The sequence below is a fragment of the Azospira sp. APE16 genome (assembly GCF_047901315.1).
Classification (GTDB): Bacteria; Pseudomonadota; Gammaproteobacteria; order Burkholderiales; family Rhodocyclaceae; genus Azospira; species Azospira oryzae.
In genome coordinates, this window is sequence record NZ_CP179682.1 from 219391 (window position 1) to 274285 (window position 54895).

The 54895-nt window shown below is 67.3% G+C and carries 52 protein-coding genes and 1 riboswitch (2 of these 53 running past the window's edge); of the genes, 28 read left to right on the forward strand and 24 right to left on the reverse strand.

Annotation, left to right across the window (positions count from 1 at the left end; genetic code table 11):
• Both ACLSSQ_RS01125 and ACLSSQ_RS01130 read left to right on the forward strand, forming a co-directional pair.
• A protein-coding gene (locus ACLSSQ_RS01125) for a methyl-accepting chemotaxis protein (protein WP_014235768.1) crosses the window boundary here: on the forward strand, positions 1-2087 show its 3' portion. 112 nt of this gene lie to the left of the window's left edge; 2087 of the gene's 2199 nt are visible here — the last part of the coding sequence; its start codon lies beyond the left edge, outside the window; its stop codon occupies positions 2085-2087.
• A 33-nt stretch (positions 2088-2120) separates the two neighbouring features.
• Entirely contained in the window at positions 2121-8240 is a 6120-nt protein-coding gene (locus ACLSSQ_RS01130) for an Hpt domain-containing protein (RefSeq protein ID WP_416243552.1), read from the forward strand.
• 57 nt (positions 8241-8297) lie between these two features.
• Here ACLSSQ_RS01130 and ACLSSQ_RS01135 read toward each other — a convergent pair whose 3' ends face one another.
• From ACLSSQ_RS01135 to ACLSSQ_RS01180, 10 genes are all read right to left on the reverse strand, one after another.
• Positions 8298-8924 (reverse strand): DUF2238 domain-containing protein, encoded by a 627-nt coding sequence (locus tag ACLSSQ_RS01135; protein ID WP_416244274.1) that lies wholly within the window; start codon positions 8922-8924, stop codon positions 8298-8300.
• A gap of 126 nt (positions 8925-9050) precedes the next feature.
• Positions 9051-9506 (reverse strand): hypothetical protein, encoded by a 456-nt coding sequence (locus tag ACLSSQ_RS01140; protein ID WP_014235765.1) that lies wholly within the window; start codon positions 9504-9506, stop codon positions 9051-9053.
• A 238-nt stretch (positions 9507-9744) separates the two neighbouring features.
• Positions 9745-10932: a class I SAM-dependent rRNA methyltransferase gene (locus ACLSSQ_RS01145; protein WP_416243553.1), complete on the reverse strand. Its 1188-nt coding sequence runs from the start codon at positions 10930-10932 to the stop codon at positions 9745-9747.
• Positions 10933-11036: 104 nt separating this feature from the next.
• Complete coding sequence (locus tag ACLSSQ_RS01150; RefSeq protein WP_287874674.1) at positions 11037-12179, reverse strand: VIT1/CCC1 transporter family protein; 1143 nt, start codon at positions 12177-12179, stop codon at positions 11037-11039.
• 4 nt (positions 12180-12183) lie between these two features.
• Positions 12184-13089 carry a tyrosine recombinase XerC gene (xerC, locus tag ACLSSQ_RS01155; RefSeq protein ID WP_416243554.1) on the reverse strand — a complete coding sequence of 302 codons (906 nt, stop codon included), beginning with the start codon at positions 13087-13089 and terminating at the stop codon, positions 12184-12186.
• Positions 13090-13103: 14 nt separating this feature from the next.
• Entirely contained in the window at positions 13104-13784 is a 681-nt protein-coding gene (locus tag ACLSSQ_RS01160; RefSeq protein ID WP_014235761.1) for a DUF484 family protein, read from the reverse strand.
• Positions 13781-14611, reverse strand: coding sequence for a diaminopimelate epimerase (dapF, locus tag ACLSSQ_RS01165; RefSeq protein ID WP_287874676.1), 831 nt, complete (start codon positions 14609-14611; stop codon positions 13781-13783). The genes ACLSSQ_RS01160 and dapF overlap by 4 nt, the downstream gene beginning before the upstream one ends.
• Before the next feature lie 19 nt (positions 14612-14630).
• Positions 14631-15152, reverse strand: coding sequence for a GNAT family N-acetyltransferase (locus ACLSSQ_RS01170; protein ID WP_416243555.1), 522 nt, complete (start codon positions 15150-15152; stop codon positions 14631-14633).
• 22 nt (positions 15153-15174) lie between these two features.
• On the reverse strand, positions 15175-16032 hold the full coding sequence (locus ACLSSQ_RS01175; RefSeq protein WP_416243556.1) for a lipid A biosynthesis acyltransferase: 858 nt from the start codon (positions 16030-16032) through the stop codon (positions 15175-15177).
• Positions 16029-16919: a lysophospholipid acyltransferase family protein gene (locus tag ACLSSQ_RS01180; protein ID WP_152090083.1), complete on the reverse strand. Its 891-nt coding sequence runs from the start codon at positions 16917-16919 to the stop codon at positions 16029-16031. The genes ACLSSQ_RS01175 and ACLSSQ_RS01180 overlap by 4 nt, the downstream gene beginning before the upstream one ends.
• A gap of 215 nt (positions 16920-17134) precedes the next feature.
• On the opposite strand from ACLSSQ_RS01180, the gene metK reads away from it, so the two are divergent.
• The 7 genes from metK (at position 17135) to ACLSSQ_RS01215 (ending at position 24679) form a co-directional block, all read left to right on the forward strand.
• Positions 17135-18298 (forward strand): methionine adenosyltransferase, encoded by a 1164-nt coding sequence (metK, locus tag ACLSSQ_RS01185; protein ID WP_014235756.1) that lies wholly within the window; start codon positions 17135-17137, stop codon positions 18296-18298.
• Positions 18299-18466: 168 nt separating this feature from the next.
• Positions 18467-20143 carry a fatty acid--CoA ligase gene (locus tag ACLSSQ_RS01190; protein ID WP_416243557.1) on the forward strand — a complete coding sequence of 559 codons (1677 nt, stop codon included), beginning with the start codon at positions 18467-18469 and terminating at the stop codon, positions 20141-20143.
• A 107-nt stretch (positions 20144-20250) separates the two neighbouring features.
• On the forward strand, positions 20251-21480 hold the full coding sequence (locus ACLSSQ_RS01195; RefSeq protein ID WP_152090081.1) for an HD-GYP domain-containing protein: 1230 nt from the start codon (positions 20251-20253) through the stop codon (positions 21478-21480).
• Between the two features lie 62 nt (positions 21481-21542).
• Positions 21543-21632, forward strand: a riboswitch (S-adenosyl-L-homocysteine riboswitch).
• An 85-nt stretch (positions 21633-21717) separates the two neighbouring features.
• Complete coding sequence (gene ahcY / locus ACLSSQ_RS01200) at positions 21718-23118, forward strand: adenosylhomocysteinase (RefSeq protein WP_130459736.1); 1401 nt, start codon at positions 21718-21720, stop codon at positions 23116-23118.
• A 62-nt stretch (positions 23119-23180) separates the two neighbouring features.
• A complete protein-coding gene (locus ACLSSQ_RS01205) occupies positions 23181-23438 on the forward strand; it encodes a S4 domain-containing protein (protein WP_014235752.1) in 258 nt (85 codons plus the stop codon).
• Positions 23435-24274, forward strand: a complete 840-nt coding sequence (metF, locus tag ACLSSQ_RS01210; protein ID WP_416243558.1) for a methylenetetrahydrofolate reductase [NAD(P)H] — start codon at positions 23435-23437, stop codon at positions 24272-24274. The genes ACLSSQ_RS01205 and metF overlap by 4 nt, the downstream gene beginning before the upstream one ends.
• A gap of 183 nt (positions 24275-24457) precedes the next feature.
• Complete coding sequence (locus ACLSSQ_RS01215; RefSeq protein WP_014235750.1) at positions 24458-24679, forward strand: YdcH family protein; 222 nt, start codon at positions 24458-24460, stop codon at positions 24677-24679.
• 107 nt (positions 24680-24786) lie between these two features.
• Here ACLSSQ_RS01215 and ACLSSQ_RS01220 read toward each other — a convergent pair whose 3' ends face one another.
• The 5 genes from ACLSSQ_RS01220 to ACLSSQ_RS01240 all read right to left on the reverse strand — a co-directional run bounded on the left by ACLSSQ_RS01220 (position 24787) and on the right by ACLSSQ_RS01240 (position 28912).
• Positions 24787-25515 (reverse strand): amino acid ABC transporter ATP-binding protein, encoded by a 729-nt coding sequence (locus ACLSSQ_RS01220; protein ID WP_014235749.1) that lies wholly within the window; start codon positions 25513-25515, stop codon positions 24787-24789.
• Positions 25512-26186, reverse strand: a complete 675-nt coding sequence (gene gltK / locus ACLSSQ_RS01225; RefSeq protein ID WP_014235748.1) for a glutamate/aspartate ABC transporter permease GltK — start codon at positions 26184-26186, stop codon at positions 25512-25514. The genes ACLSSQ_RS01220 and gltK overlap by 4 nt, the downstream gene beginning before the upstream one ends.
• A 3-nt stretch (positions 26187-26189) precedes the next feature.
• Positions 26190-26927 (reverse strand): amino acid ABC transporter permease, encoded by a 738-nt coding sequence (locus tag ACLSSQ_RS01230; protein ID WP_205229646.1) that lies wholly within the window; start codon positions 26925-26927, stop codon positions 26190-26192.
• Between the two features lie 74 nt (positions 26928-27001).
• Positions 27002-27901, reverse strand: a complete 900-nt coding sequence (locus ACLSSQ_RS01235) for a glutamate/aspartate ABC transporter substrate-binding protein (RefSeq protein WP_416243559.1) — start codon at positions 27899-27901, stop codon at positions 27002-27004.
• A gap of 99 nt (positions 27902-28000) precedes the next feature.
• On the reverse strand, positions 28001-28912 hold the full coding sequence (locus tag ACLSSQ_RS01240) for a DMT family transporter (RefSeq protein WP_416243560.1): 912 nt from the start codon (positions 28910-28912) through the stop codon (positions 28001-28003).
• A 105-nt stretch (positions 28913-29017) separates the two neighbouring features.
• Between ACLSSQ_RS01240 and ACLSSQ_RS01245 the strand changes: the two genes are divergently transcribed.
• The 10 genes from ACLSSQ_RS01245 (at position 29018) to ACLSSQ_RS01290 (ending at position 38887) form a co-directional block, all read left to right on the forward strand.
• Positions 29018-29923 (forward strand): LysR family transcriptional regulator, encoded by a 906-nt coding sequence (locus ACLSSQ_RS01245; RefSeq protein ID WP_014235744.1) that lies wholly within the window; start codon positions 29018-29020, stop codon positions 29921-29923.
• A gap of 54 nt (positions 29924-29977) precedes the next feature.
• The gene (locus ACLSSQ_RS01250; RefSeq protein ID WP_416243561.1) at positions 29978-32026 is read left to right on the forward strand and encodes a thioredoxin domain-containing protein; all 2049 of its coding nucleotides are present in this window, start codon (positions 29978-29980) and stop codon (positions 32024-32026) included.
• Between the two features lie 50 nt (positions 32027-32076).
• Positions 32077-32385 (forward strand): c-type cytochrome, encoded by a 309-nt coding sequence (locus ACLSSQ_RS01255; RefSeq protein WP_014235742.1) that lies wholly within the window; start codon positions 32077-32079, stop codon positions 32383-32385.
• 189 nt (positions 32386-32574) lie between these two features.
• Positions 32575-33879: a branched-chain amino acid ABC transporter substrate-binding protein gene (locus ACLSSQ_RS01260; protein WP_014235741.1), complete on the forward strand. Its 1305-nt coding sequence runs from the start codon at positions 32575-32577 to the stop codon at positions 33877-33879.
• Between the two features lie 73 nt (positions 33880-33952).
• Positions 33953-34876 (forward strand): branched-chain amino acid ABC transporter permease, encoded by a 924-nt coding sequence (locus tag ACLSSQ_RS01265; RefSeq protein ID WP_416243562.1) that lies wholly within the window; start codon positions 33953-33955, stop codon positions 34874-34876.
• Complete coding sequence (locus tag ACLSSQ_RS01270) at positions 34873-35949, forward strand: ABC transporter permease subunit (RefSeq protein WP_416243563.1); 1077 nt, start codon at positions 34873-34875, stop codon at positions 35947-35949. Before ACLSSQ_RS01265 ends, ACLSSQ_RS01270 begins: the two co-directional genes overlap by 4 nt.
• Positions 35949-36752, forward strand: coding sequence for an ABC transporter ATP-binding protein (locus ACLSSQ_RS01275; protein ID WP_014235738.1), 804 nt, complete (start codon positions 35949-35951; stop codon positions 36750-36752). Before ACLSSQ_RS01270 ends, ACLSSQ_RS01275 begins: the two co-directional genes overlap by 1 nt.
• Positions 36745-37461, forward strand: a complete 717-nt coding sequence (locus ACLSSQ_RS01280; protein WP_416243564.1) for an ABC transporter ATP-binding protein — start codon at positions 36745-36747, stop codon at positions 37459-37461. The genes ACLSSQ_RS01275 and ACLSSQ_RS01280 overlap by 8 nt, the downstream gene beginning before the upstream one ends.
• A 2-nt stretch (positions 37462-37463) precedes the next feature.
• Positions 37464-37775 (forward strand): metal-sulfur cluster assembly factor, encoded by a 312-nt coding sequence (locus ACLSSQ_RS01285; protein WP_014235736.1) that lies wholly within the window; start codon positions 37464-37466, stop codon positions 37773-37775.
• Between the two features lie 2 nt (positions 37776-37777).
• Positions 37778-38887 (forward strand): hypothetical protein, encoded by a 1110-nt coding sequence (locus tag ACLSSQ_RS01290; RefSeq protein WP_416243565.1) that lies wholly within the window; start codon positions 37778-37780, stop codon positions 38885-38887.
• Positions 38888-38899: 12 nt separating this feature from the next.
• On the opposite strand, the gene ACLSSQ_RS01295 is transcribed toward ACLSSQ_RS01290, so the two are convergent.
• Together ACLSSQ_RS01295 and ACLSSQ_RS01300 are read right to left on the reverse strand one after the other, a co-directional pair.
• Complete coding sequence (locus tag ACLSSQ_RS01295) at positions 38900-39385, reverse strand: nitrous oxide reductase accessory protein NosL (RefSeq protein ID WP_014235734.1); 486 nt, start codon at positions 39383-39385, stop codon at positions 38900-38902.
• A gap of 1 nt (position 39386) precedes the next feature.
• Positions 39387-39992 (reverse strand): nitrous oxide reductase accessory protein NosL, encoded by a 606-nt coding sequence (locus ACLSSQ_RS01300; RefSeq protein ID WP_416243566.1) that lies wholly within the window; start codon positions 39990-39992, stop codon positions 39387-39389.
• A gap of 185 nt (positions 39993-40177) precedes the next feature.
• Here ACLSSQ_RS01300 and ACLSSQ_RS01305 point away from each other — a divergent pair, with 185 nt between their 5' ends.
• From ACLSSQ_RS01305 to ACLSSQ_RS01320, 4 genes are all read left to right on the forward strand, one after another.
• Complete coding sequence (locus ACLSSQ_RS01305; protein WP_416243567.1) at positions 40178-40675, forward strand: RNA polymerase sigma factor; 498 nt, start codon at positions 40178-40180, stop codon at positions 40673-40675.
• Entirely contained in the window at positions 40663-41607 is a 945-nt protein-coding gene (locus ACLSSQ_RS01310) for a FecR family protein (protein ID WP_416243568.1), read from the forward strand. The genes ACLSSQ_RS01305 and ACLSSQ_RS01310 overlap by 13 nt, the downstream gene beginning before the upstream one ends.
• A 96-nt stretch (positions 41608-41703) precedes the next feature.
• The gene (locus ACLSSQ_RS01315; protein ID WP_416243569.1) at positions 41704-44052 is read left to right on the forward strand and encodes a TonB-dependent siderophore receptor; all 2349 of its coding nucleotides are present in this window, start codon (positions 41704-41706) and stop codon (positions 44050-44052) included.
• Positions 44053-44107: 55 nt separating this feature from the next.
• Complete coding sequence (locus ACLSSQ_RS01320) at positions 44108-44686, forward strand: nitrous oxide reductase accessory protein NosL (protein ID WP_416243570.1); 579 nt, start codon at positions 44108-44110, stop codon at positions 44684-44686.
• A 10-nt stretch (positions 44687-44696) separates the two neighbouring features.
• Here the strand turns inward: ACLSSQ_RS01320 and ACLSSQ_RS01325 are convergent, their stop codons facing one another.
• Genes ACLSSQ_RS01325 through ACLSSQ_RS01345 form a run of 5 tightly spaced genes read right to left on the reverse strand, consistent with a single transcriptional unit; the run spans position 44697 to position 48376 of the window.
• The gene (locus tag ACLSSQ_RS01325; protein ID WP_416243571.1) at positions 44697-45701 is read right to left on the reverse strand and encodes a hypothetical protein; all 1005 of its coding nucleotides are present in this window, start codon (positions 45699-45701) and stop codon (positions 44697-44699) included.
• 3 nt (positions 45702-45704) lie between these two features.
• Positions 45705-46379 (reverse strand): ABC transporter ATP-binding protein, encoded by a 675-nt coding sequence (locus ACLSSQ_RS01330; RefSeq protein ID WP_416243572.1) that lies wholly within the window; start codon positions 46377-46379, stop codon positions 45705-45707.
• 14 nt (positions 46380-46393) lie between these two features.
• Positions 46394-47530 carry an ABC transporter permease gene (locus ACLSSQ_RS01335; RefSeq protein WP_416243573.1) on the reverse strand — a complete coding sequence of 379 codons (1137 nt, stop codon included), beginning with the start codon at positions 47528-47530 and terminating at the stop codon, positions 46394-46396.
• Complete coding sequence (locus tag ACLSSQ_RS01340; protein ID WP_416243574.1) at positions 47493-47828, reverse strand: hypothetical protein; 336 nt, start codon at positions 47826-47828, stop codon at positions 47493-47495. Before ACLSSQ_RS01340 ends, ACLSSQ_RS01335 begins: the two co-directional genes overlap by 38 nt.
• On the reverse strand, positions 47825-48376 hold the full coding sequence (locus ACLSSQ_RS01345) for an SCO family protein (protein ID WP_416243575.1): 552 nt from the start codon (positions 48374-48376) through the stop codon (positions 47825-47827). Before ACLSSQ_RS01345 ends, ACLSSQ_RS01340 begins: the two co-directional genes overlap by 4 nt.
• 243 nt (positions 48377-48619) lie before the next feature.
• On the opposite strand from ACLSSQ_RS01345, the gene ACLSSQ_RS01350 reads away from it, so the two are divergent.
• The 3 genes from ACLSSQ_RS01350 to ACLSSQ_RS01360 all read left to right on the forward strand — a co-directional run bounded on the left by ACLSSQ_RS01350 (position 48620) and on the right by ACLSSQ_RS01360 (position 51321).
• Positions 48620-48916: a hypothetical protein gene (locus ACLSSQ_RS01350; RefSeq protein ID WP_014235723.1), complete on the forward strand. Its 297-nt coding sequence runs from the start codon at positions 48620-48622 to the stop codon at positions 48914-48916.
• A gap of 315 nt (positions 48917-49231) precedes the next feature.
• Entirely contained in the window at positions 49232-49555 is a 324-nt protein-coding gene (locus tag ACLSSQ_RS01355; protein WP_416243576.1) for a hypothetical protein, read from the forward strand.
• Positions 49468-51321 carry an EAL domain-containing protein gene (locus ACLSSQ_RS01360; RefSeq protein ID WP_416243577.1) on the forward strand — a complete coding sequence of 618 codons (1854 nt, stop codon included), beginning with the start codon at positions 49468-49470 and terminating at the stop codon, positions 51319-51321. The genes ACLSSQ_RS01355 and ACLSSQ_RS01360 overlap by 88 nt, the downstream gene beginning before the upstream one ends.
• Positions 51322-51380: 59 nt before the next feature.
• Here ACLSSQ_RS01360 and ACLSSQ_RS01365 read toward each other — a convergent pair whose 3' ends face one another.
• Together ACLSSQ_RS01365 and ACLSSQ_RS01370 are read right to left on the reverse strand one after the other, a co-directional pair.
• Entirely contained in the window at positions 51381-52553 is a 1173-nt protein-coding gene (locus tag ACLSSQ_RS01365; protein ID WP_416243578.1) for an EAL and HDOD domain-containing protein, read from the reverse strand.
• Positions 52554-52574: 21 nt separating this feature from the next.
• Positions 52575-53588 (reverse strand): CDP-6-deoxy-delta-3,4-glucoseen reductase, encoded by a 1014-nt coding sequence (locus ACLSSQ_RS01370; RefSeq protein WP_287875390.1) that lies wholly within the window; start codon positions 53586-53588, stop codon positions 52575-52577.
• A 50-nt stretch (positions 53589-53638) separates the two neighbouring features.
• Here ACLSSQ_RS01370 and ACLSSQ_RS01375 point away from each other — a divergent pair, with 50 nt between their 5' ends.
• Positions 53639-54544 (forward strand): NAD-dependent epimerase/dehydratase family protein, encoded by a 906-nt coding sequence (locus ACLSSQ_RS01375; RefSeq protein ID WP_416243579.1) that lies wholly within the window; start codon positions 53639-53641, stop codon positions 54542-54544.
• Positions 54538-54895 carry the 5' portion of a CopD family protein gene (locus tag ACLSSQ_RS01380; protein WP_416243580.1) on the forward strand. It continues 59 nt past the right edge of the window, so only the first 358 of its 417 coding nucleotides appear in the window; it begins with the start codon at positions 54538-54540; its stop codon lies off the right edge, out of view. The genes ACLSSQ_RS01375 and ACLSSQ_RS01380 overlap by 7 nt, the downstream gene beginning before the upstream one ends.

Below are 54895 nucleotides of genomic sequence, written 5' to 3' on the forward strand. Positions count from 1 at the left end.
CGGTGGCCAAACCGGCCAAGGAAAAGAAGCCGAAGGAGCCGGCTGCGGCCCTGACCGACTTCCTTGGCCAGTATCCGGTCGTCAAGCAGTTGCAGATTCTCGGTTCGGTGCTGCTGGTGGTGATGCTGTTCATCGCCGGCCTGGTTTATCACGACAACCGGGAATCCACCTACGGCACCGTCTATGTGGCGGCGGCCGGTGAAATGCGCATGCTCTCCCAGCGCCTGGCCAAGGATGCGGCCCAGGCCCTGCAAGGCACGCCGGTGGCCTTCGAACACCTGAAGACCTCCCGCGAATCCTTTGCCCGCCTGCTGGAACGCCTCTCCCAGGGTGGCGAAATCACCGAAGTGGCGGTACCTCCCTCCCCCGATGGCGTGCAGCCCCAGTTGCAGGCCCTGATGAGCGAGTGGGAAAAGACCGACAAGAACGCCACCCGCCTGCTGGAAATGGAAAAGAACCTGGTGAACCTGGGTAAGGACGTGGCCATCATCGCCAGCAAGAATCCCCAGCTGCTGGAACTCTCCGAACAGGTCGCCGCCCTCAAGCTGCAATCCGGCGGCGGTGCCCGGGAAATCGCCGCGGCCAACCAGATGGTGATGCTGACCCAGCGTATCGCCAAGAACGCCTCCGCCCTGCTGGTGGGCGATGCCATCGACCCGGAAGTGGCCTTCCTCCTGGGCAAGGACACCAACTCCTTCCGCGACCTGCTGAACGGCCTGATCAAGGGTAACGAAACCCTCAAGGCCGCCTCCGACGGCGACACCCGCACCAAGCTGGGCGAGCTGGAAGGCGCCTTCAAGGAATACCAGGACGCCGTGTCCGGCATTCTCGGCAACATGCAGCGCCTGGTGCTGGCCAAGCAGTCCGGTTCCGCCATCTTCAAGGATTCGGACGAACTGCTGGCAGCCACCGACAAGCTGGCCGACGCCTACCAGGCCGAACTGGCCGAGCGGGCCCTGTACATCGTCATCCTGGTGGTGATGGTGCTGGTGGCCCTGGGGGCCCTGGTGCTGATGGCCAAGATCTACCTGGAAGACTCCCGCCGTCGTGCCGAGGAAGCCGAGCGCCTGCGCCTGGAATCCGAGCAGCTTAACCGCCAGAACCAGGACGCCATCCTGCGCCTGATGAACGAACTGGGCGACCTGGCCGACGGCGACCTGACCGTCACCGCCACCGTGTCCGAGGACATCACCGGCGCCATCGCCGACTCCATCAACTACACCATTGAAGAACTGCGGGTGCTGGTGGGCCGCATCAACGACGCCGCCAACCGGGTGACCCTGGCCACCGAAATGGCCCGCAAGACCTCCGAGGAACTGCTGGCCGCTGCCGAGCGCCAGTCCAAGGAAATTGAGGAAGCCGGCCGCTCCGTCCTGACCATGGCCAGTTCCATGAACCAGGTGTCCTCCGAGGCCACCCAGTCGGCCCAGGTGGCCCGCCAGTCCCTGTCCGCCGCCGAGAAGGGCGCCCAGGCCGTGCAGGATTCCATCAAGGGCATGAACGAAATTCGCGAACAGATCCAGGAAACGGCAAAGCGGATCAAGCGCCTGGGCGAAAGCTCCCAGGAGATCGGCGAAATCGTGGAACTGATTTCCGATATTACCGAACAGACCAACGTGCTGGCCCTGAACGCCGCCATTCAGGCTGCCTCCGCCGGTGAGGCCGGCCGCGGCTTCACGGTGGTGGCAGAAGAAGTGCAGCGTCTGGCCGAACGTTCCGCCGAAGCCACGAAGCAGATTGCGGCCATTGTGAAGACCATTCAGACCGATACCCAGGATGCGGTTTCCGCCATGGAAGAATCGACCCAGGGCGTGGTGGAAGGGGCCAAGCTGTCCGACGCCGCCGGTCAGGCCCTGGCCGAGATCGGTTCCGTGTCCCAGAACCTGGCCAGCCTGATCGAGAACATCTCCAGCGCCACCCAGCAGCAGGCCCAGTCCGCCGCCGGCGTGGCCGAGACCATGAAGGACATCCTCAACGTGACCGAACAGACCACCGCCGGTACCAAGCAGACGGCCGAGGCCGTGGGCGAACTGGCCGGTCTGGCAACCGAACTGAAGGGATCGGTGGCCGGCTTCAAGGTCGCGTAAGCGTTGTTCCGCTAATCAGAAAACAAGGTCCCCATGAGCGCAGTCACCGAATTCGACGTCGGGCCCCTCACCTGGGTGAAGGGCGAGATCGACGCCGCCCTGGAGCGGGCCGACCAGTCCCTGCAGCAGTACCTGGGCGGGGACCGGAGCGACCTGTCCCAGATCAAGTTCGGCCGCACCCATCTGCACCAGGTCCATGGTGCCCTGGCCATTGTCGGCCTGGACGGGGTGACCCAGTTCACCGAAGCCCTGGAAGCCTTCCTGGCCGACCTGGAGTCGGGCAAGCGCCCGGCTGACGATGCCGCCGTCGATCTGGTGCGGCGTTCCCTGCAGGCCATCCGCCACTACCTGGACGACCTGCTCAACGGTGAGCCCAACCAGCCCCTGCGCCTGTGGGACCTGTACCAGTCCGTGCAGCAGGCCCGGGGCCTGGAGCGGGTCAATCCCACCGACCTCTTCTTCCCCGACCTGGCGGTGCGTCCGCCCCGGCGCCAGGCTGCCGCCCTGCCGCCGGCCGAACTGAACAAGCGCCTGCGGGCCGAGCGCAGCCGCTTCCAGCGGGGCCTGCTGGCCTGGCTGCGCGGCGACCGCGCCGGCCTGGCCCTGATGCGCGATGCCATCACCGCCATCGAGGCCACCCAGGATCTGCCCGCCGCCCGCTCCTTCTGGTGGGTGGCCCAGGGCTTCATCACCGCCCTGGCCGAAGGCGCCGTCACCGGCGAGAACGACATCAAGCAGCTGTGCGCCCGCATCGACCTGCAGATCCGCCGGCTCATCGAAGGCTCCCGCAATTTCGCCGAGCGCCTGATGCGCGACGCCCTCTATCACGTCGCCGTGGCCGACAGCCAGGATGGCGTGGTGAGCGGCCTCAAGCAGTCCTTCGCCCTGGGCGACCTGCTGCCCGCCGTGGACGGCGACGGGGTGATCCACGCCACGCCGGCCCAGGAACTGGTGCTGCGCCGCCTGCGCGAGCACATCGCCGCCGCCGAGGAGGCCTGGGGCAAGTTCTGCGCCGGCACCGGCTCCGCCCTGCCGACCTTCCGCGAACAGGTGGGCCATCTGGCCCAGGGCGCGGAGCAGCTGGGCCAGCACGACTTCCACCGCCTCTGCAAAGCCCTGCTGGGGACCGCCAACTGGCTGGTGGAAAAGCCTGCCCGCCATAGCGAGGTGATGGGCATGGAACTGGCCACCGGCATTCTGCTGGCGGCCAATGCCCAGGAAAATTTCGAGCACTTGGGCCAGGATTTCGCCCACCAGGTGGACGTCATGGTGGCCCGCCTGCACGCCTGTGTCAGCGGCCAGCCGGCCGAGACCGGGGCCGAGGTGCCGGGGCTGGACGAAATGTCCCGCCGGGCCCAGGAGCGCCTGCTCAACAGCCAGGTGGCCAAGGAAATCCAGACCAACCTGGTGCAGATCGAACAGGTGCTGGACGCCTTCTTCCGCGACGTTTCCCGCCGCGGCGACCTGGCCGGCCTGGACATGCCCCTGAAGCAGGTCACCGGCGCCCTCACCATCCTCGGCCAGGACGCGGCCGTGGCCACCCTGGCCGATTGCAGCGCCCGCATCGCCCGCTTCTCCGCCCCCGACTACGAGCCGGTGGAGGCTGATTTCGAGGCCGTCGCCAGCCAGCTTTCCGCCCTCGGCTTCTTCGTCGAAGCCCTGCCCCGGGAACTGGCCAAGGGCAGCGCCGACTTCTCCGCCTTCTCCCGCGGCCTGGGACCCCAGGGCAACCGGGAGGAGGAAGAGGTCGAAGAGGTGGTGGAAGCCGCCGCCCCGTCGGTGGAACAGGAACTGGAAAAGCAGAAGAAGGAAACCCAGGCCCTGATGGAGGCGCTGAAGGAACAGCCCGCCGACGCCAACCTGCGCCAGGAACTGAAGCAGAACCTGGAGTCCCTGCAGAAGGATGCAGACCTGGTGGCCGACAAGGCCCTGGGACAGCAGGCCAAGGCAGCCCTGTCGGCCCTGGAGGCCGCGCCCCACCTGGATGCCGCCGCCCCTGCCCTGGATGCGGCCCTGGCCGAGATCAAGCCCCAGGTGGCTGCCGCCCCGGCGCCGTCCGCCGAAACCATCAAGCTGACCCAGGCCTCGGAAGAGGAGCTGGACGCGGAGCTGCTCTCCATCTTCCTGGAAGAGGCCCAGGAAGTGCTCGGCACCATCGGCAGCCACATCGGCCTGCTGCGGGAGCAGCCCCACAACGTCGATTTCCTCACCACCATCCGCCGCAGTTTCCATACCCTCAAGGGCAGCGGCCGCATGGTCGGACTCAAGGACCTGGGCGAAACCGCCTGGGCCATCGAGCAGGTGCTCAACCTGTGGCTGCGCCAGGAATATGACGTCAGCCCGGAACTGTTCGCCCTCATCGAAGAGGCCCATGTCCTCTTCTCCGCCTGGGTCCGCTACCTGGAAACCCGGGAAGGCGGTGCCCCCGATCCCGCGGCCCTGGTGACCAAAGCCGACACCATGCGCGGGGCCGAAACCCCGCCGGCACCGGTGGCCGAGGCGGCACCGGCCTCTGCCCTGCCCGAACTGTCCCTGGAGGAGAGCACTCCCTTCGCCGACCTGGGCCTGGAGGTGGACCTGGATGGGGCCTCGGTGGACCTGACGCCCCCGGCCATGGAAGTGATGCCGGTGATCGCCAGCGACATGCGCGACTTCATGGCGGAGGCCGAGGTGCCTGCCGTGCAGGAAACCGACGCGGCGACAGCGCTCGAGGCGGTGCCGGAGATCGAGGAACTGACCCTGCCGGAACTGGAGGAAGCTCCCGTCGCCGCGACGGCCGACGTGGATCTGGCCCTGGAAGAATTGCCGGCCCTGGAGGAAGTGACGCCCGCCGCCCTGGATTTTGATTTCGACCTGGGGGATGCGGCCCCCGCGCCGGCCGCCCCGGAGGCGGCGCCAGCCATGGCAGAAGCTCGGCCGGAAGCCGTGCTGGAAGCCGCTGTCCCGGAGCTGGACGAAGAACACGAGCTCTCCGGCGATCTGGAAACCCTGGAACTGCCGCCCCTGGACGACCTGGGTGAGCTGGAGATGCCTGCCGCGGTGGAGCCGCTGCCGGAAGTCGCCGCCACCGACGAACCCATCGCCCTGACGGAACTGCCGGCCGAGCCCGCCGTCGCAGCAGCCCCCGAGTCATCGCCGCTGTCGCTGGAGAGCGAGCCTGCCCTCGACATCGCCTTCGACGGCGAAATCGAGGCTCCGTCCGAGACTGTGCCGGATATGGCCCAGGAGATCGAGCTGACGCCCCCGGCGCCCGCCGCCCAGGACATCCTGCCCGAGCTGGAGGCCGAAGAAGCGCCACCGCCGCCGCGGCCGACCCTGAAGGTCTCCTCCACCCTCTACCAGATTTTCATGGAAGAGGCCCAGGGCCACCTGGAAGCCCTGCAGCGCCAGTTCGGCCTGCTCGAGACCGACCCGGAAATGCCCACGGCCGAGCCCTTCACCCGGGCCGCCCACACCCTGGGCAGCATCGCCGGCACCATCGGCCTGGACGCCATCAACCGCCTTGGCCGGGCCCTGGAACACGCCCTGCTGCGGCGCGACCAGTCGGCCCATCCAGCCAGCCTGGAAGCCCTGGAAATCATCCGCCTGGCCATCTCCTCCCTGGAGGAAATGGTGGCCAGCGTTGCCGCCCAGCAGCCGCCGGAGCCCGCCTCCCACCTGGCGGATGCCCTGGACACCCTGTTCCCCGCGGCCCTCAACGACAACGGCGACGGCCACGAAGTGCCGGCCGTGGTCAGCGCCGGCGCTCCGGCTGCAGCCCCCGCCGCCCCGCCGGTGCCGGTGCAGCTCAAGGACGACCTGGACGAGCAGCTGCTGCCCATCTTCCTCGAAGAAGCCCAGGAACTGACCCAGAGCATCACCGAGCAGCTGCGCCTGTGGCACGACGATCCCCACGATGCCGACGTGGCCCGGGCTCTGGCCCGGCTGCTGCATACCCTCAAGGGTTCGGCCCGCATGGCCGGCGCCATGAACCTGGGGGAACTGACCCACACCCTGGAAACCCGGGTCGAGCAGGCCCACAAGGCCGGGGCGGCGGAAGCGGCCCTGATCGAGGAAATCCAGATCGCTTTCGACGCCATCGCCCAGATCGTCGAGCGCCTGGCTTCCGGCGACACCCTGGATACGCCCCTGCCGGTGGAACTGCTGGCCCTGCCGGAGACGGCGGAAGCCGATCTCGCACCGGCCATGCCGGAAACCCAGGCAGCGCCTGCTTCCGCCGAGATGCCTGCCGCGGTGGCCCAGCCGGAGCGGCCCGCAGCCGAGGCCCCGGCCACGGTGCAGGTTGCAGCGGCCGAGCCGGAAGTCGATGCGGCCGCCGCCTCCCGCGCCACCCTGCGGGTGCGCTCCGACCTGATGGACCGGCTGGTGAACGAGGCCGGCGAGCTGTCCATCGCCCGGGCCCGCATCGAAGGGGAAATGCGCAGCCTCAAGGATTCCCTGCTCGACCTGACGGAAAACGTGATCCGCCTGCGGCGCCAGCTGCGGGAGGTGGAAATCCAGGCCGAGACCCAGATCCAGGCCCGCACCGCCGAGGCGGAAGTGGCCCATGCCGGCTTCGACCCCCTGGAGTTCGACCGCTTCACCCGCTTCCAGGAACTGACCCGGATGATGGCCGAGTCGGTGAACGACGTGGCCACGGTGCAGCAGAACCTGCTGAAGAACCTGGACGAAGCCAACGCCGCCATCATCGCCCAGGCCCGCCTCAACCGGGAGCTGCAGCAGTCCCTGATGAGCGTGCGCATGGTGCCCTTCAGCAGCCAGACCGAGCGTCTGCACCGCATCGTGCGGCAGACGGCGAAGGAAGTGGGCAAGCGGGCCAACCTGGAAATCGTCGGCGGCCAGGTGGAACTGGACCGGGGCGTGCTGGACAAGATGGTCGCCCCCCTGGAGCACATGCTGCGCAACTCCGTCGCCCACGGCCTGGAAAGCCGGGAAGGCCGCCTCGCCGCCGGCAAGGAAGAGATCGGCGAGATCGAACTGAAGGTGGCCCAGGAAGGCAACGAAATCATCATCACCATGGCCGACGATGGCGCCGGCCTGGACCTGCAGCGCATCCGCGCCAAGGCCGAGAGCCAGGGGTTGCTGGCTGCCGGCGAGGAGGCGGACGACGCCCACCTGGCCGACCTGATTTTTGCTCCCGGCTTTTCCACCGCCGGCGAGGTCTCCCAGATCGCCGGCCGCGGCGTCGGCATGGACGTGGTGCGCACCGAAGTGACCAACCTGGGCGGCCGCCTGGAAATGCAGTCGGTGGCCGGCAAGGGCCTCACCTTCCGCATCTACCTGCCCCTGACCCTGGCTGTCACCCAGGCCCTCATCGTGCGCGTCGGCAATCGCCGCTACGCCATTCCCTCGGCCATGATCGCCCAGGTCCAGGAAGTGAAGGAGCAGGTCCTGGCCGGCATCCGCGAGACCGGTCAGGTGGAATGGCTGGGCAACCGCTATCCCTACCACTTCCTGCCCCACCTGCTGGGCGAACCCCAGGCCCTGCCCGAAGCCCGGCGCCTGTCCTGGGTGCTGCTGCTGCGCTCCGGCACCCAGCGGGCGGCGATCCAGGTGGACGAGCTGTTCGGCAACCAGGAAATCGTGGTCAAGAACGTCGGCCCCCAGCTGGCCCGGGTGATCGGCATTGCCGGCGCCACCGTGCTCGGCGACGGCCAGGTGCTGCTGATCCTCAACCCGGTGGCCCTGGCGGCCCGCAGCGAAGCCAGCGTGGCGGTGCATACTCCGGCGGCGCCCCTGGAGTCGGTGCCGGTGGAAGAGACGCCGGCCCAGACCCTGCCGACGGTGATGGTGGTGGACGACTCCCTCACCGTGCGCAAGATCACCAGCCGCCTGCTGTCCCGCGAGGGTTACCACGTGCTGACGGCCAAGGACGGCGTGGATGGTCTGGAGCAGCTGATCGACACCATGCCCGACGTGCTGCTGGTGGACATCGAGATGCCGCGCATGGACGGCTTCGACTTCACCCGCAACGTGCGGGCGGACGAGCGCCTGAAGCACCTGCCCATCATCATGATCACCTCCCGCACGGCGGACAAGCACCGCAACTACGCCTTCGAGATCGGGGTGAACCACTACCTGGGCAAGCCCTACCAGGAAGACGAGCTGCTGGCCCTGGTGCAGGAGTACACCAAGCGCAAGCGGGTGCACTGAGGCGGCTCGGTCTCCAAATGAAAAAGCGCGGAGCGATCCGCGCTTTTTTTTCGCCCCTCAGGCTTTCGGACGGGGCAGGGCGGCGATCTGCCGATCCTGCCAGCGGGCCAGTCCCAGCTGGGCCAGGAGAGCGCCGAGCAGGGCGCAGAACATGTCCGACTGGGTGTCCCAGGGATCGCCCTGGGTGCCGAGGAAGTCGTCCGCCCCCTGGCCGAAGGCCAGGGCGGTCCACCATTCCAGCAGTTCATAGGTGGCGCTGATGGCCAGCACGACGCAGGTGACGAGGAAGAACAGCATCTTGCGTCCCCGCACATAGGCGCCCCGCAGCAGTATTTCCCGGACGATCAGGGCCGGGGCGAAGCCCTGGAAGAGATGGCCCAGCTTGTCGTAGGGATTGCGCTGCAGGTGCAGCCATTCGGCCACCTGGAAGCCCACGGGCACCCTGGCATAGGTGTACATGCCGCCCACCATGAGGATCACCCCGTGGATGAAGATGCAGACATACAGCAGGGTGGTCAGGGGATAGCGGCGCCAGGTCAGGGCCAGCAGGGGCAGGGCGATCAGTACCGGCAGCACCTCCAGCAGCCAGATGGCCCGGTCATAGGGGCGGTAGCCGGTGATGCCGAGCAGGGCCAGGGTGGCGACGGCCAGGAGCAGCAACAGGGAGGTGCGGGAGGAGGTCATGGCGGACAAGATAAGCGCGGGTCCGGGCACTGTAGTGCCTTTCGCCACTCCCTGACTAGCCCGTCCCGGGATGGAAAAGGCCGGCCCTCCTGCGGGAGGCGCCGGCCCTGGAACGCCGCCGGAGGATCAGCGGCCCTGGTGCACCTGGCCGGTGACCACGTCCACGAAGACGTAGGGCTGGCTCGGGTTGCCACCGAAAATGAAGTAGGGATTGCCCAGCTTGGGCCCCAGGGGATTGCGCAGGGTCACGGCGCCGTAGGCCTGGGTGAAGCCGGCCTGTTCCTTCAGCTTGTTGGCTTCGGGCAGGTCCATGGGCACCGGCCACTGGATCACCACGTCCTCCAGCCAGGGTTCGGGAATGAGCACGGGAGCGCCGAATTCGCCATAGCCGGTGGACTTGATGATGACCGTGGTGTTGTTGGAATTCTGGAACACCACGCGCAGCTGGTCGATCTGGGCCGGGTCCGTGGTGGGGCCCTTGGAGGCGATGCCGTCGGCTTCGTACAGCTTGGCGGCGGGGTACTGTTCGGTGACGATGCGGACCGCGATATTGACCCGGCCGTTGAAACTCAGAATAGCCATGATGCACTCCTTCAGTGGCGGCGGAGGATGGATATCGGTCGCGGCAGCCGCCATGCCGCCCGATGCCGTGCGTTGCAGGCGGCGGGCGGTCTTGTTGGAAAGTGCTTTATTACCAATGTATTACGACATCGATGGGCGGCCGCGCCGACTGCCCATGCAGCATAGGCCCGGAATGAAAATATGTCGACGGAATATTGCCGGCGCTATTGCAGCGGCAGCCGTGGCGAGGCGCCGGGGGTCACACCTGGCAGAGCAGGCCCTTGAGGTATTCGCCTTCCAGCACCGCCAGGGCGATGGGGTGGTCCGGACCGGCCACCAGGTGGCGCAGGATGCGGGCATCCACGCCGGCGTCGAGGGCGGCGCCGGCGATGATCTTCTGGAACAGCTCGTTGCCGATGCCGCCGGAGCAGGAGTAGGTGAACAGCAGGCCGCCCGGATTGAGCAGGCGGAAGCCCAGCAGGTTGATGTCCTTGTAGGCCCGGGCTGCCCGGTCGGCGTGGGCGGCGGAAGGAGCGAACTTGGGCGGGTCGAGCACGATCAGGTCGAACTTGCGCTCGGCCTTGCGCAGCTCGCGCAGGGCGGCGAACACGTCGGCCTCCCACCATTCGGCGCGGGCGGCATCCAGCTGGGGATTGAGGGCCAGGTTGCGCTTGGCCGTCTCCAGGGCCGGGCCGGAAGAGTCGATGGAGAGCACGGAGGCGGCCCCGCCGGCCAGGGCCTGCAGGGAAAAGCCGCCGGTGTAGCAGAAGCAGTTGAGCACGCTCTTGCCCGCCGCCAGGGCGCCGGTGAGCAGGCGGTTCTCCCGCTGGTCCAGGTAGAAGCCGGTCTTGTGGCCGCCCACCACATCCACCAGCAGGCGCACGCCGTTCTCCATGATGGAGAGATCGCCGGCCGGGGCCTCGCCGTGGAGCCAGCCGGTGACCGGCTTCAGGCCTTCGAGGCGGCGTACGTCCGAGTCGGAGCGCTCGTAGATGCGGGCGCAGCCGGTGGCCTGGACCAGGGCATTGACGATGGCCTTGCGCCACTTCTCGCCGCCGGCCGAGGTCAGTTGTAGGGAGAGGGTGTCGCCGTACTGGTCGCAGACGACCCCGGGCAGGCCGTCGGATTCGCCGTGCAGCAGACGCACGCCTTCCTCGTTCTTCAACTCCGGCAGGTTGCGGCGCCGGGCTACGGCCTCGGCGATGCGGCGCTTGAAGAAGACGTCGTCGATGGTCTCGTTTTCATTGAAGGTCCACACCCGGGCCCGGATCTGGGAATCGGGGCTGTAGGCGGCCCGGGCCAGGAACTTGCCGTCGTCGGCCAATACCTCCACCGTGTCGCCGGGACGGGCCTTGCCCTTCAGGCGGCCGACGGAGCCGGCGAAGATCCAGGGATGGCGGCGCAGCAGGGAGCGTTCCTTGCCGGGGAAGAGGATGAGCTGGGACATGGGCAGACCTTGCAAAGCGGCGCCGCGGCGGCGGCAAAGGTGCGCAGTGTACCGGGCGATGCCGTACGGCGCCACGGCCCGCGCCGATAGGGGCGGTCAGGTGGTCAGGCGGCCAGCCAGGCCTCGACGGCGTAGCCGGCGCCGTAGGTGACGGCTGCGGCGGCCATGCCGATGAGCAGCTGGCGCAGGCCGGCCCGGCCCGGATGGCGGCCGGTGAAAATGGAAATGGCGGCGCCGATGAGGAACAGCCCGAGGGCACTGGCCACGGCGCTGCCCATGACAGCGGCCCTGCCCTGGAGGAACAGCAGGGGCAGGATGGGAATGAGGGCGCCCACCAGGAATACGGCGAAGGAAGCCAGGGCGGCGGTGCCGGCGGAGCCCCCCAGGTCGTCCGGGTTGATGCCCAGTTCTTCCCGGGTCAGGGTGTCGAGGGCCGTCTCCTGGTTCTGGATGACCCGGGCGGCAATGGCGGCGGCCTCCTCGGCGGTGAAGCCCTTGGCTTGGTAGATGAGGGCCAGCTCGGCCTGCTCCTCCGCCGGCACTTCGGCCAGCTCCTCCGCTTCGGCGGCGATCTGGTGGGCGTACATTTCCCGGCTGCTCTGCACCGAGATCCATTCGCCCATGGCCATGGAGCAGGCGCCGGCCAGCATGCCGGCCAGGCCGGTGGCGAGCATGGCCGTATTGGAGAACTGGGCGCCGGCCACCCCCATGACCAGGCTGAGGGTGGAGACGAGGCCGTCGTTGGCGCCAAGCACGGCGGCCCGCAGGGCATTGCCGCCGCCGGCGCCGTGGCGCCCTTCCAGGCGGGCATAGGCGCCGCCGTCCCAGCGGCCGCCGTTGCCCATGGAGGTGAGGCGGAAGAGCAGGCGGGCGTGGGCCCGCTCCTGGGCTGGCAGGTCGGTGTGGCGGGATTCTCGCTGGTCGTCGTAGCTGGTCTGGTCCAGGCTTTCCCGGGCCGCCACGGTGGGCAGGACGCTGGCGGCGCCCAGGTGCCGGGCCAGCCAGATGAGGATGCGGGCGCGCCAGGTGGGACCCAGGCTCGGGGCCGGCTGCCCGGCCCGCTCCTGGCGGCGTTGCCAGAACTGGGCGTGGGCCGCCTCGGCGGCGGCCAGGCGGCGGTAGATGGCGGCCAGTTCCGGCTTGGTTTCCGCCTCGGCCATGGCTTGGTAGAGGGCGGCGCTGTCCACCTCACCCTGCTGGTTGCGCCGGTAGCGGCTCAGGTCCTGGCGTGGATCGGGCTTGGCCATGGCCTTACTTGCGCTTGGCCCGGGGATGGGCGGTGTCGTATACCTGGGCCAGGTGCTGGAAATCCAGGTGGGTATAGACCTGGGTCGAGGCGATGCTGGCATGGCCGAGCATCTCCTGCACCGCCCGCAGGTCGCTGGAGGACTGCAGCACGTGGCTGGCAAAGGAGTGGCGCAGCATGTGGGGATGCACGTGGCTGGGCAGGCCGGCCAGCAGGGCCCGGCGGGAGAGGCGCTGCTGGATGATGCCGTGGGCGATGCGCCGGCCCCGGGCACCGACGAAGAGGGCCTTCTCCTCCGGCCGGGCCAGCTCGGGCCGCCGCGCCATCCAGGCGGCCAGGGCCTGCCGCGCCTTGCTGCCGACGGGCACCACCCGCTCCTTGTCCCGCTTGCCGTGGACCCGGACTTCGCCGCCGCCGATGTCGGTCAGGGCATCCACGTTCAGCTCGGCCAGCTCCGCCAGGCGCAGGCCGGAGGAATAGAACAGCTCGAACATGGCCTGGTCCCGCAGCTCCTGGGGATCGTTCGGATCGATGGAGGTTTCCAGCAGGCGGGCCGTCTCGTCCGGCGACAGGGTGCGGGGCAGGGCCTTGGGGCTCTTGGGCGGCCGCACCCCTTCGCAGGGATTGTGGCCGGCGTGGCCGTGGCGGCCGAGCCAGCGGTAGAAGACACGCCAGGCCGACAGGCTGCGGGCCAGGGAGCGGCCCGCCAGGCCGCGGCCGTGGAGCAGGCCGACGAAGCGGCGGATGTGGTGGGACTGTAGTTCGCCCAGGCCCGGGCTTCCCGGCAGTTCGGCGGCCAGGGCCAGGAGCTTGCCCAGGTCCCGGCGGTAGTTGCTGACGGTGTGGGGCGACTGGCGACGCTGGGTCGCCAGTTCGTCGAGGAAGGCTCCGGCGAGGCTGTGGCCGTCCATGGAGCCCGCCTTGCCTAGTGGCGCAGGGCCCGGCCGATGGCGGCGGAGACGATCTCGCCCAGCCGTTCCAGGTAGAGGGTGCCCATGTCGGCGTAGAAGCGGTCCATGCTCTCGCTGCCCATGGCGATCATGCCGAAGGTGCCGCCGCCGTTGCGCAGGGCCACCAGGGCCTGGGAACGGATGTGGGCGGAGGTGTCGCCGAACCAGGTGGAAGTCTCGAAGCCGGAGGTGGAGCCGCAGTAGGGCCGGCCCAGGGTTTCGGCGAAGACCTGCAGTTCCTCGGAGACGGCGGCGAACTCGGGCAGCTCGCCCACGCCTTCCGGTTGGTCCCACAGGCGCAGGGCCACGTGGGGGATGGCGAAGTCTTCCTTGAGATGGAAATCCAGGATGTGGATCACCGCCTGGAAGGTGGTGGCGGCCACCAGGGCCACCGCCAGCCGGTGCATCTTTTCGCTGATGGCATCGTTGGCTTCGCCGAAGCCGAGCAGTTCGGCCATCTTGCCTTCCAGGGCCTTGTTCTTGTCGCGCAGGGTGAGCATCTGCCGCTCGGTGATGGAGATGGCCCGGCCCCCGTGGGGGTGGGGAATTACCAGCCGGGAAATGAGGTCGGCGTGCTCTTCGAAGAACTGGGGGTTGTGTTCCAGGTATTCGGCCACGTCGGCGCCGGAGAGGCGCGGGGTTTGGATGTCGCTCACAGTTCGATTTCTCCGCTAAAGACGGTGACGGCCGGGCCGGTCATGTGCACCGGGGTGCCGGGGCCGTTCCAGGCAATGCTCAGTTCGCCGCCCCGGGTGCTGACGCGCACCGGGGAATCCAGCAGGTCGCGGCTGATGCCGGCCACCACGGCGGCGCAGGCGCCGGTGCCGCAGGCCAGGGTTTCGCCGGCGCCCCGCTCGTAGACCCGCAGGCGCACGCTGTGCCGGTCCACCACCTGCAGGAAGCCGGCATTGACCCGCTGGGGAAAGCGCGGGTGGGATTCGATCATGGGGCCCTGGATGGCCACCGGCGCCGTGTCCACGTCCTCCACCACCTGCACGGCGTGGGGATTGCCCATGGAGACGGCGGTGATGGCCACCTCCTGGTCGCCCACCTGCAGGGGCTGGATCACCGCGTCGGTGGGGGAAACGAAGGGGATGCGGTCCGGTGCGAAGACGGGCTTGCCCATGTCCACGGTGACGTTGCCGTCGGCCTCCAGGCGGGGGCTGATGATGCCCGACTTGGTTTCCACCTTGATTTCCCGCTTGTCGGTGAGGCCCTGTTCGTGCACGAAGCGGACGAAACAGCGGGCGCCGTTGCCGCACTGCTCCACTTCGCTGCCGTCGGCATTGAAGATGCGGTAACGGAAATCGACGCCGGCCTGGCCGGGCTTTTCCACCAGCAGGATCTGGTCGCAGCCGACACCGAAGTTGCGGTCGGCGAGGAAGCGCAGCTGGGCCGGGGTGAGGGTGATGTTCTGGCGCACGCCGTCGAGCACGACGAAGTCGTTGCCCAGTCCGTGCATCTTGGTGAATTTGAGTTTCATGGCGTTGGCCTGCGTGCTTTCAAGCGAGGGACCGGGCCATTATAAAGTCATCCATGACAAAGCCGTTGCCGATCTCCACGCAGACCGATTCCCGTACTTCGAAGCCGTTCTTGCGGTAGGCGGCGATGGCCTGGGCGTTGTTCTTGTTCACCGCCAGGATCAGGTGCTTGCCGCCCCGGGCCCGGCAGCGTTGGGCCACGTGCTGCAACAGGGCGCTGCCGACGCCCTGGCGCTGGGCCTCGGGATGGACGTAGAGCTTGTCCAGCTTGAATTCGGCCGGGGTAGCGGTGGCCTGGGTGGCGGCGAAGCCGAGGCGGCGGGCGCAGACGAAGGCCTGGTCCCACCAGATGTCGGGGCGGGCCAGCTCTTCCAGCAAGCGGGGCGCGCCATAGCGCTGGCCCAGCATGTAGTCGATCTGGGCCTGGCTGATGATGTCCCGGTAGGCAAGCTGCCAGACCGTGCGGGCCAGTTGGGCGATGGCGCCCACCTCTTCCCGGGCGACGGGGCGGATCAGGGGGATGGACGGTGCGGAGGAGGGCATGGCGGGTCTTTCGCGGTGCTGCTCAGTAGAAACGGGCTTCGCCTGGGGGCCGGGTCTTGAAGCGCTTGTGTACCCAGTAATACTGCTCCGGGATGCGCCGTACCTCCGACTCGATGAAGGCATTGACGCGGCGGGTGTCGGCTGTGACGTCGCCGCTGGGGTAATGTTCCCAGGCCGGCAGCAGGCGCACCCGGTAGCCGCGGGGCGTCATCTCGGCGATGCAGGGCACCACCCGGGCCTTGCCCAGGGCGGCGAGGCGGGCGACGCCGGTGATGGTGGCAGCGGGGATGCCGAAGAAAGGCACGAAGATGGCGTCCCGGGGGCCGAAGTCCATGTCCGGCAGGTAGTAGAAGGGCCGCCCTTCGGCCAGGGCCTTCACCACCTTGCGCATGCCGTCCTGGCGGGAGAGCAGGTTGGGGGTGTTGAAACGCATGCGGCCGGCGTAGAGGGCGGCGTTGAAGTGGGGGTTCTTCTGCTGGGAATAGACCGAAAGCATGGGACGGTCCCGGGTCAGGGCGCTCCAGCCCGCATCCAGGCCGAGGAAATGGGGCGTCAGGACCAGGGTGGGGGCGCCGTCCCGGGGCAGGTTGTCCCAGCCTTCCACCTGGATCAGGCGTTGCAGCCGGGCCGGGGAGGCGTGCCAGAGCAGGGCCCGGTCCAGGAAGGACTGGCCGAAGGCGACGAAATGGCGCCGGGCCAGCCGCCGGCGTTCCCCTGCGCCAAGTTCGGGAAAGCACAGGGCCAGGTTGGTGTGGGTGACCCGCCGCCGTTCGGCGCCGAGCAGGTACAGCAGGTAGCCGAAGGCGGCGCCCAGGGCCCGCAGCAGGGGCAGGGGCAGGAAGTGGCAGAGCCAGAGCAGGGCCAGGGCGAGACGGGTCACCGGCAATCCTCCGCTGCTGTCGGCGCCGGTTCGGCGCCCCGGGGGCGCTTGTAGCGGTTGTAGCCCCACAGGTACTGGCTCGGGCACTGGCGGATCAGAGTTTCCAGTTCCCGGTTGATCTGGGCCGCCCGGGCCACCGTGTCGCCCGTCAGGGGCTGGGTCGGCGCCTGCAGGTGCAGGTGGTAGCCGCGGCCCTGGGGCAGGCGCTCGCCGTAGGCGAAGATCACCCGGCCGCCGGCTTCCGAGAGGCGGGCCGCCAGGGTCATGGTGTAGGCGGGGCGGCCGAAGAAGGGCAGCCATTTGCCTTCGCCGGCACCGGGGGCCTGGTCCGGCAACAGGCCCACCGCCTCCTTGCGCTTCAGTGCCCGGATCAGGGCCCGTACGCCGGAAAGGTCGGCCGGGGCCAGCTTCAGGTGTTCGCCCCGGGCCCGGCCGGCGGCGATGATGCGGCCCAGCCACTCCAGCTTGGGCGGGCGGAAGAGCACGGTGATGGGGGCCGCCGGCCGGGCCCGGGCCGCCTGCCGGGCATAGTACTGGGCGGTGATCTCGAAGCAGCCCAGATGGGGAGTGAGGAAGATGATGCCTTCGTCCTCCGCCCAGGCCGCCTCCACCAGCTCCCAGCCGCTCACCTGCACCACCCTGGCCGCCACTTCCTCCAGGGGGCGCAGCCAGACCTTGGGTAGTTCCAGGACGCCCTTGCCCGCCTCCCGGGCAATGGCCGGGATCAGGTCCGTGGCGGCGTCGGCCGGGTAGGCCAGGGCCAGGTTCTGCTGCAGGTGGGAGCGGTAGGTGGCGGACAGGCGGTACACCAGGCGCCCGAGCAGGGCGCCCAGGGCGTGGAGCCAGGCCAGAGGGAGGCAGGCGAGGAGGCGGAAGAGAAGGCTCAAGGGGTGGGCTCGCGGAACGTATTTTTGATGGCGCTCAAATTGCCGGGAGCGACGGGTTTGACCCGGGGCCGGCGAAAAAATAGAATTATCGGCCGCCGAGTTAATCAGGACAACTTGCAGGGCGGTTCACAAATACTGCTAAAGCGTCGCCTGCTCTCCCCCGGAGCCGGTCGCGCCGGTCAAGTAACACGGGGAATTCTTTAGGAGCAGTACACATGGCTGAATACTTCTTTACCTCGGAATCCGTTTCCGAAGGCCATCCCGACAAGGTCGCCGACCAGATCTCCGATGCCATCCTGGACGCCATCCTGGCCCAGGACAAGCATTCCCGCGTCGCCGCCGAGACCCTTTGCAACACCGGTCTGGTGGTTCTGGCGGGCGAGATTACCACCAATGCCAACGTGGATTACATCCAGGTGGCCCGGGACACCATCAAGCGCATCGGCTACGACAACACCGAATACGGCATCGACTACAAGGGCTGCGCCGTGCTGGTGGCCTACGACAAGCAGAGTCCGGACATCGCCCAGGGCGTGAACAAGGCCTACGACGACAACCTGGGCCAGGGCGCTGGCGACCAGGGCCTGATGTTCGGCTACGCCTGTGACGAAACCCCGTCCCTGATGCCCCTGCCGATTTTCCTCTCCCACCGTCTGGTGGAGCGCCAGGCCCTGCTGCGCAAGGACGGCCGCCTGCCCTGGCTGCGTCCCGATGCCAAGTCCCAGGTCACCATCCGCTACGTGGACGGCAAGCCCGACTCCATCGACACCGTGGTGCTGTCCACCCAGCACGCCCCGGACATGAGCCTGGAAGCCATCCGGGAAGCTACCATCGAGGAAATCATCAAGCCGGTGCTGCCCAAGGAACTGATCAAGGGCGACATCAAATATTTGGTGAACCCCACCGGCCGATTCGTCGTCGGCGGTCCCCAGGGCGACTGCGGCCTCACCGGCCGCAAGATCATCGTGGACACCTACGGCGGTGCCGCGCCCCACGGCGGCGGCGCCTTCTCCGGCAAGGACCCCTCCAAGGTGGACCGTTCCGCCGCCTACGCCGGCCGTTATGTGGCCAAGAACATCGTCGCCGCCGGCCTGGCCAGCAAGTGCCTGGTGCAGGTCTCCTACGCCATCGGCGTGGCCGAGCCCACCTCCATCATGGTGGAAACCTTCGGCACCGGCAAGGTGAGCAACGAGACCCTGACCGCCCTGGTGCGCAAGCACTTCGACCTGCGTCCCAAGGGCATCGTGAACATGCTCGACCTGCTGCGTCCCATCTACGAGAAGACCGCCGCCTACGGCCACTTCGGCCGCGACGAGCCGGAATTCACCTGGGAAGCCACCGACCGCGCCGCCCTGTTGAAGAGCGACGCCGGCCTCTAAGCCCGGCCGCAGTCGTCACAGGCCCGTCCCCTGCCGGGGGCGGGCTTTTTTATTGCCTGCAGATCGGGGGGCGGCGCGGGCCGCGCCTTACGGTGCCTGTCACCCTCCTGTAACATCCCTCTTGAGAACACAGCCGTACCGACATAAATAAAAACGAGGGAGAACGCCATGCCGGTCCAACTCATCGAGACCACTCCGTCCGCCTATTCCTACCCGCTGCTGATCAAGCATCTGCTGCACACCCCCCTGGCCCATGCGCCGGACCAGGAAATCGTCTACCGGGACAGCGTCCGCTACACCTACCGCACCCTGCAGCAGCGCATCGGCCGCCTGGCCAACGCCCTGGCGGCCCTGGGGGTGGAGCCCGGCCATACGGTGGCCATGATGGACTGGGACAGCCACCGCTATCTGGAGTGCTTCTTCGCCGTGCCCATGATGGGCGCCGTGCTGCAGACGGTGAATGTGCGCCTGACGGCGGAGCAGATGCTGTACACCCTGAACCATGCCCGGGCCGACGTGGTGCTGGTGAACAGCGAGTTCCTTCCTTTGCTGCAGGCCATGGCGGAGCGCCTGGAGAGTGTCAAGACCTTCGTCCTGATCCACGGCGACCATGAGAATCCGGAGAAAATGCAGGCCCCGGTCTCCTTCGCCGGGGAGTACGAAGAGCTGCTGGCGGCTGCCGCCACCGATTACGACTTCCCCGACTTCGACGAGAACGCCAAGGCCACCACCTTCTACACCACCGGCACCACGGGCCTGCCCAAGGGGGTCTATTTCAGCCACCGGCAACTGGTGATGCACACCATGGGCGCAGCCACCGGCCTCGGCACCTCGCCGGTACAGGGCCGCCTGCACCGGGACGATGTGTACATGCCCATCACCCCCATGTTCCACGTGCATGCCTGGGGCCTGCCCTACGTGGCCACCATGCTGGGCCTGAAGCAGGTCTACCCGGGACGTTACCAGCCCGAGGTGCTGTTGCGATTGAAGGCCCGGGAGCGGGTCACCTTCTCCCACTGCGTGCCCACCATCCTCCACATGCTGCTCAACCATGCCCTGGCAAGGGAGACGGACCTGTCCGGCTGGAAGGTCATGATCGGCGGCTCCGCCCTGCCCCAGGCCATGGCGGTGGCGGCCCTGGAAAAGGGGATCGACGTCTTCACCGGCTACGGCATGTCGGAGACCTGTCCCATCCTGTCCGTGGCCCACCTGCCCACGGCCAAGCTGCAGGCCCCCCTGGCCGAGCAGGCTGCCCTGCGCGCCCGTACCGGCCTGCCCCTGCCCCTGGTGGACCTGCGCATCGTCGATCCGGAAATGCGGCCCCAGCCCCACGACGGCCAGGCCGTCGGCGAACTGGTGGTGCGCTCCCCCTGGCTGACCCAGGGCTACCTGAAGGATCCGGCGGCGGCCGAAGAGCTGTGGGGTGGGGGCTACCTGCACACCGCCGACATCGGCAACATCGACGCCAACGGCTCCATCCAGATCACCGACCGCATCAAGGACGTGATCAAGACCGGTGGTGAGTGGACCTCCTCCCTGCAGCTGGAAGACATCATCGGCCAGCACCCGGCGGTGCACGAGGTGGCGGTGATCGGGGTCAAGGACGAGAAGTGGGGCGAGAGGCCTCTGGCCCTGGTGGTACTGAAGCCGGAAATGGAAGGCCAGGTCACCGAGCACGCCATCCGCAACCATGCCGCCCACCTGGCGGAAACCCTGGGCGTCTCCCGCTACGGGGTGCTGATGCAGGTTTCCTTCGTCAAGACCTTGGCCCGTACCAGCATCGGCAAAATCAACAAGCGTTTCATGCGGGAAAACCTGGAGGCCGCCAAGGCTGCCCAGCCCTAGTTCCTCCGTCCCCGGCCCTGGGGTGATTCCCAGGGGCGGGGGTAATTTCCGCAATTCGCCTTCCCCTGGGCATAAAATGGAGGTTTTCCGCCTCCTGCCTGTCCCCCATGCTCAAGAAAATCCATGTCGAACAACTGCGTGTCGGCATGTATCTCAAATCCTTCTGTGGCGCCTGGATCGATCATCCGTTCTGGCGCAACTCCTTCGTCCTGAAGGACCCGGAGGACATCCGCGCCATTCGCGCCAGCTGCATCACCGAAGTCTGGATCGATGCCGGCAAGGGGCTGGACGTGGAAGCCGGCGAGGCGGCCATCAGCGAGACCGAGTCCGAGGCCCTGGTGGCCGAGGAACAGGTGCGGGAGGCCCAGGCCACCCGCTCCCTGGAGCGCACCAGCACCGCGGTGGAGATGCAGCGGGCGGCGAAAATCTGCAACAGTGCCAAGAAGGCCGTGGTGTCCATGTTCCAGGAGGCCCGCATGGGCAAGGCCGTGGATGCGGAGCAGGCCCAGGTGCTGGTGGAGGAGATCGCCGATTCCGTGGCCCGCAATCCCGGCGCCCTGATCAGCCTGGCCCGCCTGAAGACGGCCGACGATTACACCTACATGCACTCGGTCGCCGTCTGCGCCCTGATGGTGGCCCTGGCCCGCCAGCTCGGCCTGGACGAGCAGCAGACCCGTCTGGCGGGCCTGTCCGGCCTGCTGCACGACATGGGCAAGGCCTTCATCCCGGCCGAAATCCTCAACAAGCCGGGCAAGCTGACCGACGAAGAATTTGCGGTCATCAAGACCCACCCCGCCGAAGGGCACAAGGTCTTGCTGGAAGGCAAGGGGGTGCCGCCGGAGGCACTGGACGTCTGCCTGCACCACCACGAAAAGATGAACGGCGGCGGCTACCCCAAGGGCCTCAAGGGCGACGAGATCAGCCTGCTGGCCAAGATGGGGGCGGTCTGCGACGTCTATGACGCCATTACCTCCAACCGCCCCTACAAGGCCGGCTGGGACCCGGCCGAATCGATCAAGAAGATGGCCGAGTGGGCCGACGGGCATTTCGATCCCCGGGTCTTCCAGGCCTTCGTCAAGAGCCTGGGCATCTACCCCATCGGCTCCTTCGTCCGCCTCGAATCGGGGCGGCTGGGGGTGGTGGTGGAGCAGAGCGAGAAGTCCCTGCTGGCGCCCCGGGTCAAGGTATTCTTTTCCACCAAGTCCAATGCCCACATTGCGCCGGAGTTGCTGGACCTGTCCCGTCCCGGCGTGCACGACAAGATCGCCGGCCGGGAGGACCCGGCCAAGTGGGGCATTGGCAACGTGGACGAAATCTGGAGCACGGCGGCGGCCTGAGCCCGGTGCGGGAGGGCCGGCCGGGGAATTTCCCCGACCGGTATTTCCGTCTATAATCCGCCACTTCCGAGGAGCGCTGCGAGGCCGGCAAGGTCCCAGGCTCGGATGTCTGCCCCGCCAGGGGAGACCAGTTTCAACGGCGCTCACCTTTACAACCCTGCCGGGCGCAGGGGGCCAGGTGAGCCCTGCTATCGCACTCCCTCCCCTCCCCGGCCACAGTTCTTAAGGAGCACTGCTGTGGCTGAATTCAAAGATTACGTGATCGCCGACCTGGGCCTGTCCGCCTGGGGCCGCAAGGAAATCAAGATTGCCGAGACCGAAATGCCCGGTCTCATGGCCATCCGCGAGGAGTACGCCAAGAGCCAGCCCCTGAAGGGCGCCCGCATCACCGGCTCCCTGCACATGACCATCCAGACCGCGGTGCTGATCGAGACCCTGGTGGCCCTCGGTGCCGAAGTGCGCTGGGCTTCCTGCAACATCTTCTCCACCCAGGATCACGCCGCTGCCGCCATCGCCGCTGCCGGCATCCCCGTCTTCGCCGTCAAGGGCGAGACCCTGACCGAGTACTGGGACTACACCCACCGCATCTTCGAATGGGCCGACGGTGGCTATTCCAACATGATCCTGGACGACGGCGGCGATGCCACCCTGCTGCTGCATCTGGGCGCCAAGGCCGAGAAGGACATTTCCGTCCTGGCCAAGCCCGGTTCCGAAGAAGAGACCATCCTCTTCGCCGCCATCAAGGCCAAGCTGGCCCAGGACCCCACCTGGTACTCCGTGCGTCTGGAAAAGATCAAGGGCGTTACCGAAGAGACCACCACCGGCGTGCACCGCCTGTACCAGATGCACGCCCGCGGCGACCTCAAGTTCCCCGCCATCAACGTGAACGATTCCGTCACCAAGTCCAAGTTCGACAACCTCTACGGTTGCCGCGAATCCCTGGTGGACGGCATCAAGCGCGCCACCGACGTCATGGTGGCCGGCAAGATCGCCGTGGTCTGCGGCTACGGCGACGTGGGCAAGGGGTCCGCCCAGGCCCTGCGCGCCCTCTCCGCCCAGGTCTGGGTCACCGAGATCGACCCGATCTGCGCCCTGCAGGCCGCCATGGAAGGCTACCGCGTCGTCACCATGGAATACGCTGCCGACAAGGCCGACATCTTCGTCACCACCACCGGCAACTTCCACGTCATCACCCATGACCACATGGTGAAGATGAAGAACAACGCCATCGTCTGCAACATCGGCCACTTCGACAACGAAATCGACGTCGCTTCCCTGGAAAAGTACCAGTGGGAAGAGATCAAGCCCCAGGTCGATCACGTCATCTTCCCCGACGGCAAGCGCATCATCCTGCTGGCCAAGGGCCGCCTGGTGAACCTGGGTTGTGCCACCGGCCACCCCAGCTACGTGATGAGCTCCTCCTTCGCCAACCAGACCATCGCCCAGATCGAGCTGTTCACCAAGACTGCCGATTACCCGGTGGGTGTCTACACCCTGCCCAAGCACCTGGACGAGAAGGTGGCCCGCCTGCAGCTGAAGACCCTCAACGTGCAGCTGACCACCCTCACCCAGCAGCAGGCCGACTACATCGGCGTGCCCGTGCAAGGCCCCTACAAGGCCGACCACTACCGCTACTAAGCCGTAGCCGGGCCGTCTTCCCTTGCCGGAGGCGGCCTGCAGACGATGGGTCGGGACCCGCCATGTCCATGAACTCGTTCCACAGCCGCAGTTCCCGTCCGCCACCCAAGGTGCGCCAGGAGGCGGTGCCCCACGTCCGCAAGGGCGTGCGCGCCGATGTGCTGCTGGTGGAACAGGGCCTGGCCGCCTCCCGCGCCCTGGCCCGGGATCTGATCAGTCAGGGCTGGGTCCGGGGACCCGTCGGCCTCATCACCAAAGCTTCCCAGGAATTGCCGCCCGGTACCCGGCTGCAGTTGCTGGAGGAAAGGCAGACGCCATGAACGACAAGACGTTCAGTATCGAATTCTTTCCGCCCCAGACGGCGGAAGGCGTGGAGAAGCTGCGCCTGGTGCGGGACAAGCTGGCGGCCCTGAAGCCGGCCTTCTTCTCCGTCACCTACGGTGCCGGCGGTTCCACCCGGGAGCGTACCTTCTCCACCGTGCGCGAAATCGTCGCCGCCGGCCTGGATGCGGCGCCCCACCTGTCCTGCATTGGCTCCTCCCGGGAGTCCATCCGCGGCATCCTGGCCGAGTTCCAGGCCGAGGGCATCCGTCGCGTGGTGGCCCTGCGCGGCGACCTGCCCTCCGGCATGGCCGACCCGGGCGAATTCCGCTACGCCAACGAACTGGTGGAGTTCATCCGGGCCGAGACCGGCGATCACTTCCATATCGAAGTGGCCGCCTATCCGGAATGGCACCCCCAGGCCCGCAGCGCCGACGACGACCTGCAGGCTTTCGTGCGCAAGGTCAATGCGGGAGCCAATTCCGCCATCACCCAGTACTTCTACAACGCCGACGCCTACTTCCATTTCGTGGATGCGGTGCGGGCCGCCGGGGTGACCATCCCCATCGTCCCGGGGATCATGCCCATTGCCAGCTTTTCCAAGCTGGCCCGCTTCTCCGATGCCTGTGGCGCCGAAATCCCCCGCTGGATGCGCAAGAAGTTCGAAGGCTTCGGCGACGATGCCGATTCCATCAAGGCCTTCGGCCTGGATGTGGTCACCGAGCTGTGCCAGAAGCTGCTGGCCGGCGGCGCCCCGGGGCTGCATTTCTATTCCATGAACCAGTCCGGCCTGACCAGTGAGATCTGGCAGCGTCTGGGGCTCGGCAACCGCTGAGCCGGCCGCTGGCGGCGTACCCCTCGGGGGCGCTGTGCAAAGGTCAGGGACAACCCCCGCGCCGTGGCGGCCGGGGGTTTTTCTTTTGCCGGCGCGGAGACGGCCATGGAGGTTTTGTTCTGGCGGCGAGGCTCGTACAATGGAACTGTCGATTTACATAACAACCCAGTGTGGAGCGTCATCATGTTTCCTGAATACCGCGACCTGATTTCCCAACTCAAGACCAGCGACCGCCACTTCCAGAATCTCTTCCAGAAGCACAACGAGATCGACCAGAAGGTCAAGAACATGGAGTCCCGCATCGAATCCGGCTCCCCGGAGCAAATCGAAGCCCTGAAGAAGGAAAAGCTGGCGCTGAAGGACGAGATTTACGCCGTGCTGAAGAAGGCCAGCGCCACGGTCTGAGCTTCTCTCCGGCCCCGCCGGGGCCATCCGGCAATGAAAACGCCCGCTGTTGCAGCGGGCGTTTTTGTTTGGTGCGGGCGGGCGCGCGGCCTGGCCGTCGCGACAGCCTAGTGCTGCAGGATCTTGGCCAGGAACTGCTGGGCCCGCTCCGAGTGGGGCTTGCCGAAAAAGTCGTCCTTGGCCGCATCCTCGACGATGCGGCCCTGGTCCATGAAGATCACCCGGTGGGCCACCTTGCGGGCAAAACCCATTTCGTGGGTGACGCACATCATGGTCATGCCTTCCTGGGCCAGTTCCACCATCACATCCAGCACCTCGTTGATCATTTCCGGGTCCAGGGCCGAGGTGGGTTCGTCGAAGAGCATGCAGATGGGGTCCATGGCCAGGGCCCGGGCGATAGCCACCCGCTGCTGCTGGCCGCCGGAAAGCTGGCCCGGATGCTTGTGCGCATGGGCCTTGAGGCCCACCCGGTCAAGCAGCTTGAGGCCCTTGTCCGTGGCCTCCTCCCTGCTGCGGCCCAGCACCTTGACCTGGGCGATGGTCAGGTTGTCGGTGATGGTCATGTGGGGAAACAGCTCGAAGTGCTGGAACACCATGCCGACGTGGGAGCGCAGCTTGGAGAGGTTGGTCCTGGGGTCGCCGACGGAAGTGCCATTCACCACAATGTCGCCCTGCTGGAAGGGTTCCAGGCCATTGACGCACTTGATCAGGGTGGACTTGCCCGAACCCGAGGGACCGCAGACCACCACCACCTCGCCCTTCTTCACCTCGGTGGTGCAATCGGTAAGCACCTGGAACTGGCCGTACCACTTGGAAACGTTCTTGATCTCGATCATTTGATGAACCTCGCTTGCAGGTGCTTCACCAGGCGGGAGACGGTGAAGCAGATGACAAAGTAGGCGGCGCCGGCGAAGAGCAGCAGTTCCACCAGTCTGCCGTCCCGGTCGCCGACCTTGTAGGCGGTGCCGAAGAAGTCCGAGAGGCCGATCACGTAAACCAGGGAGGTGTCCTGGAAGAGGATGATGGCCTGGGTCAGGAGCAACGGAATCATGTTGCGGAAGGCCTGGGGTAGCACCACCAGGCGCATGGTCTGGCCCGGCGTCAGGCCCAGGGCCAGACCGGCGGCGACCTGCCCCTTGGGCACGCTCTGGATGCCGGCCCGGATGATTTCCGAATAGTAGGCGGCCTCGAACAGGGCGAAGGCCACCAGGGCGGAGACCAGGCGGATATCGCCGATATCCTGGCCGAAGAGGCCCTTCAGGGCCTGGGGCACGATCAGGTAGAACCACAGGATGACCATCACCAGGGGCACCGAGCGGAACAGGTTCACGTAGCCGGCGGCAAGGAAGGACAGCAGTCTGTTGCTGGACAGCCGGGCCACCGCGAGCAGGGTGCCCCAGCCGATGCCGACGACGATGGCGGTGAGGGTCACTTCCAGGGTCACCAGCAGGCCCTTGCCGAGCAGGGGCAGGGCGCCGGGAATGGAGCTCCAGTCAAATTCGTACATGGCTCACTTGCCTCCGATAAAGCCTGGGACCCGGACTTTTTCTTCCAGGCGGCGCATGAGGAACATCACGGTGACGTTGATGCAGACGTAGAGCAGGGTCACGGCGATGAAGGCTTCGTAGGGCTGGGCCGTGTAGTCCACCAGTTGCTGGGCCTGGCGCGACAGCTCGATGAGGCCGATGGTGGTGGCTACGGCCGAGTTCTTGAAGATGTTGAGGAATTCGGAGGTCAGGGGCGGCACGATGATGCGGAAGGCCATGGGTAGCAGCACGTGGCGATACACCTGGGCCAGGGTGAAGCCCATGGCCAGGCCGGCGTTCTTCTGGCCCCGGGGCAGGGATTCGATGCCGGCACGCACCTGCTCGGCGACGCGGGCGGCAGTGAACAGGCCCAGGCAGAGCATGGCGGCGAGAAACTGCTGCAGCAGCGGGTCGGATTGCTTGTAGGCGTTGCCCAGGGCCGGCGGCAGCAGTTCGGGCAGGACGAAATACCAGGAGAACAGCTGCACCAGGAGGGGCACGTTGCGGAAACACTCGACGTACACCGCGGCGAAGCCGGACAGCCAGCGGTTGGGCACGGTGCGCAGGACGCCGACGACGGACCCCACCACGAGGGCGATGACCCAGGCGGAAAGGGACAGGGCGACGGTCCATTGCAGGCCGGTGAACAGCCAGCCCAGGTAGGTCGTTTCCCCCGAGGGGACGGGGGTAAGGAAGACCGACCAGTTCCAGTTGTAGTTCATGATGGAACCCCGACGGGAAGAGGGAGAAGGAGGCGGAGGGGCATCGCCCTTCCGCCTTGCCGATCAGACCCGGCTTACTCGTAGGCCTTGTCGTTGGGAGTCTTGTAGAGGGCCTTCATGTCGTCGGAGAGCGGCATGTTGAGGTTGAGCCCCTTGGGCGGAATGGGGTTCATGAACCACTTGTTGTAGATCTTCTCCGCCTCGCCGGAGGTCATGGCCTTGGTCAGGGCCGCATCCACCACCTTCTTGAAGCCGGCGTCGTCCTTGCGCAGCATGCAGCCGTAGGCTTCCTTGGACTGGGCGGTGCCGACCACGACCCAGTCGCCCGGACGCTTGGCCTTGGCCATTTCGCCGTAGAGCAGGGCGTCGTCCATCATGAAGGCGACGGCGCGGCCGCTTTCCAGGGTGAGGAAGGACTCGCCGTGGTCCTTGGCCGAGATGATGTTCATCTTCATCTGCTTTTCCTCGTTCATCTTGCGGATGAGGCGTTCGGAAGTGGTGCCGGCGGTGGTTACCACGTTCTTTCCGGCGAGGTCGGGGAAGTCCTTCACGCCGGCGTCCTTCTTGGCCATGAGGCGGGTGCCGATGACGAAGATGCTGGTGGAGAAGCCGACCTGCTTCTGCCGTTCCAGGTTGTTGGTGGTGGAGCCGCACTCCATGTCCACCGTGCCGTTCTGCAACAGGGTGATGCGGTTGGCCGAGGTGACCGGCATCAGCTTGACGTCCAGCTTGGCCAGCTTCAGTTCGGCCTTGATGGCGTCCACCGCCTTCAACATCATCTCGTGGGAATAGCCGATGACCTGCTGCTTGTCGTCATAGTAGGAAAAGGGGATGGAGGATTCCCGATGGCCCAGGGTGATGGAGCCGGTGTCCTTGATCTTCTTCAGGGTGGGGGATTCCTGGGCCAGCACCGGGGCGGCACAGAGGGCGGAACCAATGACGGCAGCGGCTGCCAGGGTCAGGGTCTTGCGCATGGGCATCTCCTTGCAGGGGTGGGTTGGGCCGCAGGGGCACAGCGCCGATTGCAGCACAAGGCGGCCCGTCTGACCAGAGGAGTTTCCCCTAGGCCAGGCCTAGGCGGGCTTGCGCTTGCTGCGGCTGACCAGCAGGACGCCGGCCAGGACCAGGCCGGCGCCGGCCAGCTGGGCGGCGGAAACGGGCTCCTGCAGCAGCCACCAGCTGAAGAAGATGGTGAGGACGGGCCCCAGGGTGCCGATCAGCACCGAACGGGCGGCACCGATGCGGCGGATGGCGGCGGATTGCCAGAGGATGGGCAGCACCGTGGAGAAAAGGGCCATGGCGGCGCCGTAGAGATAGATGGGCAGAGGTTGCACCAGGGCGGAGAGGGGCTGGGTGGCGAAGAAGTGCAGCTGGGTGGCGGTGGTGGACACCAGCATGGCCAGGGCGGCGAAGCGGGCCGAGCCGAGGCGGCGGATGGCCGGTTCGGCCCAGGCGCTGTAGATGGCGTAGGTGAGGGCCGAGCCGAAGACGAAGGCGGCGCCGGTGAGCAGGGTGGCCATGTCGCCGCCCAGTTGCAGGTCGTGGGCGAAGGCCAGGCCGATGCCGGCGTAGGACAGCAGCAGGGCGCCCACCTGGCGCTTCTCCAGGGACTGGCCCATGAACAGCACGCCGATGAGCACGGTCAGGGTCGGATAGGTGAACAGGATCAGCCGTTCCAGACCGGCCGAGATGTACTGCAGGCCGAGGAAGTCGAGCATGCTGGAGGCGTAGTAGCCGAGGACGCCGAGCACCACCAGGGTGCCCCAGTCGCGTCGCGTCAGGGGGGCGGCGTTGCCGGCGGTGAAGCCGATCCAGAGGAAGGCGGGCAGGGAAAAGACCATGCGCAGGGAGAGCAGGGTGACGGCATCCACCGGGGCGGCAGCATAGGCCAGCTTGACGAAGATGGCCTTGAAGGAGAAGCCGAACGCCGCCAGGACGGCCAGGGCGACGCCGATGCGGTCGGAGTTCCAGTGTTTCCAGGGCATGGAGTTCGATTCGGGCAAGACGAAGTGTTTGGATTTTCAGCCCGCGCCAAAGCTGGAACAATTGGTAAACTCCCAAGCAAGCCTTCGTCAAAGCCGAAACCTTCCATGCGCTACGATCTTGTCGACCTGAAACTGTTCCTGGCCGTGGCGGAGGAGCGCAACCTCACCCGGGGGGCCGAGAAGGCCCATCTGGCGCCCTCCTCCGCCAGCCACCGCATCCGTCAGCTGGAGGACGCCCTGGGCACGCCCCTGCTCACCCGCCAGGCCCGGGGCGTGGCCCTGACCCGGGCCGGCGAATCCCTGCTGCGCCACGCCCGGGAAGTGTTTGCCCAGCTGGAGCAGATGCATGCCGACCTGGCGCCCTACGCCCAGGGCATTCGCGGCCACGTCAGCCTGTGGGCCAATACCCACGCCACCCACACCTTTCTGCCCATGGACCTGGCCGGTTTCCTGCGGGACCATCCCCAGGTCAGCGTCACCCTGGAGGAGCACACCAGCCCCCATATCGCCCTGGCCGTGGCCGGCGGCGAAGTGGAAGTGGGGGTGGTGGCGGGCCATGTGGAAAGCTCCGGGGTGGAACTGCTGCCCTACCGCCAGGACCGCCTGGTGCTGGTGGTGCCCGCCGGCCATCCCCTGGAAGCCCGTCGCGACGAGCCTGCCGGGCTGGGTTTCGGTGCCGTGCTGGACTACCCTTTCGTCATGCTCCACGCCGGCAGCGCCATCCACACCTTCACCATGAATGCGGCGGCGGCCCAGGGACGCCACCTCAACGTGCGCATCCAGGTGCGCAGTTTCGGCGCCGTGCTGCGCATGGTGGGAGCTGGCGTCGGCATCGGCCTGGTGCCCCGTTCGGCCCTGGTCTTCGCCGACCGGGAACGGCCGCCCACGGTGCTGGAACTGTCCGAGCCCTGGGCCCGGCGCGACCTGCAGATCTGTGTCCGCAACCGGGCCAGCCTGTCCGGCTTTGCCGTCGCCCTGGTGGATGCCCTGGCGAAAAGCGCCGAGGCCTGAACCCCCCGCCCCGGATGCTGTCCCAGACACAACCTCTCTAGCCGACTGCCCGTCATGCCCAACCGCCTCGCCGCAGAAACCTCCCCCTACCTGCTGCAGCACGCCGACAACCCGGTGGACTGGTATCCCTGGGGCGAGGAGGCGCTGGCCCGGGCCCGCGCGGAGAACCGGCCGATCCTGCTCTCCATCGGCTACTCGGCCTGCCACTGGTGCCATGTCATGGCCCATGAGTGCTTCGCCGATGCAACCGTGGCGGCGGAGATGAACCGCCTCTTCATCAACATCAAGGTAGACCGGGAGGAGCGCCCCGACCTGGACCAGGTCTACCAGACCGCCCACCAGATGCTGGTCGGCCGCCCCGGCGGTTGGCCCCTGACCATGTTCCTGACACCGGACGCCATGCCCTTCTTCGGCGGCACCTATTTCCCGCGGGAACCCCGTCACGGTCTGCCGGCCTTTGTCGAAGTGCTGCACAGCGTGGCCCGGGCCTTTGCCGAGAAGCAAGGCGAGATTGCCGAGCAGGGCCGCACCATGCGCGAGGCCTTCGGCAGCACCCTGCCCCGGGCGGTGCGGGGCGAGCCCCTGTTCAATGCGGACCCCCTGGCCCAGGCCGTGGCGGAGCTGGACACCAACTACGACCGGCGCCGTGGCGGCTTTGGCGGTGCCCCCAAATTTCCCCGGCCTGCCGCCCTGGACTTCCTCCTGCGCCGCCATGCCGCCACCGGCGATCCCCACGCCCGGGACATGGCCCTGACGACCCTGGAACGGATGGCCGAGGGCGGCATCCACGACCACCTGGGCGGCGGCTTCTATCGTTACAGCGTCGATGCCCAGTGGAGCATTCCCCACTTCGAGAAAATGCTCTACGACAACGCCCAGCTGCTTCACCTCTACGCCGAAGCCTGGGCCCTGAGCCGCAAGCAGGTGTTCCGCCAGGCGGCCGATGGCATCGTCGCCTGGCTGCAGCATGAAATGGCGCTGCCCGGCGGGGCCTTCGCCGCCGCCCTGGATGCGGACAGCGAGGACGAGGAAGGCCGCTTCTACCTATGGACCGCCCGGGAGGTCCATGCCCTGCTACCGCCCCAGCAATGGGATGTGGCTTCCATCCACTGGGGCCTGGATGGTCCGCCCAATTTCGAGGATGCCGAATGGCACCTGCGCCAGGTGCAGCCCCTGGAGCAGGTGGCCGAACGCCTGCGCCTGACGCCCGGCGAGGCGCGCCAGCAGCTGGAAGGGGCCCGGCACACCCTGCTGGCAGCCCGCAACGAGCGCATCCGCCCGGGGCGGGACGACAAGGTGCTGACCGGCTGCAACGCCCTGGCCATCAAGGGCCTGGCCCGGGCCGCCCGGGCCTTCGGCCGGCCCGAATGGCTGGGCCTGGCCTGCCGGGCGGCCGATTTCCTGCAGCGGGAGCTCTGGCGGGACGGGCGGCTGCTGGCCGCCTGGAAGGATGGCCGGGCCCGGCTGCCGGCCTATCTGGACGACCATGCCTTCCTCCTGGAGGCCATGCTGGAGTTGCTCCAGGCCGGCTGGCGCGATGCCGACTACCGCTGCGCCGTGGCCCTGGCCGACGCCCTGCTGCAGCACTTCGAGGATCGGGAGGAAGGCGGCTTCTTCTTCACCGCCCACGACCATGAGGCCCTGATTCACCGCACCAAGCCGGTGGAGGACCATGCCACGCCGTCGGGCAACGGCGTTGCTGCTTTTGCCCTGGGGCGCCTGGCCCTGCTTAGCGGCGAGCCCCGCTATGCCGCCGCCGCCCGCCGCGCCCTGGCCCTGTTCCTGCCCGACCTGCGCCAGCATCCCGGCGCCCACCCGGGCCTGCTCAATGTCCTCGGCGACGAGCTGAGCCCCCCGGCCCTGGCCGTGCTGCAGGGACCGGCCGCGGAACTGGCCCGCTGGCAGGACGAAATCGGCCGCCTGCCGGCGCCCTGGCTGCTCGCCGTGGCCCCTACGGGCGGGGACGAACGGCCGCCCCCCTTGCGCAAACCGGAGACGGAACGTGTCAACGCCTGGGTCTGTGCCGGCGTTACTTGCTTGCCACCCATCGACGGCCTGGAAGCCCTGCTTGGCATGTTGGCCAAACCGTTGAAAGTGCATTAACATCCCCGCGCTACACAGCATATTCACCATTCTCACTACGGAGCGAGAGCATGAAAGCGATTTACGTGTCCCTGCTGGCCGCCGCTGGCCTCCTGATCAACGGCGCTGCCCAGGCTGACGAAGCCCTGGCCAAGGCCAAGAACTGCATGACCTGTCACCAGATCGCCACCAAGGTGGTGGGCCCCGCCTACAAGGACGTGGCCAAGAAGTACGCCGGCGACAAGGCTGCCGAAGGCAAGCTGGCCGAGAAGATCCAGAAGGGCGGCAGCGGCGCCTGGGGCACCGTGCCCATGCCCCCCAACAACGTGACCCCGGACGAAGCCAAGAAGCTGGCTCACTGGGTCCTGAGCCTGAAGTGAGCCGTTAAGGTCTCGCTGACGAAAAGCCAACCTCCGGGTTGGCTTTTTTATTGTCTGCAATCCGTCCGGAGGCCCGCGCCGACCTTGTATCCTGCATATTGACAAGGGCGGGGGGCGCCCTGAGAATCATTCGCTGTATCTTGTTCCCCAACACCGTCATCCGTTATAAGCCCGAGAGGAGTTTCCGTTATGCGCATGAACAGCATTCCCGGCACCATCCTGGCCCTGGCCGCCGCCATTTCCCTGATCGGTTGCGGCAACAAGGAAGAACCCGCACCCCAGGCCGCCCCGGCTGCAGCTCCTGCCGCCAAGCCCGAGATCACCGTCAAGATCGGCCATGCCTCTCCCCTCACCGGCCCCCAGGCCCACATCGGCAAGGACAACGAATACGGCGCCACCCTGGCCATCGAGGAACTGAACGCCAAGGGCCTGGAGATCGGCGGTGCCAAGGTCAAGTTCGAACTCATTTCCGACGACGACCAGGCCGACCCCAAGCAGGGCACCACCGTGGCCCAGAAGTTCGTCGACGCCAAGGTTAACGGCGTCATCGGCCACCTCAACTCCGGCACCACCATCCCGGCCTCCAAGATTTATTTCGATGCCGGCATTCCCCAGATTTCCGGCTCCGCCACCAACCCCACCTACACCAAGCAGGGCTTTGCCACCGCCTTCCGCGTCATGGCCAACGACGAGCAGCAGGGCAAGGCCCTGGCCCAGTTCGCCGCCAAGACCCTGGCGGCCAAGAGCGTTGCCATCATCGACGACCGTACCGCTTACGGCCAGGGCCTGGCCGACGAGTTCAAGAAGGCCGCCGAAGCTGCCGGCCTCAAGGTGGTGGCCAGCGAGTACACCAATGACAAGGCCACCGACTTCAAGGCCATCCTGACCAAGATCAAGTCGAAGAAGCCGGACCTGATCTTCTACGGCGGCATGGATCCCCAGGGCGGCCCCATGGCCAAGCAGATGAAGGAGCTGGGGCTGAAGGCCAAGTTCCTCACCGGCGACGGCGGCTGCACGCCCAACTTCATCACCCTGGCCGGCGCCGCCGCCGAAGGCCAGTACTGCTCCCTGCCCGGCGTGCCCCTGGACAAGATGCCCGGCGGCACCGTCTTCAAGGACAAGTTCGTCGGCAAGTTCAAGACCGAAATCCAGCTCTACGCGCCCTATGTCTACGACGCCACCATGGTCCTGGTGGATGCCATGAAGCGGGCCAATTCCGTGGAGCCGGCCAAGTACCTGCCGGAGATCGGCAAGACCAGCTTCCAGGGCGTCACCGCCAAGATCGGCTTCGACGAGTTCGGCGACCTGAAGGACGGCGCCATTTCCTTCTACGAGTACAAGGGCGGCAAGATCGAGTACGTGGAAACCCTGGGCGGCACTCCCGAGGCGGCGCCGGCAGCGGCTCCTGCCGAAGCGCCGGCAGCGGCTGCACCGGCCGCCGCGGCTCCCGCTTCCGCTTCCGCTCCTGCCGCTGCGGCTGGCGAGAAGAAGTAAGCCCGCTCCTAGCCAACCTCCCCATTGCAAACGGCGCCCTATGGCGCCGTTTGCATGTCCGCACAGGAATTCCATGGACATTTTTCTGCAACAAATCATCAACGGCCTGGTGCTCGGCAGCATCTATGCCCTGGTGGCCCTCGGCTACACCATGGTGTACGGCATCCTGGGCCTCATCAACTTCGCCCATGGCGAAGTGGTCATGATCGGTGCCCTCACCGCCCTTACCGTGGTCAAGCTGCTGGCCGGCTCCGGCCTGCCGGGCCCGGTCATCGCCCTGATCGGCCTCATGGCCGCTGCCCCGGTGTGCATGGCCATCGGCTACGGCATCGAGAAGATCGCCTACCGGCCCCTGCGCAAGGCGCCCCGGCTGGCCCCCCTGATCACCGCCATCGGCGTCTCCATCGTGCTGCAGAACCTGGCCATGATGGTCTGGGGCCGCAGCTACCATTCCTTCCCCGCCGTGCTGCCGGCCGAGGCCCACGAAGTGCTGGGCGCCACCTTCACCGACCTGCAGGTGATCATCGTCCTGGTGGCCGCCGGCATGATGGCCGGCCTGCTGCTGCTCATCAACCGCACCCGCTTGGGCCGCGCCATGCGCGCCACTGCCGAGAACCCGGCCATCGCCCAGCTGATGGGGGTGAATGTGAACCACATCATCTCCCTCACCTTCGTCATCGGTTCCGGCCTGGCCGCCGTGGCCGGGCTCATGGTCAGCGCCAACTACTCCATTGCCCACTACTACATGGGCTTCATCCTTGGTCTCAAGGCCTTCACCGCCGCGGTGCTGGGCGGCATCGGCAACCTGGCCGGGGCCATGATCGGCGGCATCCTCCTGGGCCTCATCGAATCCCTGGGGGCCGGCTACATCGGCGACATCACCGGCGGCTTCCTCGGTTCCCATTACCAGGACGTGTTCGCCTTCTTCGTCCTGATCCTGGTGCTGGTCTTCCGTCCCTCCGGCCTGGTGGGCGAGAAAGTGGCGGAACGGGCATGAGCTGGATCGACCTCAAGCACGACCGCCGCGTCCTCTGGGCCGGCTACGCCGCCATCGGCATCGTCCTGGCGGTGCTGCCCTTCCTCGTCGGCGCCGGCCTGGGCAACGCCTGGCTGCGCATCCTCAACTTCGCCATGCTCTACATCATGCTGGCCCTGGGGTTGAACATCGTGGTGGGCTTTGCCGGCCTGCTGGACCTGGGCTACATCGCCTTCTATGCCGTCGGCGCCTATCTCTACGCCCTCCTGGCCAGCCCCCACTTCGGACTGCACTGGCCGGTGTGGGCCATCCTGCCCCTGGGGGCCGTGGTGGCGGGCGGTGCCGGGGCCCTGCTGGGGGCGCCGACCCTGCGTCTGCGGGGCGACTACCTGGCCATCGTCACCCTGGGTTTCGGCGAGATCATCCGCATTTTCATGAACAACCTGAATGCACCGGTGAACATCACCAACGGGCCCCAGGGAATTTCCAGCATCGACCCCTTCCACGTCGGCGGCATCACCCTGGCCAAGCCCCTCTCGGTGCTGGGTATCACGGTGCCTTCCCTGCACGCCTACTACTACCTGTTCCTGGGGCTGGCCCTGGTCATCATTTTCGTCACCATCCGCCTGGAGGATTCCCGCATCGGCCGCGCCTGGGTCGCCATCCGGGAAGACGAGATCGCCGCCAAGGCCTGCGGTATCAACGTGCGCAACATCAAGCTGCTGGCCTTCTCCATGGGCGCCACCTTCGGCGGCGTCGCCGGCGGCCTCTTCGCCAGCTTCCAGGGCTTCGTCAGCCCCGAGTCCTTCGGTCTCATGGAATCCATCATGGTGCTGTGCATGGTGGTGCTGGGGGGCATGGGCCACATTCCCGGCGTCATCCTCGGCGGCATCCTCCTCACCATCCTGCCCGAAGCCTTCCGCCATGCCGCCGTGCCCCTGCAGAAGTACGCCTTCGGCAAGGTGGTGGTGGACCCGGAAAGCCTGCGTATGCTGCTCTTCGGCCTGGCCCTGATCGCCGTCATGCTCTACCGCCCCGCCGGCCTGTGGCCCTCGGCCACGCGCAAGCGGGAACTGCAGGGAGGGAGCAAGTGATGAGCGAGCGTCCCATCCTTCTCGAGGCCAGCGATGTGGCCAAGCACTTCGGCGGGGTCAAGGCCCTGCGCGGCGTCTCCCTGACCATCCGGGAAGGGGAGATCTACGGCCTGATCGGCCCCAACGGCGCCGGCAAGACCACCTTCTTCAACTGCCTCACCGGCCTCTATGTGCCCAACGGCGGGCGCATCGTCTTCGCCGGAGCGGAGCTGGACACCTCGGCCCCCCACAAGGTGGCGGCCCGGGGCATTGCCCGCACCTTCCAGAACATCCGGCTCTTCGCCCACATGACGGCCCTGGAGAATGTCATGGTGGGCCGCCACCAGCGCACCCGGGCCGGCGTCTTCGGCGCCATCTTCCGCACCCCGGGCACCCGGGCGGAGGAGGCGGCCATCCAGCGCCGGGCCGAGGAGCTGCTGCACTACGTGGGCATCGCCGACCGGGCCCACGACCTGGCCAAGCATCTCTCCTACGGCGACCAGCGCCGCCTGGAAATCGCCCGGGCCCTGGCCACCGAGCCCAAGCTGCTGGCCCTGGACGAACCCGCTGCCGGCATGAACGCCTCGGAAACCGGCGAACTGCGCACCCTCATCGAAGGCATCCGCAAGGACGGCATCACCGTGCTGCTGATCGAGCACGACGTGAAGCTGGTGATGGGCCTGTGCGACCGGGTGGCCGTGCTCGATTACGGCGAAAAGATTTGTGAGGACGTGCCCGCCGTGGTGCAGAAGGATCCCCGCGTGATTACCGCTTATCTGGGCGCCGAAGCCCAACCCGCCGGCAGCGAGGTGGCCCATGGCTGAACCCCTGCTCATCGTCGAAGGCCTGCGCATCGCCTACGGCGGCATCCAGGCCGTCAAGGGCATCACCTTCCATGTGGACCCGGGCGAAACCGTGGCCCTCATCGGCGCCAACGGCGCCGGCAAGACCTCCACCCTGAAAGCCCTGGCCCGGCAGCTCGATGCCGCCGGCGGCAGCGTGCGTTACCAGGGGCGCGAAATTTCGGCCCTGGCGCCCCACGAGCTGGTGGGCCAGGGCATCGCCCTGGTGCCCGAAGGACGGGGCGTCTTCGCCCGCCTGACGGTGACCGAGAACCTGGAAATGGGCGCCTACTGTCGCCACGACAAGACCGAGATCGCCGACGACCTGGAACGTATCTTCGCCCTCCTGCCCCGCCTCAAGGAGCGCCACGGCCAGCTGGCCGGCACCCTCTCCGGCGGCGAGCAGCAGATGTTGGCCATGGGCCGGGCCCTGATGAGCCGTCCCAAACTGTTGCTGCTGGACGAACCTTCCATGGGTTTAGCACCGATCATGGTGCAGAAGGTTTTCGAGGTGGTACAAGAAGTGGCCAGCCAGGGCATGACCATCCTGCTGGTGGAACAGAATGCCCGCCTGGCCCTGCAGGTGAGCCGCCGCGGCTACGTCATGGAGTCCGGCGACATCACCCTCACCGACGCGGCCGGCACCCTGCTCGACAACCCCCGCGTCAAAGCCGCCTACCTAGGAGAATGACCATGTCCCTGCCGACTGAAGAAGCCCTGCGCACCGTCCTGCGCCAGGTGGTGGATCCGGAGGTCGGGGTGAACATCGTGGACCTGGGCCTGGTGTACGGCATCGACATCGGCGACAACGGCGTCGTGGTGCGCCTGACCATGACCAGCCCGGCCTGCCCCATGGGCGACCTGGTCATGGACGAAGCCCGGGCGGCCCTGGAGCCCCTGGTGCCGGAACCCTACGACCTGGACCTGCAACTGGTGTGGGAGCCGCCCTGGTCGCCAGCCCTGATGAGCCCCAAGGCCAAGGACACCCTGGGCTGGGGCGAGTAGCCATGAATGCCCCCCACCGGGGCGGCCTGCGTCCCCTGCAACGCCTGCCCCTGCTGCTGCTGGCCATGGCCGCCCTCCTGGTCGGCGTCGGCGGCGGCCTGTGGCGCCTCGGCTGGGCCTTTCCCCTGCCCGCCTCCCTGGCGGCCCAGGGCGCCGCCTTCCACGGCCCCCTCATGGTCAGCGCCTTCTTCGGCACCGTCATCGCCCTGGAACGGGCGGTGGCCCTGGCCACCGGCTGGGCCTATCTGGGGCCGGCTCTGGCCGGCGCTGCCGGCCTGACCCTGCTGCTCGGCGCACCGCCGGTGGTGGCAGGCGGCCTGGCCTGCGGCGCGGCCGCCATCCTGCTGCTGGCCTCCCTGCGGGTGTGGCGGCAGCAGCCCGCCCTGCACAACCTGACCCTGGCCCTGGGCACCGCCTCCTGGCTGCTGGGCAACGGTCTGTGGCTGGCCGGCTTCCCGGTGCCCCGGGTGGTGATCGCCTGGGTCGCCTTCCTGGCCCTGACCATTGCCGGCGAGCGCCTGGAGCTTTCCCGCTTCCTGCCGCCATCGCCCCTGGCGCAGCGCTTCTTCGCCCTGTTCATGGCCCTGGTGCTGCTGGGGGCGCTGCTGACGCCCCTGCTGCCGGACGCAGGCACGGCCCTGGCCGGACTCGGCCTGCTGGCCCTGGCCCTGTGGCTGTTGAAACAGGACATCGCCCGGCGCACGGTGAAGCAGCAGGGCCTGACCCGTTTCATCGCGGTGTGCCTGTTGTTGGGATATTTCTGGCTGGCCCTGGGCGGCGGCCTGCTGCTCGGCGGCGGCGCCCTCAGCGGCAGCGGGCCCCTCTACGACGCAGCCCTGCATGCCCTGCTGGTGGGCTTTGTCTTTTCCATGGTGTTCGGCCACGCGCCGATCATCTTCCCCGCCGTGGCCCGGGTGCAGATTCCCTACCACCCGGTGTTCTACGGGCCCCTGCTGGTGCTGCACGGCAGTCTGGCCCTGCGCCTGCTGGGCGACCTGCTGCCCGAATCGGGGCTACGGCCCTGGGGTGGCGCCGGCAACGGCCTGGCCCTGCTGCTGTTCGTGCTGACGATGGTGGGCAGCGTGATCAGGGGACGGCGCGCCGCCCCCTGAGTCCAGCCGGCTTCAGTCGGCGTCCAGCTGGCGGATCAGGGCCGGGGTCACCTGGCCGAAATCCACGATGCGCTTGCCCTTGTGGTCCTTGAGGAATTCTTCCGCATCCAGCCGGTCGGCCTGGGGCACCAGTTCGTGACCCATGGGACCGAGCACGTCGGAGCCGAGGACGAACAGGGCCTTGCGTGCATCAACGCGGCGCAGGTTGTAGAAGTCGGTCACCAGGATGGCCTCGATGTCGCCGGGGCGGTGGCCCGGGGCGTATTTGGGCAGGTCCTGGAGGAACTTGAACATGTCCTTGGCGCCGTCGAAGAAATGCACATGGCCGTCCTTCCACTGCACCACGGCGACCCAGTTGGGATACTTGGAAACCAGCATGCCGCAGACCGGGCAGGTGTCCCGGGGACCGGGCTTGGCGGGCGGCGCGGCGGCTGCCGCTGCTGCCTGGATACCCATCCAGGCGCAGAGCAGCCAGGCCGCCAGGAGGCGGCGTCCCATCTCAGCCCTTGGCCTGAGCGGCCTTGCGCCGGCGCTCTTCCCGGTTCCTGCGGATCATGGTCACGTCGCCGGCCATGTCCAGATAGGCTTCGCGCAGGGCATCGTTGAAGTTGCCCAGGCTGCCGCCGTACTTGGCCTGGAATTCCTTGGCGACGCTGGGGCTGGCGAAGGAATGCTTGCTGCGCTTGGTCATGGCGTGCTTGAGGTCGGCGCCGATGAGATAGACCAGGTTGTCCACCGGCACCAGGGGCCGGGGTTCGGCGGTGGAGCCGTAGTCGGGGCCCCAGATCTGCTTCGGTTCCCGGTCGATGTTGAGGCCCAGGCTGAGGCTCAGACAGTGGATGGAGCAGACGCCGTCGGCCAGGTCGTCGCTGTACTGCACCAGCATGCGGGCCTTGTGGTGTTCCTTGCGGTCCATGCCGCAGTAGGGACACTTGGGATACTTCTCGAATTCCTTGTCCAGCGGATTGGCATCGGCCCCGGTCTTGGGAATGAACTGCTGGGGCGTGCGGTCCGTGTCGCAGGCGGCAGCCTGGCTGGTGCCGGTGGTGGCGGCGAACCCGGCGCCGGCGGCCAGGGATAGCTTCAATAGTTGGCGACGATCCATTTCTTATCTCCCTTGCTGAAAAACAGACCCCGAATATAAGCGTTGGCGAAAGTGCCGGAGTGCGGCAAATTGCCGCGCCCTGCCTGGCTCTGCGGGCGGCAGTGCGACCCTATGTCGCATTTCTACGGGGCGGGGCGTGCTCTAGCATGGCGAGCTTCTCCGTATGCCCTAATGGATAGCCACCCATGCTCGGTGGTGAAGCGCTCGCCCATCTCTACCTGCAGCACGTTGCCGAACTGCGCCATTACCTGGCTCAGCGGGTGGCCTGCCGGGAAGTCGCCCGGGAACTGGCCCAGGAAACCTTCCTGCGCATGATGCTGAGCGATGGCAAGGACGCCATCCGCAATCCCCGGGCCTTCCTCTATCGCATCGCCGCCAATCTGGCGGTGGACCACTACCGGGCCCAGGCTGGCCGCCCCCGGGGAATCCTGCCCCTGGAAGACTGCACCGAACAGGCCTGCCCCCGCCCCGGTCCGGAGCAGGTGGCCAGCGCCCGGCAGACCCTGGCCCGCCTGGCGGCGGCGGTGGAACAGCTGCCGCCCCGCTGCCGCGAGGTATTCCTGCGCCACAAGTTCGACGGCTGTCGCCAGGCCGACCTGGCCCGGGAATACGGTATCAGCGTCAATGCCATCGAAAAACACCTGATCCGGGCCCTGGTGCAGCTGCGCCTGTGCCTGCACTGACCATGTCCGCTTGCGGCACGCCCCCTGAAGACCAGCCCCTGCCGGCGGTGCTGGAGCAGGCGGCGGGCTGGCTGCTGCGCCTGCAGCGGCCGGAATGCTCTGCCGCCGAGCAGCGCCGCTTCGAGGCCTGGCTGGCCGCCGACCCTCGCCATTCCCGGGAGTACGCCCGCTTCCAGGAACTGTGGCGCCAGCTCGACGGCCTCAAGCCCCGCCGCCGCAGCCGGCGCCAGTCCCTGGCAGCAGGCCTGGCTGGCCTCGCCTGTTGCGGTGCCCTGCTCGGCCTGCCGGCCATGGAGCGCCAGGAGTGCCTGCAGACCGCGGTGGGCGAAATGCGCAGCGAACTGCTGGCGGACGGCAGCCGGCTCGACCTCAATGCCGACACCGTCCTGCGCATCCAGTATTCGCAGCACCAGCGCCGCCTGTTCCTGGAGCGGGGCGAGGCCCGCTTCGTCGTCGCCGCCGATGCCCGCCCCTTCTCGGTCCAGGTCGGCGCTGCCACCCTGCGGGACATCGGCACCACCTTCGTCGTCAGCCGGGAGCGCCAGTCCCTCGCGGTGCGGGTGCTGGAAGGCTGGGTGGAAGCCCATCTCGGCGCCGCCCCCGTGGCCATCGGGGGCGGCCAGCAATGGCAGCACGGGCCCCAGGGCCGCAGCGCAGTGCAGCCGGTGGCGCCGGGGCAGGTGGCGCCCTGGCTCGACGGCCGCTGGATTTTCCAGGCCACGCCCCTGGCCCAGGCCCTGGCGCAGGTCAATCGCCAGCACGAGCGTCCGGTGCTGCTGCAGGACCCGTCCCTGGCGGAACTGCGCATCAGCGGCAGCTTCCGCATGGCGGACCGGGAGGGCCTGCTCGACGCCCTGCTGCTGCTCTATCCCCTGGCCCGGGAAGAGCGTCGGGACCGCACCTATCTGCTGCGCCGCGCCGGTGCCGAGTAAATATTTTTGCCCACCCGTGTCAGGGTTTTCAGTGCGCCAACGTCTCACTCCCCATGCCGGCAAACAGCCGGAGTCTCAGTGAGTGAAAGGCGAGCAATGAAAAAAATGATGGGGATGGTGGCGCTGGTGACGGCAGCCGTGGCGGGGAACTCATGGGCCCAAGGGGCGCGTACGCTGGACCTGGCGCCCCAGCCCCTGGCCGAGGCCCTGCAGGGTCTGGCCGGGCAGACGGGCATCCAGATCCTGTTCGACGCGGCGGAACTGCAGAGCGCCCGCAGCCGGGGCCTGCAGGGCAGCCTGACGCCGGAGGCGGCGCTGCAGAAGCTGCTGCAGGACACGGACTTCGTCTTCCACAGCACCGCCCCGGGGAGCTACGTGATCCAGCGGCGGCCGCGCAACAGTCAGACCTTGCCCGAAGTGGTGGTACGCGCGGCCCGGCCCAGTGCCCAGAGCGAGGGCACTGGCACTTATGCGGCGGCTGCCGCCACCGTGGCTGGCAAAATTCCCCTGACCATGCGGGAGATACCCCATTCCGTATCTGTGGTGACGCGCCAGCAGATGGACGACCAGGGCATGGTGAACCTCTGGGACGCCCTCAACCAGACTACCGGCGTCACTGCCGTGCCCAATGATTCAACCCAGAGCCAGTACAACGCCCGGGGCTACGGTCTAGGTGTCATGTATGACGGAGTGCCAGCTGCAGGTGCCTTGAGTGGTTACCAGCAGTTCGACTTGCCCATCTATGACCGTGTCGAAGTGCTGCGGGGGCCGGCCGGGCTGTTGCAGGGATCGGACAATCCGTCGGGAGCGGTGAATTTGGTTCGTAAAAAGGGCCAGGACACCTTCAAGAGCGATCTCAAGGTGTCGCTCGGTAGCTGGAACAACCGCCGCACCGAGGTGGACATCACCGGGCCGTTCGATACTGAAAAACGCATCCGGGGCCGCCTGGTTGTTTCCCAACAGGACCGGGAGTTTTTCTACGCCCGGACCACGGATTCCAAGAGCCTCGTCTATGGCAACCTGGACGTGGATCTCAGTTCGGCCACAACCCTGTCTGTGTTCCTGACGGTGCAGGATGCAGAAACCCATGTGCCGACTTCCGGACTGCCGGCCTACAGCAACGGGCAATACCTGAACGTGCCCCGCTCCACCAACGTGTTGCCCGACTGGAACCGGACTACCTGGCATACGGAGGAACTGGCCGCTTCTCTGGAGCATCGTCTGGAGAACCAATGGACGGCCAAGGCCACGGCTTATCGGCGCAATCAGAGCCAGTTCTTCAAGGACAGCTATGTCACGGGAGGCGTCAATCCGCTGACCAATAAGGCCAGCTACGCCCGCCGTGAAGCAGACTACGATTACTACCGGGATGGGGTCGATGCCTTCCTCTCCGGCCCCTTTGATCTCCTGGGGCGGCGACACCAGGCCTTGGTTGGTGTCAATTACGACCGTCTGCGGACCAGCTATGCCCGCGGCACGGCCAGCACGGTCAATGGCGTGTCCATTTTCGACCCCAACTCCATCCCCGAACCTACGGTCAATTACACCCTTGGTGGCGAAAGTGTTTCCTACCAACACGGAACATACGGGCAATTGCGCCTCAGCTTGGCCGATCCCCTGACCCTGATCGTGGGCGGCCGCTATACTGACTACTTCTACAAGAGCCGCAGCACGGCCCCCTCCGTGCCGACGGCGTGGCAGCCGGGAGCCACGGCGCGTCGGGAATTCACGCCCTATGGCGCACTAATTTACGACGTGACTCCCCAAGCATCCCTTTACGCCAGCTATTCGGACATCTTCATTCCCCAGACGAACAAACGGTACGATGGAACAGTTATCGAGCCCCGCGTTGGCAAGCAGCACGAAATTGGTGCCAAGGGCGAATTCATGGATGGCAAGGTCAATGCCAACATAGCCATCTTTCAGATTCGCGACGTCAATCGCTCTTTCGAGGATCCCGATCATCCCACCTTCTACCTTGCAGCCGGTGAAGTGGAAAGCAAGGGTTGGGAAACTGAGGTCACCGGCAAGGTGGCCAAGGGTCTAGACCTGACTGCCGGCTATACCAATCTGCAAACCAAATACCTGAAAGATAAAACCAATACGGGCAAGGCTTTCAGCAACTGGTATCCACGCCATACGCTGAAGCTGTGGGCCAACTATCGCTTTGCCGACGATGCTGGGGCCGGCTGGAACGTAGGTGCAGGTTTGGTGGGGAGCAGCCGCTACAAAGGCAATGGCACCCTGGACACCATGGCCCAGGGCGGCTATGCCGTGGTCAATGCGACCATCGGCTACCGCTTCAACAAGAGCTATGTCTTGAGTCTGAATGCCTACAACCTGTTCGATCGGGTCTATCACTCCAGCGGCGTGCGCTCGGTCAATTCGTACAACGGTTACGGCGATCCCCGCAACTTCATGCTGACCTTCCAGGCCAGCTACTGATCACGGACTCCCGGCCGGACCGCGTGTCCGGCCTTTTCATTGAAAGGAGCAAGACATGGATCGCCGTACCCTTTTCAAAGGCCTGCTGGCGCTGACGGTGGTGGGGCAGGTCGAGGCTGCCGAGCCCACTGCCGGACGCGGTGCCGAGCCCGGCGCCGACCCGGCGCCCCTGGACCACGAGCTGGAAAAGTATCCCCGCTGCGTCGTCTGCAACATGGACCGGCGCCGCTTCCACTACGCCCGTCACCTGACCCATTACGCCGACGACCACGTGGACGGCACCTGCTCCCTGGAATGCACGGCCGAGATGATGCTGCGGGAGCGGCGGCGGGGCTTCAAGGCCATCTACGGGCCCGATTTCGGCGCCGACGGCGAGCCCAAGCCCCTGGTGGATGTCGCCGCCGCCACCTATCTGCTGGGCAGTCGCCTGCCGGGCACCATGACCCGGCGCAGCAAGTACGTCTTTGCCGATCCGGTGGCGGCCCAGCGTGTGCGCCAGGAGCAGGGCGGCGAGCTGGCCACCTTCGACGAGGCCCTGGCTGCATCCATGGCGGAGAAAGCGGAGCAGCTGGGCCGCCGCTACCGCAACGACCAGGAGCGGCTGCGTCGCAAGAAGGACGGCGCCGCCGGCTGAGGCGCGCCGTTCAGGGTTCCAGCAGTACCAGCCGGGAGCCGGCCATCATGCCGGCGGCCAGGCACAGCAGCAGGCCGAAGCCCCAGGCCGCCACCGTCGCCAGGCGGCGCGAGGTGGCCGGGGCGATCTGCTCCAGGCCCCGTACCCGGCGTACCAGTTGCAGCACGCCGCTGCCCATGCCGGCCGCCGTGGCGGCGAACAGGGGCAGGTAGAGGGCGTAGCCCTGGTAGTTGTACTCGGGCTTGAGGATGCAGAAGGGGCAGTGGTGGTGGGGGTGCTCGTAGAGGTAGAGCGAGAGGAAGGAAACGATGCCGCTGATGCCGCCGACGAAGGCGGCGCCGCTGCTGAGGCCGGCCAGGAGGCCGAGGCGGCCGCTCCAGGCGTGCCAGGCGGTAAGCAGGGCAGCCAGGCCCAGGCTGCCGTAGAACCACAGCATGGCCGGCAGGGGCGCCAGTCCCGCCATTTCTCCGGCGACGCCGTGGTTGCTGTCGCCGGAGAAGAGGCTGCCGCAGCAGGAGGTGATGATGTCTGCCTTGAGGCCGCGGAAATAGGACCATTGCAGCCAGGCCGAGAGGGCCAGCAGGGGCGTCAGGCCCAGCAGCAGGGCGTACTTGAGGCGCACCAGGGGGTAGTTGCGGGCTCGGGTGTCCACGTGGTTCAGCACCAGCCATAGGGCAGCGAGGAAAAACAGGGCCACCTGCAGCAGCAGGGCGGGAAAGCCCCAGGCGTCGGCATTGAGGGCGCCGACAGCGCACATGGCGCCGACGAACATGGCGGAGAGCCGGTCGGCGGTGAACACGAAAAGCAGCAGGGCCAGCAGCTGGCTGGCGCAGACGAAGGCTGCCAGGGTGGAAAAGAGGTAGGTGCGCCGCTCCAGCTGCAGCTGCAGTTCGCTGCCGCTGCCCAGGTCCCAGCGGCGCAGGATCTGCCAGGCGAAGGGGGCAGCCGCCGCCACCATCACCAGGGACAGAGTGGCCGCCAGGAGCAGGGCGATGACCGAGGGCTGGAAGAGCATGCCTCAATCCCCGCAGAGGCGGCCGTCGCGCAGGCCCACCACCCGGTGTACCGCACTGGACTTGATCACCAGGGGATCATGGCTGGTCAGCAGCACCGTGCGGCCCTCGCCGCTGAGTTCCTCGAGGATGGCAAGAAACTGCTTGGACAGGGTGGTATCCAGATTGGCCGTGGGCTCGTCGGCGATGATGACTTCGGGGTCGTTGATCAGGGCCCGGGCGATGGCCACCCGCTGCTGCTCGCCGCCGGACAGCCACTCCACCCGGGCATGGCGGCGGTGGCCCAGTTGCAGTCGTTGCAGCAGGGCCTCGGCCCGCTGCAACAACTCGGCGTGGGGCTTGCCGTCCGGGTAGGCCGGCAGCATCACGTTGTCCAGGGCCGAGAGGCCCCGGATCAGGTTGAACTGCTGGAAGACGAAGCCGAAGGTGCGGCGGCGGATTTCCGTGAGGAAGCGTTCCGGCAGGCCGGAAATGTCCTCCCCGTGCAGGCGTACCCGGCCCCGGGTGGGGCGGGCCAGGCAGCCGACGATGGTCAGCAGGCTGGTCTTGCCCGAACCGCTGGGGCCCTGGAAGGCGGTGACGCGCCGGGCCTCCAGTTCCAGGTCGATGCCGGAGAGGGCCCAGTATTCGTTGTGCTGGCCCTGGTTGAAGGCCTTGTGGATGTCGGTGAGCTGGATCATGGCAGGTCCCCCGGTCAGCCGCGCATGGCCGCGTCGGGATCGATGATGGCGGCGCGCCAGATGGGCACCAGCACGGCGGCGGTGTAGGGCACCACGGTGAAGAAGAAGAGGGTGAACAGCTGCAGGCCGTCCAGCTGGGGTACCAGGGTGAAGCGGGGATAGAGCACCGCCCAGCCCTTCAGCACCGGCTCGAAGAGGCGGGCGCCGAAGTGGAAGACATGGACATAGGCCCCCACCAGGCCGAGGAGGAAGGCGCTGAAGGAAATCAGCAGGCCTTCCCACAGCTTCATGCGCAGCACGTCCCCGGTTTCCCAGCCGATGGCCTTGAGGATGCCGATCTCCCGCCGCTCGTCGGCGGAAAGGCCGGACGCCTTCTCCCAGGCCAGGATGGCAAAGGCCAGCAGGGCCGCCGCCAGCAGGGCGAGGACGATGCCCTCGCGCCAGTCCAGCAGGCTGGCGTAGGTGCGGCGCATCTCCTCGCGCAGGATGGGGCGGGCGTCGGGCAGGGCGGCGCCGAGCTTGGCCGCCACGTTGCGCACCTCCTGGGGATTGGCCACCGACAGGGCGATGTCCGTGTAGTGGCCGACCGGGTAGTCGAAGAAGGCGCGGAAATCGGCCTCGCCGAGCAGCACCAGGTCGGCGCTGATGAGTTCGCTGCTGGCCGGCAGCACCTCGTCCACGGTGAAGGTGAACAGCTTGCCGCCGTAAGAGCGCAGGGACAGGGGCTGGCCCGCCTGCAGGCCCCGCTCCCGGGCCAGGGTGGCGCCCAGGCGCAGATGGCCCGGCGCCGGCGCCTCAGCAGCCGGCACCAGCAGGGTGTAGTTGGCCTTGCTCACCGGATCGTAGTAGTAGCCCCACAGGCGCCCCTGCTGGTGCTGCACGCCCCGGATGCGGCCGATCTTCTCCAGGTAGCCCGGCGGGATCAGGTCGTGGCGCCCCGCCACCAGGCGCTGCAGGATCACCTCCGGCGAGTCGGCCAGCACCGCCGCCGCTTCCTGGCGCAGGGCCTGGCCGAAGAGGGAGACCGAGGCCAGCATGAACACCAGCAGGGCATAGACCGCCAGCAGGCCCAGGTTGCGGGCCTTGCGCCGGGCCAGGGCGGCCAGGGTGTAGTCAATCAGGTAGCGTTGCTTCTCGATCCAGGGGCGCATAGTGGGGCAGACGGGCGGGGGGCGGCGGCACGACGGAGCCGGAGGGGAAATGGTCCAGGGCCAGGGGATGGTCCTGGAACGGCGAATGGAGATCGGCCAGGGACAGGTGCCGGGTGTAGCGGGCCTCGGTGAACAGGGCCAGGTCGCTCAGGCCCAGCTGCTGCACCAGGACGGCCCGTGCGGCCTGTTCCTGCTGCCGCGGCGGTGCCAGGCGGCGGGCGTCGGCCAGCATGGCCAGGAGCAGCAACAGCAGCACGGCCAGGAAGGAACCGAAGCGGGCCGAGGGACGCCGCGTCACAGCAGGCTCCGGATGGCGGCCACCATCTCCTGGGGCGAGGCGCCGGCGGGCAGGGTGGCCGCCAGGCGTCCGCTGCCGTCGAGCAGGTAACTGCTGCCGCTGTGGTCCACGAAATAGCTGCCGTCGGGCCGCGGTGCCTGTTTCTCGAAGCCGGTGCCGAGTGCTTTGGCCAGGGCTGCGGTCTGGGCCGGCGTGGCGCTGGCGCCCAGCAGCAGGGGGTGGAAGAAGGCCGTGTAGCCTTGCAGCGTGGTGGGCGTATCCCGTTCCGGGTCCACCGTCACCAGGACCAGGCGCACCCGCTCCCGTTCCGCCGGGGTCAGGCCGTTGAGGGCCTGGGCGCCGGTGGCCAGGGCCGTGGGTGAAAGATCGGGGCAGTTGGTGTAGCCGAAGAAGATCAGGCGCACCTGGCCGTCGGCGGCAGGGCCGTCGAGGGGGCCGGCGGCAGTCTGCAGATGAAATTCGACGGGCGCGCCCGTGCCCCGGGATTCGGCGGCGGGCTGGCAGGCGCCCAGCAGGAACAGCAGGGCGAGAAACGGAAGGATGCGCACGGGCTGGGACGAATGGGCGACCGGCGGTCGCCGAGCTTGGTCAAGGCGCCATGGTAATGAAGGCGCTCCTGGCGGCGCTGCGACAAATTGACGCAGTACCGCTGCTCCCGGCCGCGTTGCACGGCGTTACGGGGAGTTACCGTTCACCTGCAAACCGGAAGTTGGTGGTTGGCGTTATTGCCCTCAAGGGAGCGAAATGGTTTCGCGACCGGAAGGACAAGCCAAATTTCAGGAGATAGAGAAATGACCAAGAACCTCATCGCTGTTGCCCTCTTCGCTGCTTTCGGTACCGCTTTCGCCCAGGCTCCCGCCACGCCGGCCACCCCCGCCACTCCTGCGGCGCCTGCTGCCGCACCGGCCAAGGCTGCGGTGGAAGCACCGAAGGCCGAAGTGAAGGCGGAAGCCAAGGCTGAGGCCAAGCCGGCCGTGAAGCACGGCCACAAGAAGGTGGAGAAGAAGGCCGAGCAGGCCGGCGAGAAGGCTGAAAAGGCCGAGGCCGCTAAGCCCGAAGCGAAGCCTGCCGAACCCGCCAAGAAGTAAGCGCTGCGCTGCCCTGGGGCAGCCACGAATGACCCGTTGCACGAGGGCGCCCGATCCTGCGATCCGGCGCCCTTTTCTTTTGTCCGCCCGCCATCGCGATGACGACATCAATGTAAAAAGGGTACGACTTTGTAATAATGACGCCTGCGCTTGACCGGGCCACGGCAACCATGGTCCCCGTCTGTCGCCGGCCGCGGCCCCATTCCAACACAACCAGCAGGGGCTGGCGGCATCGCCTGTATGTAGCCTCCCGCATTGCCCGAGGCCGACTACACAAGAACCGAGCAGTACCAATAACGGGCACCCGGGGGCCGAATGACATCGCAGCTGTCGCGCCGCGCGAGAATCTGGATCTATTCGATCAGGGACGCCTTCGTCTCCCTGATTCCCCTGACCCTGTTCGGGGTGCTGGCGGTGCTGGCGCGCAACTTTCCTCTGCCCGCCTTCCAGCAATTCCTGCTGGGTGGTAGCGGCCAGGCCTTCTCCGGCATCCTCGACCTCATCATCGGCGGCACCCACGGCGTCTTCGGCCTCTCCCTGGCGGTCGTGGTGTGGCCATCCACCTGCGCCAGCGTCTGCCTGTCGGCCAGCCGTTGGACGACGGGCCGTCGATCATGGCGGTGGGCCTGTCGAGCCTGATCAATTTCATGCTCGCCACCCTGGCCATCTTCCAGCACCACGGCGGCCTCGGCTACGACCTGATGCTGGTGGGCATCGGCGTCGGCCTCTTCTCCGCCGAGTTCATGCGCTGGGCCGCCCGCCGCTCCTGGCTGACCCTCATCAGCGCCACCCGGGATGCGGACCTGGCGGTGCACAACGCCCTGCGCCTGAGCGTGCCGACCGCCGTGTCCGGCCTGATCGTGCTGGCCGTGGCTAGCTTCCTGGCCGCCCTGCCGACACCCCAGGCCCTCTTCGATGGCGTCGCCGCAGGCGCCCGGGAGAGCGCCCATGGCCACTATCTGGCCATCACCTTCGTCACCCTGGTGAACCAGCTGTTCTGGTTCGTCGGCATCCACGGCGGCCACATCCTGGACACCTTCGGCCTCGATCTCTTCGTCGCCGTGCCGAACCTGCCCGGCGGCTACCTGGTGAATCGCTCCCTCTTCGACGCCTTCGTCCTGATGGGCGGGTCGGGCGCCACCCTGGGCCTGCTGGTGGCCATCTACCTGCAGTCGCGCAGCGGCTCCCTGCTCAAGGTGGCCCGGGTGGCGACCCTGCCGGCCATGTTCAACATCAATGAAATGGTGCTGTTCGGCCTGCCCGTGGTGCTGTCGCCCCTCTACCTGCCGCCCTTCGTCCTGACGCCGGTGCTGCTGGCCCTGCTGGCCGTGGCTGCCGTCAGTTCCGGCTGGCTGCAGCTGCTGCCGGTCAGCATTCCGTGGACCACTCCGCCCTTCCTCTCCGGCTGGCTGCTGACCGGTTCCATCAAGGGCGTATTGCTGCAGGCGCTGGGGCTGCTGCTCAGCATCGGCATTTACTGGCCCTTCGTGCGGCGGGCGGAGGCCCGGCGCCTGGCGCGGGAAGACCGGCTCTTCCGGCGGGCGGCGGAAGTGGTGCTGGGCAACCGGCCGAGCAAGACAACCACCATCCGGCGCCTGGACGAAGTGGGCAGCATCAGCCGGCGGGTGCTGGGCCTGCTGCGGGAGGATGTGCGCCATGGCCGGCTGTTGCTGCACTATCAGCCCAAGCACGACTGCCGGGACCGCCTGCTCGGCTTCGAGGCCCTGGTGCGCTGGCCCCAGGCGCCCCACCCCTCCGTCTCCCCGGCCATGGCGGTGATCCTGGCGGAGGAGGGGCGGCTGATCAACGAACTGGGCCTGTGGGTCTTCCGCCATGCCCTGGCCTTCAAGGCGCGTCTCAACCAGAGCGGCTTTGCCGGCTTGAGCCTGGCCATCAATGTGTCGCCCCTGCAGTTGGCCCACGGCGATTTCGCCGAGCGCATCGCCCGCCTCATGGCCGAGACGCCGGTGCAGCCGGCGGAGATTGAAATCGAAATCACCGAATCCCAGGTCATGCCCGACGACCCGGTGATCGACAGCAACATCCAGGCCCTGGGGCGGATGGGCTTCAAGCTGGCCATGGACGATTTCGGCATGGGCCACACTTCCCTGCTGCACCTGCGGCGCTTCGCCATCGACGTCATCAAGATCGACGGTTCCCTGACCCGGGATGTGCTGCACAGCGCCACCAATGGCGACATCATTCGGGCCATCGCGGCCCTGGGCCAGGCGCGGGATATCGCCATCGTCGCCGAATTCGTCGAAACGGCGGCGCAGAAGCAGGCCCTGGCCAATCTGGGCTGCCATGTCTTCCAGGGCTATTACTACAGCCCGCCCCTGGCGGAGGAGGATTGCCTGGCCTATTGCCGGCGGCAGCCGGACGAGGTGGAGGTCGGCGCCGCCTGAGTCGGGGAGGGAAATGGGGACGGATGACGCAGGGCTTGCCGGCCTAGGCCGGCAAGCCCTTATTCCATCTTGTCGGCGAAGCTCAGGGCTTCCAGCTGGGCCTTGTTGATCTGGGCGGCGGAGAGGCCCAGCAGGCCGGCCTGCTGGATCAGGCGGGTGCCGTCGCCGTCCTCGCAGGCCAGGGCGATGTCGAGGAAGGGGCCGTAGAGGCCGCCGCGGCCGAGCAGGGCCTCGCTGATGGGCTCGGGCAGGTGCATGGCTTCCAGCACCTGCTCCATGGGCACGCCCAGCATGTGGTCGAGCAGGGAGAAGGCGCCGGTGATGAACAGGTTGTCGTACTCGGACTTGTCCACCACGCCGTGGCCCAGGGCCTCCATGAGGCGGGCCCGGGTCAGGGCGGTGTGCATCAGGGCCGGGGCCATGGGGTCCTTGGAGGCGGTCACCAGCAGCAGGGAGAGCCACTTGTTGAGCTTCTCGTAGCCGAGGATGGTGACGGCGTGCTTGAAGGACTGGATCTCGCAGGAGAGGCCGAAGCCCACCGAGTTGATGTAGCGCAGCAGCTTGTAGGAGAGGGCCACGTCCTGCTTCAGGGCCGCTTCGATCTTGCCCGTGTCCTCGTTGTTGCGCACCAGGTTGAGCACCCGCACGATGTGGGCATGGCTGGGGTTGAGGGTCTTGCCGGCCGGCGCCGTCAGGTTCTTGAAGAACCAGCCGGCGGCGGCGGAGACGCCCGCATCCATGCAGGCCTGGAATTCCTGGGGCGTGTCGGCGTTGAAGGCGACGGGAATGCCCACCTGCTGGGTCTTGGCCACCAGGGCAGCCATCTGGGCCGGGGTATAGGCATCCACGTCAAAACCGATGAAGCGGAAGTGCAGGCCGCTGGCCAGGGCTTCACCGGCATCCTCGCCGAAATCCAGACAGAGGGAAGAATTGCGGTTCTTCAACTCGCCCAGGAGGGTGCCGTCGCCGGTGGTGAGGGCGAAGGGATGGACCTCCAAAGTGGCGTTGGCGGGGATTTCCCAGTTCAGCAGTTCCGGCGAGAGGGGCGCGCCGCTGCTGACGAAGACCGACTTCTCCCCCTGGGGCCAGACGTCGGCCAGGGCGCCCAGTCCTTCGGCGGCGGCCGGCATGGGATCCACCCCGGCCGGGAAGGAAAGACGCAGCCGGGTGGCGATGATCTTGCTCTGGCGGTTGACCAGGGGCTGGCGGGTGATGAAGACCTCGGCGGGCATGACGCCTCCTGGGGCTGGAAATCAGGATGAGAAAGTGAAGGAATCGGCGAAGAACTCGGCCTCGGGCAGGCCGCAGCGGCCGGTGAAGTCCCGCTTGGCCGCTTCCACCATGACCGGGGCGCCGCAGACATACACCTGGTGGCCGGAAAGGTCCGGGAAGTCCTGCATCACGGCCTCGTGCACCAGGCCGGTACGGCCGTTCCAGCCGTCCGTGGCGGCCGGCTCGGAAAGCACCGGCACATAGGTGATGTGGCTGTGTTCGGCGGCCCAGCGGGCGGGCAGCTCGTCCATGTAGAGGCCGGCCTTGTTGCGGTTGCCCCAGTAGATGACCATGGGCCGCTTGCTCTGGGTGTACAGGGCGTGCTCGACGATGGCCTTGATGGGGGCGAAGCCGGTGCCGCCGGCCAGCAGGATCATGGGCTTGTCCGAATCCTCGCGCAGGAAGAAGCTGCCGTGGGGACCGTTGAGGCGCAGGATGTCCCGCTCCTTCATGCCGTTGAAGACGTGTTCGGTGAACAGGCCGCCGGGCACCAGGCGGATGTGCAGCTGCAGGAAGGCATCGTCGTGGGGCGCATTGGCCAGGGAGAAGCTGCGCCGCTTGCCGTCCTTGAGCAGGATGTCCACGTACTGGCCGGTGAGGAACTGGAAGCGCTCGGTGGCGGGCAGGCGCAGGTGCAGCACCATGACGTCGGCGGCCACTTTCTCCATCTTTTCGACGCGGGAAGGCAGGGTCTTCACCGGGATGTCGCTGGCGGAGCGCACTTCCCGGCATTCCAGGGTCAGGTCGGTCTTGGCCTTGGCGCAGCAGAAGAGGGTCAGGCCGGCGGCTTTGTCGGCCTCGGTGAGGGCGTGGGGCTGGGACTTGCCGTGGTCCACCTCGCCGCACAGCACCTTGCCCTTGCAGGCGCCGCAGGCGCCGTCGCGGCAGCCGTAGGGCATGGTCAGGCCCTGGCGCAGGGCTGCTTCCAGAATGGTCTCGTCGGATTCGGCCGCGAAATGGTGCTGGCCGGGTTCGATGGTGACGGAAAAGCTCATGGTTCCCCTTTTTCGACTTCCAAAGGCACCGAACCGGCTAAAATGCCGCGGTGCAAAGATTATTGATTGTCGGTTGCGGCGATGTGGCCTGGCGCGCCCTGCCCCAACTCCTCCGGCGCTATCGCGTTTTCGCCCTGTTGCGGGACCCGGCCCAGCACCAGCGCTGGCGGCAGGCCGGCGCCGTGCCGCTGGCGGGCGACCTGGACCGGCCGTCCACCCTGGGGCGCCTGGCCGGCGTGTTCGATCAGGTCCTGCACCTGGCTCCTCCGCCCGACCGGGGCCTGCGGGATACCCGCACGCGGCACTTGCTGGCCGCTCTGGGCAAGGCGGCAGGCGGAAATAAGTCACGGAAAAGTCTACCACAGGCCCTTACCTATATCAGTACGACAGGGGTATATGGGGACCGGGCCGGGGCCGCCACCGACGAAACCGCCCCGCCGCGCCCCCGCAGCCCCCGGGGCCAGCGGCGCCTGGACGCCGAACAGGCCCTGCGCCGCTGGGGCCGCGACAACGGGGTGCGGGTCAGCATCCTGCGCGCCCCCGGCATCTACGCCGCCGACCGCCTGCCCCTGGCGCGGCTGCAGGCGGGCACCCCGGCCCTGGTGGAGGCCGACGACGTGTTCACCAACCATATCCACGCCGCCGACCTGGCCGGTCTGGCGGCGGCGGCCCTGGTGCGGGGCCGGGCCAACCGCTGCTACAACGCCAGCGACGATTCCTGCCTGAAGATGGGCGAGTATTTCGACCGGGTGGCGGATGCCTTCGGCCTGCCCCGCCCGCCGCGCCTGAGCCGGGCCGAGGCGGCTGCCGTGCTGTCGCCCCTGCAGCTGTCCTTCATGAGCGAGTCCCGGCGCCTGGCCAACCGGCGCCTGAAGGAAGAACTGCGCTACCACCTGCTTTACCCCCACGTGGATGACGGCATTGCCGCCGCCCTCTCGGAGAAAACCCCATGCTGATCCTCAAGGCCCTGCACATCATTCTCGTCGCCAGCTGGTTCGCCGGCCTCTTCTACCTGCCGCGCATCTTCGTCAATCTGGCCATGGTGCCGGCGGACAGCACGGCGGAGCGGGAGCGGCTGCTGCTCATGGCGCGCAAGCTGTTCCGCTTCATGACCCCCCTGGGCGTGCTGGCCCTGGTCTTCGGCACCTGGCTGTGGCTCGGCTACGACTTTGCCGGCGGCTGGCTCCACGCCAAGCTGACCCTGGTGCTGGTGCTGATCGGCTACCACGCCTACTGCGGCACCCTGCTCAAGCAGTTCGCCGCCGGTACCAACCGGCGCAGCCATGTCTGGTTCCGCTGGTTCAACG

Excerpts from the sequence above, each read along its gene's own strand:
- dapF (WP_287874676.1), bottom strand. The coding sequence starts at position 14,611 with ATGAAACTCAAATTCACCAAGATGCACGGACTGGGCAACGACTTCGTC.
- ACLSSQ_RS01260 (WP_014235741.1), top strand. The coding sequence starts at position 32,575 with ATGCGCATGAACAGCATTCCCGGCACCATCCTGGCCCTGGCCGCCGCC.
- ACLSSQ_RS01290 (WP_416243565.1), top strand. The coding sequence starts at position 37,778 with ATGAATGCCCCCCACCGGGGCGGCCTGCGTCCCCTGCAACGCCTGCCC.
- ACLSSQ_RS01140 (WP_014235765.1), bottom strand. The coding sequence starts at position 9,506 with ATGGCTATTCTGAGTTTCAACGGCCGGGTCAATATCGCGGTCCGCATC.
- ACLSSQ_RS01280 (WP_416243564.1), top strand. The coding sequence starts at position 36,745 with ATGGCTGAACCCCTGCTCATCGTCGAAGGCCTGCGCATCGCCTACGGC.
- ACLSSQ_RS01325 (WP_416243571.1), bottom strand. The coding sequence starts at position 45,701 with ATGCTCTTCCAGCCCTCGGTCATCGCCCTGCTCCTGGCGGCCACTCTG.
- ACLSSQ_RS01195 (WP_152090081.1), top strand. The coding sequence starts at position 20,251 with ATGCTCAAGAAAATCCATGTCGAACAACTGCGTGTCGGCATGTATCTC.
- metF (WP_416243558.1), top strand. The coding sequence starts at position 23,435 with ATGAACGACAAGACGTTCAGTATCGAATTCTTTCCGCCCCAGACGGCG.
- ACLSSQ_RS01170 (WP_416243555.1), bottom strand. The coding sequence starts at position 15,152 with ATGCCCTCCTCCGCACCGTCCATCCCCCTGATCCGCCCCGTCGCCCGG.
- ACLSSQ_RS01145 (WP_416243553.1), bottom strand. The coding sequence starts at position 10,932 with ATGTCCCAGCTCATCCTCTTCCCCGGCAAGGAACGCTCCCTGCTGCGC.
- ACLSSQ_RS01275 (WP_014235738.1), top strand. The coding sequence starts at position 35,949 with ATGAGCGAGCGTCCCATCCTTCTCGAGGCCAGCGATGTGGCCAAGCAC.
- xerC (WP_416243554.1), bottom strand. The coding sequence starts at position 13,089 with ATGGACGGCCACAGCCTCGCCGGAGCCTTCCTCGACGAACTGGCGACC.
- ACLSSQ_RS01295 (WP_014235734.1), bottom strand. The coding sequence starts at position 39,385 with ATGGGACGCCGCCTCCTGGCGGCCTGGCTGCTCTGCGCCTGGATGGGT.
- ACLSSQ_RS01330 (WP_416243572.1), bottom strand. The coding sequence starts at position 46,379 with ATGATCCAGCTCACCGACATCCACAAGGCCTTCAACCAGGGCCAGCAC.
- metK (WP_014235756.1), top strand. The coding sequence starts at position 17,135 with ATGGCTGAATACTTCTTTACCTCGGAATCCGTTTCCGAAGGCCATCCC.
- ACLSSQ_RS01230 (WP_205229646.1), bottom strand. The coding sequence starts at position 26,927 with ATGAACTACAACTGGAACTGGTCGGTCTTCCTTACCCCCGTCCCCTCG.
- ACLSSQ_RS01240 (WP_416243560.1), bottom strand. The coding sequence starts at position 28,912 with ATGCCCTGGAAACACTGGAACTCCGACCGCATCGGCGTCGCCCTGGCC.
- ACLSSQ_RS01215 (WP_014235750.1), top strand. The coding sequence starts at position 24,458 with ATGTTTCCTGAATACCGCGACCTGATTTCCCAACTCAAGACCAGCGAC.
- ACLSSQ_RS01205 (WP_014235752.1), top strand. The coding sequence starts at position 23,181 with ATGTCCATGAACTCGTTCCACAGCCGCAGTTCCCGTCCGCCACCCAAG.
- ACLSSQ_RS01365 (WP_416243578.1), bottom strand. The coding sequence starts at position 52,553 with ATGCCCGCCGAGGTCTTCATCACCCGCCAGCCCCTGGTCAACCGCCAG.
- ACLSSQ_RS01320 (WP_416243570.1), top strand. The coding sequence starts at position 44,108 with ATGGATCGCCGTACCCTTTTCAAAGGCCTGCTGGCGCTGACGGTGGTG.
- ACLSSQ_RS01265 (WP_416243562.1), top strand. The coding sequence starts at position 33,953 with ATGGACATTTTTCTGCAACAAATCATCAACGGCCTGGTGCTCGGCAGC.
- ACLSSQ_RS01245 (WP_014235744.1), top strand. The coding sequence starts at position 29,018 with ATGCGCTACGATCTTGTCGACCTGAAACTGTTCCTGGCCGTGGCGGAG.
- ACLSSQ_RS01255 (WP_014235742.1), top strand. The coding sequence starts at position 32,077 with ATGAAAGCGATTTACGTGTCCCTGCTGGCCGCCGCTGGCCTCCTGATC.
- ACLSSQ_RS01285 (WP_014235736.1), top strand. The coding sequence starts at position 37,464 with ATGTCCCTGCCGACTGAAGAAGCCCTGCGCACCGTCCTGCGCCAGGTG.
- ACLSSQ_RS01370 (WP_287875390.1), bottom strand. The coding sequence starts at position 53,588 with ATGAGCTTTTCCGTCACCATCGAACCCGGCCAGCACCATTTCGCGGCC.
- ACLSSQ_RS01130 (WP_416243552.1), top strand. The coding sequence starts at position 2,121 with ATGAGCGCAGTCACCGAATTCGACGTCGGGCCCCTCACCTGGGTGAAG.
- ACLSSQ_RS01235 (WP_416243559.1), bottom strand. The coding sequence starts at position 27,901 with ATGCGCAAGACCCTGACCCTGGCAGCCGCTGCCGTCATTGGTTCCGCC.
- ACLSSQ_RS01350 (WP_014235723.1), top strand. The coding sequence starts at position 48,620 with ATGACCAAGAACCTCATCGCTGTTGCCCTCTTCGCTGCTTTCGGTACC.
- ACLSSQ_RS01190 (WP_416243557.1), top strand. The coding sequence starts at position 18,467 with ATGCCGGTCCAACTCATCGAGACCACTCCGTCCGCCTATTCCTACCCG.
- ACLSSQ_RS01315 (WP_416243569.1), top strand. The coding sequence starts at position 41,704 with ATGAAAAAAATGATGGGGATGGTGGCGCTGGTGACGGCAGCCGTGGCG.
- ACLSSQ_RS01270 (WP_416243563.1), top strand. The coding sequence starts at position 34,873 with ATGAGCTGGATCGACCTCAAGCACGACCGCCGCGTCCTCTGGGCCGGC.
- ACLSSQ_RS01150 (WP_287874674.1), bottom strand. The coding sequence starts at position 12,179 with ATGGCCAAGCCCGATCCACGCCAGGACCTGAGCCGCTACCGGCGCAAC.
- gltK (WP_014235748.1), bottom strand. The coding sequence starts at position 26,186 with ATGTACGAATTTGACTGGAGCTCCATTCCCGGCGCCCTGCCCCTGCTC.
- ACLSSQ_RS01305 (WP_416243567.1), top strand. The coding sequence starts at position 40,178 with ATGCTCGGTGGTGAAGCGCTCGCCCATCTCTACCTGCAGCACGTTGCC.
- ACLSSQ_RS01250 (WP_416243561.1), top strand. The coding sequence starts at position 29,978 with ATGCCCAACCGCCTCGCCGCAGAAACCTCCCCCTACCTGCTGCAGCAC.
- ACLSSQ_RS01300 (WP_416243566.1), bottom strand. The coding sequence starts at position 39,992 with ATGGATCGTCGCCAACTATTGAAGCTATCCCTGGCCGCCGGCGCCGGG.
- ACLSSQ_RS01135 (WP_416244274.1), bottom strand. The coding sequence starts at position 8,924 with ATGACCTCCTCCCGCACCTCCCTGTTGCTGCTCCTGGCCGTCGCCACC.
- ACLSSQ_RS01355 (WP_416243576.1), top strand. The coding sequence starts at position 49,232 with ATGACATCGCAGCTGTCGCGCCGCGCGAGAATCTGGATCTATTCGATC.
- ACLSSQ_RS01220 (WP_014235749.1), bottom strand. The coding sequence starts at position 25,515 with ATGATCGAGATCAAGAACGTTTCCAAGTGGTACGGCCAGTTCCAGGTG.
- ACLSSQ_RS01335 (WP_416243573.1), bottom strand. The coding sequence starts at position 47,530 with ATGCGCCCCTGGATCGAGAAGCAACGCTACCTGATTGACTACACCCTG.